The 57,671-nt window shown below is 41.7% G+C and carries 50 protein-coding genes and 1 pseudogene (2 of these 51 running past the window's edge); 40 read left to right on the top strand and 11 right to left on the bottom strand.

Annotation, left to right across the window (positions count from 1 at the left end):
- The 21 genes and pseudogenes from rsgA to O3640_RS02015 form a co-directional block, all read left to right on the top strand.
- Positions 1-835: the 3' portion of a ribosome small subunit-dependent GTPase A gene (gene rsgA, locus O3640_RS02115; RefSeq protein WP_227955204.1), read on the top strand. 44 nt of this gene lie to the left of the window's left edge; only the last 835 of its 879 coding nucleotides appear in the window; its start codon lies off the left edge, out of view; its stop codon occupies positions 833-835.
- Positions 836-852: 17 nt separating this feature from the next.
- The gene (rpe, locus tag O3640_RS02110; protein ID WP_227955206.1) at positions 853-1,512 is read left to right on the top strand and encodes a ribulose-phosphate 3-epimerase; all 660 of its coding nucleotides are present in this window, start codon (positions 853-855) and stop codon (positions 1,510-1,512) included.
- Positions 1,505-2,137, top strand: a complete 633-nt coding sequence (locus tag O3640_RS02105) for a thiamine diphosphokinase (protein ID WP_227955209.1) — start codon at positions 1,505-1,507, stop codon at positions 2,135-2,137. Before rpe ends, O3640_RS02105 begins: the two co-directional genes overlap by 8 nt.
- 1 nt (position 2,138) lies before the next feature.
- Positions 2,139-3,395 (top strand): DNA recombination protein RmuC, encoded by a 1,257-nt coding sequence (locus O3640_RS02100; RefSeq protein ID WP_268723064.1) that lies wholly within the window; start codon positions 2,139-2,141, stop codon positions 3,393-3,395.
- Positions 3,385-4,326 (top strand): 3'-5' exoribonuclease YhaM family protein, encoded by a 942-nt coding sequence (locus tag O3640_RS02095; RefSeq protein WP_195321530.1) that lies wholly within the window; start codon positions 3,385-3,387, stop codon positions 4,324-4,326. Before O3640_RS02100 ends, O3640_RS02095 begins: the two co-directional genes overlap by 11 nt.
- Positions 4,327-4,421: 95 nt before the next feature.
- Positions 4,422-5,237, top strand: a complete 816-nt coding sequence (gene purR / locus O3640_RS02090) for a pur operon repressor (protein WP_195321540.1) — start codon at positions 4,422-4,424, stop codon at positions 5,235-5,237.
- A gap of 14 nt (positions 5,238-5,251) precedes the next feature.
- Positions 5,252-5,791, top strand: a complete 540-nt coding sequence (locus tag O3640_RS02085; RefSeq protein WP_045772708.1) for a hypothetical protein — start codon at positions 5,252-5,254, stop codon at positions 5,789-5,791.
- A gap of 244 nt (positions 5,792-6,035) precedes the next feature.
- Complete coding sequence (gene rpsL / locus O3640_RS02080; RefSeq protein WP_008808225.1) at positions 6,036-6,449, top strand: 30S ribosomal protein S12; 414 nt, start codon at positions 6,036-6,038, stop codon at positions 6,447-6,449.
- 19 nt (positions 6,450-6,468) lie between these two features.
- Entirely contained in the window at positions 6,469-6,939 is a 471-nt protein-coding gene (rpsG, locus tag O3640_RS02075) for a 30S ribosomal protein S7 (protein ID WP_008808226.1), read from the top strand.
- Between the two features lie 408 nt (positions 6,940-7,347).
- Complete coding sequence (gene fusA, locus O3640_RS02070; RefSeq protein ID WP_008808227.1) at positions 7,348-9,429, top strand: elongation factor G; 2,082 nt, start codon at positions 7,348-7,350, stop codon at positions 9,427-9,429.
- A 232-nt stretch (positions 9,430-9,661) separates the two neighbouring features.
- Positions 9,662-10,672, top strand: coding sequence for a type I glyceraldehyde-3-phosphate dehydrogenase (gap, locus tag O3640_RS02065; protein WP_371586555.1), 1,011 nt, complete (start codon positions 9,662-9,664; stop codon positions 10,670-10,672).
- Positions 10,673-10,913: 241 nt separating this feature from the next.
- Positions 10,914-15,662: a bacterial Ig-like domain-containing protein gene (locus O3640_RS02060; protein ID WP_268723065.1), complete on the top strand. Its 4,749-nt coding sequence runs from the start codon at positions 10,914-10,916 to the stop codon at positions 15,660-15,662.
- Positions 15,663-15,978: 316 nt separating this feature from the next.
- Positions 15,979-17,178: a phosphoglycerate kinase gene (gene pgk, locus O3640_RS02055; protein ID WP_011999746.1), complete on the top strand. Its 1,200-nt coding sequence runs from the start codon at positions 15,979-15,981 to the stop codon at positions 17,176-17,178.
- A 180-nt stretch (positions 17,179-17,358) separates the two neighbouring features.
- Positions 17,359-22,095, top strand: a complete 4,737-nt coding sequence (locus O3640_RS02050; RefSeq protein ID WP_371586552.1) for an antigen I/II family LPXTG-anchored adhesin — start codon at positions 17,359-17,361, stop codon at positions 22,093-22,095.
- A gap of 248 nt (positions 22,096-22,343) precedes the next feature.
- The gene (locus tag O3640_RS02045) at positions 22,344-22,994 is read left to right on the top strand and encodes a CHAP domain-containing protein (protein ID WP_008808232.1); all 651 of its coding nucleotides are present in this window, start codon (positions 22,344-22,346) and stop codon (positions 22,992-22,994) included.
- Between the two features lie 150 nt (positions 22,995-23,144).
- Positions 23,145-23,675 carry an aromatic acid exporter family protein gene (locus O3640_RS02040; protein ID WP_060553175.1) on the top strand — a complete coding sequence of 177 codons (531 nt, stop codon included), beginning with the start codon at positions 23,145-23,147 and terminating at the stop codon, positions 23,673-23,675.
- A 288-nt stretch (positions 23,676-23,963) separates the two neighbouring features.
- Positions 23,964-24,329: a MerR family transcriptional regulator gene (locus O3640_RS02035; protein WP_008808234.1), complete on the top strand. Its 366-nt coding sequence runs from the start codon at positions 23,964-23,966 to the stop codon at positions 24,327-24,329.
- 29 nt (positions 24,330-24,358) lie between these two features.
- Positions 24,359-25,705 carry a type I glutamate--ammonia ligase gene (gene glnA / locus O3640_RS02030; RefSeq protein ID WP_060553174.1) on the top strand — a complete coding sequence of 449 codons (1,347 nt, stop codon included), beginning with the start codon at positions 24,359-24,361 and terminating at the stop codon, positions 25,703-25,705.
- Between the two features lie 53 nt (positions 25,706-25,758).
- Entirely contained in the window at positions 25,759-26,163 is a 405-nt protein-coding gene (locus tag O3640_RS02025) for a GNAT family N-acetyltransferase (RefSeq protein ID WP_048778117.1), read from the top strand.
- Between the two features lie 234 nt (positions 26,164-26,397).
- A complete protein-coding gene (locus tag O3640_RS02020) occupies positions 26,398-27,732 on the top strand; it encodes an Nramp family divalent metal transporter (protein WP_002896638.1) in 1,335 nt (444 codons plus the stop codon).
- Between the two features lie 207 nt (positions 27,733-27,939).
- Positions 27,940-29,443, top strand: a pseudogene (locus tag O3640_RS02015) (IS1182 family transposase).
- On the opposite strand, the gene rnjA reads toward O3640_RS02015, so the two are convergent.
- Positions 29,421-31,103: a ribonuclease J1 gene (gene rnjA / locus O3640_RS02010; protein ID WP_008808237.1), complete on the bottom strand. Its 1,683-nt coding sequence runs from the start codon at positions 31,101-31,103 to the stop codon at positions 29,421-29,423. The pseudogene O3640_RS02015 and the gene rnjA overlap by 23 nt on opposite strands.
- A gap of 3 nt (positions 31,104-31,106) precedes the next feature.
- Positions 31,107-31,337: a DNA-dependent RNA polymerase subunit epsilon gene (locus tag O3640_RS02005; protein ID WP_045634421.1), complete on the bottom strand. Its 231-nt coding sequence runs from the start codon at positions 31,335-31,337 to the stop codon at positions 31,107-31,109.
- Between the two features lie 276 nt (positions 31,338-31,613).
- On the opposite strand from O3640_RS02005, the gene tsaB reads away from it, so the two are divergent.
- The 6 genes from tsaB to O3640_RS01975 all read left to right on the top strand — a co-directional run bounded on the left by tsaB (position 31,614) and on the right by O3640_RS01975 (position 35,631).
- Positions 31,614-32,300 (top strand): tRNA (adenosine(37)-N6)-threonylcarbamoyltransferase complex dimerization subunit type 1 TsaB, encoded by a 687-nt coding sequence (gene tsaB / locus O3640_RS02000; protein WP_061584689.1) that lies wholly within the window; start codon positions 31,614-31,616, stop codon positions 32,298-32,300.
- Positions 32,297-32,749 (top strand): ribosomal protein S18-alanine N-acetyltransferase, encoded by a 453-nt coding sequence (rimI, locus tag O3640_RS01995; protein WP_061584688.1) that lies wholly within the window; start codon positions 32,297-32,299, stop codon positions 32,747-32,749. Before tsaB ends, rimI begins: the two co-directional genes overlap by 4 nt.
- Positions 32,739-33,749 (top strand): tRNA (adenosine(37)-N6)-threonylcarbamoyltransferase complex transferase subunit TsaD, encoded by a 1,011-nt coding sequence (gene tsaD / locus O3640_RS01990; RefSeq protein WP_143877326.1) that lies wholly within the window; start codon positions 32,739-32,741, stop codon positions 33,747-33,749. Before rimI ends, tsaD begins: the two co-directional genes overlap by 11 nt.
- Positions 33,750-33,758: 9 nt before the next feature.
- A complete protein-coding gene (locus O3640_RS01985) occupies positions 33,759-34,454 on the top strand; it encodes an AzlC family ABC transporter permease (RefSeq protein ID WP_143877327.1) in 696 nt (231 codons plus the stop codon).
- Positions 34,444-34,776, top strand: a complete 333-nt coding sequence (locus O3640_RS01980; protein WP_060553168.1) for an AzlD domain-containing protein — start codon at positions 34,444-34,446, stop codon at positions 34,774-34,776. The genes O3640_RS01985 and O3640_RS01980 overlap by 11 nt, the downstream gene beginning before the upstream one ends.
- Before the next feature lie 108 nt (positions 34,777-34,884).
- Entirely contained in the window at positions 34,885-35,631 is a 747-nt protein-coding gene (locus O3640_RS01975) for a class I SAM-dependent methyltransferase (protein WP_195321597.1), read from the top strand.
- A 330-nt stretch (positions 35,632-35,961) separates the two neighbouring features.
- Here the strand turns inward: O3640_RS01975 and O3640_RS01970 are convergent, their stop codons facing one another.
- On the bottom strand, positions 35,962-36,189 hold the full coding sequence (locus tag O3640_RS01970; protein WP_227955217.1) for a hypothetical protein: 228 nt from the start codon (positions 36,187-36,189) through the stop codon (positions 35,962-35,964).
- 88 nt (positions 36,190-36,277) lie between these two features.
- Here O3640_RS01970 and O3640_RS01965 point away from each other — a divergent pair, with 88 nt between their 5' ends.
- Together O3640_RS01965 and O3640_RS01960 are read left to right on the top strand one after the other, a co-directional pair.
- Positions 36,278-36,586, top strand: coding sequence for a hypothetical protein (locus O3640_RS01965; RefSeq protein WP_227955225.1), 309 nt, complete (start codon positions 36,278-36,280; stop codon positions 36,584-36,586).
- A 100-nt stretch (positions 36,587-36,686) separates the two neighbouring features.
- Complete coding sequence (locus O3640_RS01960) at positions 36,687-37,427, top strand: MerR family transcriptional regulator (RefSeq protein ID WP_118106102.1); 741 nt, start codon at positions 36,687-36,689, stop codon at positions 37,425-37,427.
- A gap of 55 nt (positions 37,428-37,482) precedes the next feature.
- Here the strand turns inward: O3640_RS01960 and O3640_RS01955 are convergent, their stop codons facing one another.
- A complete protein-coding gene (locus O3640_RS01955) occupies positions 37,483-38,658 on the bottom strand; it encodes an NAD(P)/FAD-dependent oxidoreductase (protein WP_118106101.1) in 1,176 nt (391 codons plus the stop codon).
- A gap of 267 nt (positions 38,659-38,925) precedes the next feature.
- Between O3640_RS01955 and O3640_RS01950 the strand changes: the two genes are divergently transcribed.
- A complete protein-coding gene (locus O3640_RS01950) occupies positions 38,926-39,420 on the top strand; it encodes a DUF536 domain-containing protein (protein ID WP_008808248.1) in 495 nt (164 codons plus the stop codon).
- A 55-nt stretch (positions 39,421-39,475) separates the two neighbouring features.
- A complete protein-coding gene (locus tag O3640_RS01945) occupies positions 39,476-41,236 on the top strand; it encodes a glycerophosphoryl diester phosphodiesterase membrane domain-containing protein (protein WP_195321596.1) in 1,761 nt (586 codons plus the stop codon).
- A gap of 41 nt (positions 41,237-41,277) precedes the next feature.
- Here O3640_RS01945 and O3640_RS01940 read toward each other — a convergent pair whose 3' ends face one another.
- Positions 41,278-41,577: a YbaB/EbfC family nucleoid-associated protein gene (locus O3640_RS01940; RefSeq protein ID WP_048777428.1), complete on the bottom strand. Its 300-nt coding sequence runs from the start codon at positions 41,575-41,577 to the stop codon at positions 41,278-41,280.
- A gap of 191 nt (positions 41,578-41,768) precedes the next feature.
- Between O3640_RS01940 and O3640_RS01935 the strand changes: the two genes are divergently transcribed.
- A complete protein-coding gene (locus tag O3640_RS01935; RefSeq protein WP_061584681.1) occupies positions 41,769-42,176 on the top strand; it encodes a hypothetical protein in 408 nt (135 codons plus the stop codon).
- A gap of 32 nt (positions 42,177-42,208) precedes the next feature.
- On the opposite strand, the gene O3640_RS01930 is transcribed toward O3640_RS01935, so the two are convergent.
- The gene (locus O3640_RS01930) at positions 42,209-44,488 is read right to left on the bottom strand and encodes a Xaa-Pro dipeptidyl-peptidase (RefSeq protein WP_061599799.1); all 2,280 of its coding nucleotides are present in this window, start codon (positions 44,486-44,488) and stop codon (positions 42,209-42,211) included.
- Positions 44,489-44,591: 103 nt separating this feature from the next.
- On the opposite strand from O3640_RS01930, the gene gla reads away from it, so the two are divergent.
- The 8 genes from gla (at position 44,592) to fni (ending at position 52,592) form a co-directional block, all read left to right on the top strand.
- Positions 44,592-45,443: an aquaglyceroporin Gla gene (gla, locus tag O3640_RS01925; RefSeq protein WP_045505375.1), complete on the top strand. Its 852-nt coding sequence runs from the start codon at positions 44,592-44,594 to the stop codon at positions 45,441-45,443.
- A gap of 137 nt (positions 45,444-45,580) precedes the next feature.
- Entirely contained in the window at positions 45,581-46,861 is a 1,281-nt protein-coding gene (locus tag O3640_RS01920) for a membrane protein (protein ID WP_045772730.1), read from the top strand.
- Positions 46,862-46,988: 127 nt separating this feature from the next.
- Complete coding sequence (locus tag O3640_RS01915; RefSeq protein ID WP_045772731.1) at positions 46,989-47,726, top strand: CppA N-terminal domain-containing protein; 738 nt, start codon at positions 46,989-46,991, stop codon at positions 47,724-47,726.
- Positions 47,723-48,658 carry a serine hydrolase domain-containing protein gene (locus O3640_RS01910; protein WP_045772732.1) on the top strand — a complete coding sequence of 312 codons (936 nt, stop codon included), beginning with the start codon at positions 47,723-47,725 and terminating at the stop codon, positions 48,656-48,658. The genes O3640_RS01915 and O3640_RS01910 overlap by 4 nt, the downstream gene beginning before the upstream one ends.
- 129 nt (positions 48,659-48,787) lie before the next feature.
- Entirely contained in the window at positions 48,788-49,666 is an 879-nt protein-coding gene (mvk, locus tag O3640_RS01905; RefSeq protein WP_045772733.1) for a mevalonate kinase, read from the top strand.
- On the top strand, positions 49,648-50,595 hold the full coding sequence (gene mvaD / locus O3640_RS01900; RefSeq protein ID WP_045772734.1) for a diphosphomevalonate decarboxylase: 948 nt from the start codon (positions 49,648-49,650) through the stop codon (positions 50,593-50,595). Before mvk ends, mvaD begins: the two co-directional genes overlap by 19 nt.
- Positions 50,585-51,604: a phosphomevalonate kinase gene (locus O3640_RS01895; protein WP_195321592.1), complete on the top strand. Its 1,020-nt coding sequence runs from the start codon at positions 50,585-50,587 to the stop codon at positions 51,602-51,604. The genes mvaD and O3640_RS01895 overlap by 11 nt, the downstream gene beginning before the upstream one ends.
- The gene (gene fni / locus O3640_RS01890; protein ID WP_141639255.1) at positions 51,585-52,592 is read left to right on the top strand and encodes a type 2 isopentenyl-diphosphate Delta-isomerase; all 1,008 of its coding nucleotides are present in this window, start codon (positions 51,585-51,587) and stop codon (positions 52,590-52,592) included. The genes O3640_RS01895 and fni overlap by 20 nt, the downstream gene beginning before the upstream one ends.
- 35 nt (positions 52,593-52,627) lie before the next feature.
- Here the strand turns inward: fni and O3640_RS01885 are convergent, their stop codons facing one another.
- From O3640_RS01885 to pflB, 5 genes are all read right to left on the bottom strand, one after another.
- On the bottom strand, positions 52,628-53,902 hold the full coding sequence (locus O3640_RS01885) for a hydroxymethylglutaryl-CoA reductase, degradative (RefSeq protein ID WP_195321590.1): 1,275 nt from the start codon (positions 53,900-53,902) through the stop codon (positions 52,628-52,630).
- Positions 53,899-55,077, bottom strand: coding sequence for a hydroxymethylglutaryl-CoA synthase (locus O3640_RS01880; protein WP_195321588.1), 1,179 nt, complete (start codon positions 55,075-55,077; stop codon positions 53,899-53,901). Before O3640_RS01880 ends, O3640_RS01885 begins: the two co-directional genes overlap by 4 nt.
- A 187-nt stretch (positions 55,078-55,264) precedes the next feature.
- Positions 55,265-55,720 (bottom strand): threonine/serine exporter family protein, encoded by a 456-nt coding sequence (locus tag O3640_RS01875; RefSeq protein WP_045505394.1) that lies wholly within the window; start codon positions 55,718-55,720, stop codon positions 55,265-55,267.
- A 4-nt stretch (positions 55,721-55,724) separates the two neighbouring features.
- Complete coding sequence (locus O3640_RS01870; RefSeq protein WP_195321586.1) at positions 55,725-56,483, bottom strand: threonine/serine exporter family protein; 759 nt, start codon at positions 56,481-56,483, stop codon at positions 55,725-55,727.
- A 137-nt stretch (positions 56,484-56,620) separates the two neighbouring features.
- Positions 56,621-57,671: the end of a formate C-acetyltransferase gene (gene pflB, locus O3640_RS01865; RefSeq protein WP_195321584.1), read on the bottom strand. Its footprint extends 1,265 nt past the window's final position; the window shows 1,051 of its 2,316 coding nt (coding positions 1,266-2,316); the start codon falls outside the window, past its right edge — the gene reads right to left on this strand; it ends in the stop codon at positions 56,621-56,623.

Here is a 57,671-nt window from a genome sequence, read left to right as displayed (position 1 = left end):
AGAGTCGGCTGGGCAAATTTATCAAACCAGAGCTAGAGGAAATTTTCGAAAAAAAGGACAGACACCTTATGTTGGTGATGAGGTTGAATTTTCAGCAGAAAAGGACTCAGAAGGTTATATTTTAAAAATAGCAGAGCGTAAAAACAGTCTTGTACGCCCTCCGATTGTGAATATTGACCAGGCGGTTGTTATCATGAGTGCCAAGGAACCAGATTTCAATCCAAATCTCTTGGATCGTTTCTTGGTTCTCTTGGAACATAAGGAGATTCATCCGATTCTCTATATCAGTAAACTGGATTTACTGGATTGTGAAGATGAGCTAGATGAGTTCTTACAAGTCTATCGAACAATTGGCTACGATGCGGTCCAAAGCGTTGAGGAATTGTTGCCTCTTCTAGCGGATAAAATAACTGTTTTTATGGGACAAACAGGAGTTGGGAAATCAACTCTTCTCAATAAGATTGCCCCAGATCTGCAGCTCGAAACAGGAGAGATTTCTGAAAGTCTAGGCCGAGGCCGTCATACGACACGGGCTGTCAGCTTTTACAATCTAAACGGAGGGAAGATTGCCGATACGCCAGGATTTTCGTCATTGGATTACGAGGTGAGTACGGCTGAAGATCTCAATCAAGCTTTTCCTGAGATTGCTGAATTTAGCAAGTCCTGTAAGTTTCGTACTTGTACCCATACCCATGAGCCAAATTGTGCAGTCAAGCCAGCGGTTGAAAGTGGTCAGATAGCAGCTTTTCGCTTTGATAACTATCTGCAATTTCTCAGTGAGATTGAAAATCGAAGAGAAACCTATAAAAAAACAGCTAAGAAAATACCTAAATAGAAAACAGGAGAAAAACTATGACACAATTTAAAATTTCACCATCTATCTTGAGTGCTGATTATGCTAATTTTGAAAGTGAATTGAAAAGACTAGAAGCGGCTGGAGCTGACTATGCTCATATTGACGTAATGGACGGCCACTTTGTTCCTAATATCACCTTTGGAGCGGGTGTTGTAGCTAGCATGCGTCCACATAGCAAATTGGTGTTTGACTGCCATCTGATGGTTACAAATCCTGAAAAGCATATCGAGGATTTCGTTCGTGCTGGAGCAGATATTATCACAATCCATGTCGAAGCAACTCCTCATATCCATGGTGCTCTCCAACAAATTCGCTCAGCAGGAGTAAAAGCAGGTGTTGTAATCAATCCAGGTACTCCGGTTCAAGCGGTTAAGCATGTCTTAGGTTTGGTAGACCAGGTCTTAGTGATGACTGTGAACCCTGGTTTTGGCGGACAAGCCTTTCTACCTGAGACCTTGGTTAAAGTTAGTGAGTTAGCTAGCCTTCGGGAGCAAGAACAATTACAATTTGATATCGAGGTTGATGGTGGTATTGACAATCAAACCATCAAGCAAGCAAAAGTAGCTGGCGCTAACGTCTTTGTAGCAGGTAGCTATGTATTTAAAGGCGATGTCGACCATCAAGTCCAAACCTTGCGGGAAGCATTACATGATTAAGGTTGTTCTAGTTGCTGGAGGTCAATTAGAAGAATTACCCTCAGATGTTGATGTCTGGGTCGGTGTGGATCGAGGCAGTCTCTATTTGATAGAGCAAGGGATTGCCCCAGATTTGGCGGTGGGAGATTTCGACTCTGTATCTCTGCAGGAATTTGAGCTCATTCAAAAGCAAGCTAAAGAGGTCCTATGTGCCCAGCCAGAAAAAGATGATACAGATCTTGAGTTGGCTGTCACTGCTACTTTTGAGCGCTATCCAGACGCAAATGTTACTATTTTTGCTGCTTTTGGAGGCCGTATGGATCATACTCTAGCCAATGTTTTTCTTCCTAGCAACCCAAAGATTGCTCCTTATATGGAACGACTTGCTTTGCAAGATGAACAAAATCTGCTTACCTATCGACCAGCAGGAAAACATTTAATTGAGCCTGTAGAAGGAATGACCTATGTTGCCTTTATGCCAACACAGGATATTGCCTTGACCATTGAAGGGGCCAAGTATCCTTTAAATGAAAAAAACTTTTTCTTTAAAAAAGTCTATGCTTCTAACGAATTTATAGGTAGGCCCATTTCCCTAGTTTTTGATTCTGGGTATGTGGTGATTATGTATAGTAAAGATAGGAAATAAGATGGAGATACTTATCATCATTTTGCTGGTAGCCAATCTTCTTTTGACTTTCTTGCTTTGGCAGAGCCAAACACAGCAAAAGAAGGATGTTCAAGAAATTTTGGAAGCGCAGGCTGACCATTTATCAGATCAGCTTGATTATCGCTTGGAGCAGGAAAGACAAAATTCCTTGCTTCAACAAAAAAATCTAGAGATAGGCTTGGGAGATCGTTTTAGTTCTCTACACACAAGTTTGCATCGGGATTTGACAGATTTACGGGCAGAAATCAGTGATAATTTGACAAAGAATCGCGATAAGACAGATGAACGCATGAAACAGATTCAAGAGTCTAATGAATTACGTCTAGAGCAAATGAGGCAGACAGTCGAAGAAAAATTGGAAAAAACTCTTCAGACTCGCCTTCAAACCTCTTTCGAGTCTGTTTCTAAGCAATTGGAATCGGTCAATCGTGGCTTAGGAGAAATGCGGCATATTGCGCGTGATGTAGGAACTCTTAACAAGGTCCTCTCAAATACTAAAACCCGCGGTATTATGGGCGAGTTACAGTTGGGTCAGATTATCGAAGATATCTTGACTCCAAGTCAGTACGAGCGAGAGTTCGCTACTGTTTCAGGCTCTAGCGAAAGAGTTGAGTATGCAGTCAAGTTGCCAGGCCAAACCGATCAAGACTATGTTTATTTGCCAATTGATTCGAAATTTCCTTTGGCTGATTACTATCGCTTGGAAGATGCTTATGAATCTGGTAATAAAGAAGAAATTGAACTCTATCGCAAGGCCCTGCTAAATAGTGTTAAACGCTTTGCAAAAGACATTCGTAGCAAATATTTAGCACCGCCTGCTACAACCAACTTTGGGATTATGTTTTTACCGACAGAGGGTCTCTATTCAGAAGTTGTCCGCAATCCAGAATTCTTTGATAGTCTTCGCAGAGAAGAGCAGATTGTGGTGGCTGGCCCATCAACCCTATCAGCCCTGCTCAACTCATTATCTGTTGGCTTCAAAACTCTAAATATTCAAAAGAGTGCGGATGATATCAGCAAAGTTCTGGGCAGTGTCAAGCTGGAGTTTAATAAATTTGCTGGTATCCTAGTCAAGGCTCAGAAGCACTTGCAACACGCTTCAGGAAATATTGATGATTTGCTGACGCGCAGAACAAATGCCATTGAGCGAACCTTACGCCAGATTGAATTGTCAGATGAGGATTTGCATATAGACCTGCTTGATGTGCCAGAAGAAAGGGAAAATCATGAAAATTAACCAAATGAAAAAAGATGAATTTTTTGAAGGGTTTTACTTGATTAAATCAGCCGAAGTTCGACAGACGAGGGCAGGAAAGGATTATATCGCCTTTACTTTTCAAGATGATAGCGGAGAGATCGAAGGGAAACTCTGGGATGCCCAGCCCCATAACGTAGCCGAATATACAGCTGGAAAAGTTGTCCATATGCAAGGACGCCGAGAAGTCTACAACAATACTCCTCAGGTTAATCAGTTAGTTCTACGTCTTCCTAGAGCAGGTGAGCCTAACGATCCAGCTGATTTTAAAGAAAAACCTCCAGTGGATCCGAAGGATTTACGAGATTATTTAGCTCAGATGATTTTCAAGATTGAAAATCCGGTTTGGCAACGTGTTGTCCGAGCTCTATACGGTAAGTATGACAAGAAATTTTATTCCTATCCAGCGGCCAAGACCAATCATCACGCTTTTGAATCAGGCTTAGCCTTTCACACGGCGACTATGGTTCGCTTGGCTGATGCGATTGGAGATATCTACCCTCAGCTCAACAAGAGTCTGCTCTTTGCTGGAATTATGTTGCACGATTTAGCAAAAGTAATCGAACTAAGTGGTCCTGATGACACCGAGTACACAGTTCGTGGGAACTTAATTGGCCACATTGCTTTAATTGACGAAGAAATCACAAAAGTTCTTCTAGAGTTGAAAATCGACGACAGTAAGGAAGATGTGATTGTCTTGCGTCATGTCATATTGAGTCACCATGGCTTGCTTGAATATGGAAGTCCAGTTCGTCCAAGGATTATGGAGGCCGAGATCATTCATATGATTGATAACTTGGATGCGGAAATGATGATGATGACAGGTGCCTTAGCTAAGGTAGGAGAAGGAGAAATGACCAGTCGCATTTTTGCTATGGACAATCGTTCCTTCTATAAACCCAATTTAGACTAAAGAAAAAACGAAAAATGAGCATTATATTTGAAATAATGTTCGTTTTTTTGATAGAGTATGTTATAATGAAGAAAAATAACAAGAACGGTGAAAATATGAAACTAAGAAGAAGTGACAGAATGGTGGTAATTTCAAACTATCTTTTAAACCACCCTTATGAACTGACTAGTCTGAATACTTTTGCTGAAAAGTATGAATCAGCTAAATCCTCTATTTCAGAAGATATTGTCATCATCAAACGCGCTTTTGAAGAAATTGAGATTGGATCTATTGAAACAATTACTGGTGCGGGAGGAGGAGTCATCTTTACCCCTTCTATTTCTGATAGAGAGTCTAGAGAAATTGTTGAAGGACTACGAGACCAATTGTCAGAAAGTAGCCGCATTTTACCAGGTGGCTATATCTACCTATCTGATCTCTTGAGCACTCCATCTATTTTAAATAGTATTGGGCGGATTATCGCCAAAGATTTTCGCGATCAAAAAATCGATGCTGTCATGACAGTAGCTACTAAGGGAGTTCCTCTTGCTAATGCCGTGGCCAATACATTAAATGTTCCTTTTGTGATTGTCCGTCGTGATTTAAAAATTACAGAAGGTTCAACTGTTAGCGTTAACTATGTTTCTGGTTCCAGCGATCGGATCGAAAAGATGTTTTTATCAAAGCGTAGCTTGAAAGCAGGTAGCCGAGTTTTGATAGTGGACGACTTCCTTAAGGGAGGCGGTACAATCAATGGGATGATTAGCTTGCTTGCTGAATTCGAATCGGAGTTAGCAGGTGTAGCTGTTTTTGCGGATAACGCTCAGGAAAAGAGAGAACATCTGTCTTATAAATCTTTATTGAAAGTGACCAATATCGATGTAAAAGAAAATAAAATCGATGTTGAAGTCGGAAATATTTTTGATAAATAAGCAGGAAAAGGATTATGAGAAGTATATTTGAGAAATTTGACCGAATTCCAATTTGGGTTCGGATAGGAGTTTTATTACTATTAATAGTGATTTTGATTACTGGCTTGTTTTTTATAAAGCCAAACTACAAAACAAGTCACCAGTCCTCAACAGTTGCTTCATACAGCCGTACGTCTAGTTCCAAAGTTGATTCGTCTAATGAAAAATCTTCTTCAAATCCAGATAAAGCGAAAGCTTTGGATACACGAAGTCTTGCTAATGCAGAAACTCTTGTGAAGGAATTAGAAGCTGAACAGACCGAAGAAAACGTGGCACTTGCACAGGCTGCAGTTGACAAAGTGAAGGATCTAGATGCTAAGGCTAAGTTGCAGGATAGGATTCAGGCAGTTAAAGATACCATAGCTGCAAACCGAGCTGCAAATTCTGTGCAACCACAGATTCAACAGCAACCGGTCTATCAAGCGCCGACAATCCAAACTCCAGCAGCACCTTCAACTGTTGATACTCAAACACAAAATGAAGAAGCCCCTTCTGCTAACACAACTACACAATAAGAGAAGTTCCTAAGAGCTTCTCTTATTTGTATTAGTTCATGATTCACAAAGTAAAAAGAGCAAAAAATGAAGAAACCTATTGACTCGCCAACTGGCCCGTGTTATAATGATAGACGGTACTTTTTACTTTTGGTCTCTCAAAAGTGTACAGAGACGTGCTGACAAATGTTGCAAAAGTACACACAGATGGTAGCTGTCACCAAGTGTACCATCACCAAAATTAAAAAAATACAGGAGAATGTAGATGCCTACAATTAACCAATTGGTTCGCAAACCGCGTAAATCAAAAGTAGAAAAATCTAAATCACCAGCATTGAACGTTGGTTACAATAGTTTGAAACGTGTTCCAACTAACGAAAGTGCACCTCAAAAACGTGGTGTAGCGACTCGTGTCGGAACTATGACGCCTAAAAAACCTAACTCTGCCCTTCGTAAATTTGCTCGTGTACGTTTGAGTAACTTGATCGAAGTAACTGCTTATATCCCAGGTATCGGACACAACTTGCAAGAGCACAGTGTTGTGCTTCTTCGTGGTGGACGTGTAAAAGACCTTCCAGGGGTACGTTACCATATCGTTCGTGGTGCGCTTGATACAGCAGGTGTTACTGATCGTAAACAAGGCCGTTCTAAATACGGTACTAAAAAACCAAAAGCATAAGGAAAGGGGATAAAGAGAAATGAGTCGTAAAAACCGTGCGCCTAAGCGCGAAGTATTGCCAGATCCGCTTTACAATTCAAAATTAGTTACTCGTCTTATCAACCGCGTTATGCTTGATGGTAAACGTGGTACAGCCGCTTCTATTGTATATGGAGCATTCGAGCAAATCAAAGAAGCTACTGGAACTGATGCACTTGAAGTATTTGAAACAGCGATGGAAAACATCATGCCTGTTCTTGAAGTACGTGCTCGCCGTGTTGGTGGATCTAACTACCAAGTACCGGTTGAAGTTCGTCCAGAACGTCGTACAACATTGGGACTTCGTTGGTTGGTAACAATCGCTCGCCTTCGTGGTGAACACACAATGCAAGACCGTCTTGCAAAAGAAATCATGGATGCTGCTAACAACACTGGTGCAGCTGTTAAGAAACGCGAAGATACTCACCGTATGGCTGAAGCCAACCGTGCCTTCGCACACTTCCGTTGGTAAGAATAAGATACTGAGGGCGTTAAAAAAGCGACTGAAAATTAGGAAGCTTGACGCAGAATCAAAGATTCTAGGAAAGCTTATCTATTTTCCAAGCTTTTAGCCCGAGTTCAATTATGATGCTAGGAACGGTAAGGATGCAAGGTGAAAATAGGAAACTGACGCAGTATTCGACGAATACAAGGAAGTTTATCTTTTTCACACAGCATCCCGTTCCGGCTCAAATCAGCTAAGTAACTTTAGCCCGAGTTCAATTGAGCTTGGTCAGCTCTTAGTTACAATTCAACTTATCTACAAGTTGAAACCAACAAAATCAGATAAATATTGAGAACGGGTAGGTCCTGCCTATCCGTTTTTGCTAAATAATGTTATAATAAACTGTAAAATAAATTAATAGGAGAAAATAACCTCATGGCACGCGAATTTTCACTTGAAAAAACACGTAATATCGGTATCATGGCTCACGTTGATGCTGGTAAAACAACTACAACTGAGCGTATCCTTTACTACACTGGTAAAATTCACAAAATCGGTGAAACTCACGAAGGTGCGTCACAAATGGACTGGATGGAGCAAGAGCAAGAACGTGGTATCACAATCACATCTGCTGCGACAACAGCTCAATGGAACAACCACCGCGTAAACATCATCGACACACCAGGACACGTGGACTTCACAATTGAAGTACAACGTTCTCTTCGTGTATTGGATGGTGCGGTTACCGTTCTTGACTCACAATCAGGTGTTGAGCCTCAAACAGAAACAGTTTGGCGCCAAGCTACTGAATACGGAGTTCCTCGTATTGTATTTGCTAACAAAATGGACAAAATCGGTGCTGACTTCCTTTACTCAGTAAGCACTCTTCATGACCGTCTTCAAGCAAACGCTCACCCAATTCAATTGCCAATCGGTGCTGAGGATGACTTCCGTGGTATCATTGACTTGATCAAGATGAAAGCTGAAATCTATACTAACGACCTTGGTACAGATATTTTGGAAGAAGATATTCCTGCTGAATACCTTGAACAAGCACAAGAATACCGTGAAAAATTGGTGGAAGCAGTTGCGGAAACTGATGAAGATTTGATGATGAAATACCTTGAAGGTGAAGAAATCACTAACGAAGAATTGAAAGCTGGTATCCGTAAAGCAACTATCAACGTTGAATTCTTCCCAGTATTGTGTGGTTCAGCCTTCAAGAACAAGGGTGTTCAATTGATGCTTGATGCAGTTATCGACTACTTGCCAAGCCCACTTGATATCCCAGCAATCAAAGGTATCAACCCAGATACAGATGAAGAAGAAACTCGTCCAGCATCTGACGAAGAGCCATTTTCAGCTCTTGCCTTCAAGATCATGACTGACCCATTCGTAGGTCGTTTGACATTCTTCCGTGTATACTCAGGTGTTCTTCAATCTGGTTCTTACGTATTGAATACTTCTAAAGGTAAACGTGAACGTATCGGACGTATCCTTCAAATGCACGCTAACAGCCGTCAAGAAATTGAAACAGTATATGCTGGTGATATCGCTGCTGCCGTAGGTTTGAAAGATACTACTACTGGTGACTCATTGACAGATGAAAAAGCTAAAATCATCCTTGAGTCTATCAACGTTCCAGAACCAGTTATCCAATTGATGGTTGAGCCAAAATCTAAAGCAGACCAAGACAAGATGGGTATTGCCCTTCAAAAATTGGCTGAAGAAGATCCAACATTCCGCGTTGAAACAAACGTTGAAACTGGTGAAACAGTTATCTCTGGTATGGGTGAGCTTCACTTGGATGTCCTTGTTGACCGTATGCGTCGTGAGTTCAAGGTTGAAGCAAACGTAGGTGCTCCTCAAGTATCTTACCGTGAAACTTTCCGCGCTCCTACTCAAGCTCGTGGATTCTTCAAACGCCAATCTGGTGGTAAAGGTCAATTCGGTGACGTTTGGATCGAGTTTACACCAAACGAAGAAGGTAAAGGATTCGAGTTTGAAAATGCTATCGTCGGTGGTGTGGTTCCACGTGAATTCATTCCAGCTGTAGAAAAAGGTTTGATTGAGTCAATGGCTAATGGTGTCCTTGCTGGTTACCCAATCGTTGACGTGAAAGCTAAACTTTACGATGGTTCATATCACGATGTCGACTCATCTGAAACAGCCTTCAAGGTTGCGGCTTCACTTGCATTGAAAGAAGCTGCTAAGACTGCACAACCAGCTATCCTTGAGCCAATGATGTTGGTAACAATCACTGTTCCTGAAGAAAACCTTGGTGACGTTATGGGTCACGTAACAGCTCGTCGTGGACGTGTTGATGGTATGGAAGCTCATGGTAACAGCCAAATCGTTCGTGCTTACGTTCCGCTTGCTGAAATGTTCGGTTATGCAACAGTTCTTCGTTCTGCATCACAAGGACGTGGTACCTTCATGATGGTATTTGACCACTACGAAGATGTACCTAAGTCAGTACAAGAAGAAATTATCAAAAAACATAAAGGTGAAGCATAATAGCTCTGCCTGAGCACCCTCAAAGGGTGCTTTTTTCTTTCCAAAAGAGCTATCTGAAAATATTCTTGAAAAAGATTTGAAAGAATGAACAAGTTTCTCTTACAATGATGAAATCAGTTGCATTTTGTATCAAATAGGTATATAATAATAATGTTGAAAGGTGATTTGTAGCAACTCAAGTTACTCTTTTCACATAAAATATTTATTGATTTTCATAAGGAGGAAATCACGAATGGTAGTTAAAGTTGGTATTAACGGTTTCGGTCGTATCGGTCGTCTTGCATTCCGTCGTATCCAAAATGTAGAAGGCGTTGAAGTTACTCGCATCAACGACCTTACAGATCCTGTAATGCTTGCACATCTGTTGAAATATGACACAACTCAAGGTCGTTTCGACGGTACTGTTGAAGTAAAAGAAGGTGGATTCGAAGTTAACGGTAAATTCGTTAAAGTTTCTGCTGAACGTGACCCAGAAAACATTGACTGGGCTAACGACGGTGTAGAAATTGTTCTTGAAGCAACTGGTTTCTTTGCTACTAAAGCAGCTGCTGAAAAACACTTGCATGCTGGTGGTGCTAAGAAAGTTGTTATCACTGCTCCTGGTGGATCAGATGTTAAAACAGTCGTATTTAACACTAATCACGATGTTCTTGACGGTACTGAAACAGTTATCTCAGGTGCTTCATGTACTACAAACTGTTTGGCTCCAATGGCTAAAGCTCTTCAAGATAACTTCGGTGTTGTTGAAGGATTGATGACTACTATCCACGCTTACACTGGTGACCAAATGGTTCTTGACGGACCACACCGTAAAGGTGACCTCCGCCGTGCTCGTGCTGCTGCAGCTAACATCGTTCCTAACTCAACTGGTGCTGCTAAAGCAATCGGTTTGGTTATCCCTGAATTGAACGGTAAATTGGACGGAGTTGCTCAACGTGTTCCTGTTCCAACTGGTTCAGTAACTGAATTGGTAGCAGTTCTTGACAAGAACGTTACTGTTGATGAAGTGAACGCAGCTATGAAAGCAGCTTCAAACGAATCATACGGATACACTGAAGATCCAATCGTATCTTCAGATATCGTAGGTATGGCTTACGGTTCATTGTTTGACGCAACTCAAACTAAAGTTCTTGACGTTGACGGTAAACAATTGGTTAAAGTTGTATCATGGTACGACAACGAAATGTCATACACTGCACAACTTGTACGTACTCTTGAATACTTTGCGAAAATCGCTAAATAATTCATAGTATAGAAAAAGAGAGCTTAGCTCTCTTTTTTTGTACTTTTTTTAGAGATTTAAGCCCTATTTATAGGATGAGATAGAAAGGATTGACAATGAAAGTAAGCAAAGGGTAGAATGGTTTTGAATGAAGTTTTCTTTTTTTAAAAGAGAAATGTAAGCGATTACTTTAAAAGGGAGTGGTGTTTGTATTTAGAATTGGATAGTCGCAAAACTAAGAAAAGAAGGAGTCAAGGTAAACATGGAATTTTATAAAAAGCAAAAATTTAGCATCAGAAAGTTAAGCCTGGGAGTTTGTTCTGTTTTAGTAGGGATAGCTCTTTTTGGAGTGGCAAATGTTTCAGCAGAAGAGAAGCTTACAGACTTGTCCCAAGCTAGTGATGTGGCTTTAGTCAATGCAGATGACCCGAAGGAGGAGGCGTCAGAGGAAGCACAAGGGAAAGCTGCTTCAGAGGAGGCAAGTCAAGCGGCACAGTCAGATACAGAAAATCAAGCAGTTGTCGAAGATAAAAAACCAGTAGTAGAGAGTCAAGATGTAGCAACTGTCGCAGAGAAAGAGGAAAAACCTGCAACTAAGGAAGCAAAAGTCGTAGAGGATCTACCGAGTCAAGAAGAGAAGAAACTAAAGCCAAAAGAAGTTAAGTTTGATACTTGGCAAGATCTGCTAAATTGGAAACCTGGGGATCGAGAAGATGATGATATTAACCGCGCTAGCGTACCTTTGGCTGAACGTTATCAAGGGCATCAAATTAATCAACAAGCAAATCCAGAGGCTAAGGTTCAGGCTTTATCCAATATGAACTCCAAAGCACTTGACCATGCTTCTACTGGAGGTGAGGAATTTAAGGCCTATGCCTTTGATTATTGGCAATACTTACACTCAATGGTTTTCTGGGATGGGCTAGTTCCTACTTCAGATGTCATTGATGCTGCGCATAGAAATGGCGTTCCTATCTATGGTACCCTCTTCTTTAATTGGTCTTCCAGCGCTAAGGATCAGGAACGATTTGCAGAGGCTTTAAAAGAAGATTCTGAAGGTTCAAAGACCTTCCCTATTGCACGTAAATTAGTTGAACTTGCCAAGTATTATGGTTATGATGGCTATTTTATTAACCAAGAAACAACTGGTAGTCAGGTAGAGCCTTTAGGACCTAAAATGCGTGACTTCTTGCTCTATACAAAAGAGTATGCACGTTCTTTGAATTACCCGATTAAATATTCTTGGTATGATGCCATGACCTACGAATATGGTCGTTATCATGAAAATGCCCTTGGAGAATATAATTATCAGTTTATGCAGCCTAAAGATGGTGAAAATCCAGTAGATACTTTCTTTGCTAACTTTAACTGGGGTAAGGCAGAGACGGATTATTCAATCAGTACTGCAAAATGGATTAAACGCAATCCCTACGATGTTTTGGCTGGAATAGAGTTACAAAAGGGCGGTTCTTACAAGACCAATGTGGACTGGGATGCCATTCTAGATGAAAATGGGAAACTCCGTCTTTCTCTAGGTCTCTATGCACCTGATACTATCACTGGTCTTGGTAAAACAGGTGAGGGCTACCATATTCACGAAAATTACTTCTGGACAGGTTTCCAAGGAGATCCTAGTAAGGGGAAACCGTCTGACCAATCTTGGTATGGTATGTCAAACTTGGTAGTTGATAAAACAGCTATCACTAAACCTGATTTTAATACTTCATTTAATACTGGCCACGGGAAACGTTGGTTTGTAGATGGAAAAGTTTCTAAAGATGGAGAATGGAACTATCGTTCGGTATCCGGCTTCTTGCCGACTTGGCGTTGGTGGATTCAGCACTCGGAAGGTAGTGCACCTTTGAAGGGGCGTTATGATTTTGATGAAGCCTATAACGGTGGAAATTCACTAGCTTTTGAGGGAAACTTGGATGCAAATAGCAGCCAGAATGTTATGCTTTATTCAACTAAGATTCCAGTTAGTGATAAGACCAAACTTAGCCTAACGCATAAAGGTGGTCAAGGAACGAGTGCTTGGGTTGCTCTTGCGACCAAACCAGATTATTCTGAGTACGAATGGAAAGAACTCAAAACTAGCAAAGACTGGAAGACAGAGACCTTTGACTTATCTTCTCTAGCTGGTAAAACGATTTATGGGGTTAAAATGTTCTTTGACCACGACAGTGATGTCAAAGATTATAAGTTTAATCTAGGACAATTATCCATCTATGCTAACCAAGAGAAACCAGCTGCGCCAAAGGATGTCGTTGTAAAAGCTAAACGTCTTCAAAATGCTCAGGAAGCCGAAGCCTTGCTACAGTTTAAGGGAAGTGCAGATGCAGATTATTATGAAATCTATGAAAAGGATGGTGATCAATGGCGTCTAGTAACTGGAACTTCTGGCACATCAGCTTATTTGGCTAAAGTGACTCGTTCAGCTAGTGCCAAGGGTAGTAAGCAAGAGCTAAAAGTCGTTGCGGTAGGAAAGAACGGTCTTCGTTCAGATGCTGGGACAGTTGACTTTGATTGGGGCATGCAAGTTTCCGATACTTCTTTACCAAAACCTTTAGCGCCGAATGTAGTTTTAGGAGCCAAAGTGATTGCTTCAAGCTTCCCTGATGCAGATGGAAGCGAAGGTATTGAAGGCATGCTGAATGGTACTATTACTAGTCTGTCAGATAAATGGTCTTCTGCCCAACTAAGCGGAACGGTAGACATTCGTTTGACTCAGCCACGCACGGTAACCCGCTGGGTTATGGAACATGCTGGAGCCGGCGGAGAGTCTGTTGATGATGGTAAGATGAATACGCGAGACTTTGATCTATATTACAAGGATGAAGACGGCGAATGGAAATTAGCCAAGGCTGTTCGGGGCAATAAGGACCATGTGTCAGATATTGTATTAGATAAGCCGATTCGAGCACAAGACTGGCGCTTAGATGTCATTACAGCTGATAACGGGACTCCATGGCGGGCAATTCGGATTTATAACTGGAAGATGTATGAAAGCTTAGATACTGAGACAGTTAATATTCCGATGAAAAATGCTGCTGCGCGTGTTCTTGGAAATGGACACGTTCAAGTAGGTTTTAAAGATGTTGCAGCTAAAACAATAGTATCACTATATGAAAGTAGCGATGCAAAACAAGCGATTGCAACTATGACAGCCGATAAGGATGGCAATCTTATCTTTAAACCTCTTGCTTTTGCTAAACTACCTAGCTTGCTATATTATCGTTCACAAGTTGAAGGTAAGGATATTAGTAATGTGCTAGCTATTGAAGTGCCTAAAGAAGACAAAGAAATTTCTAAGGTCGAACTTGAAACAGCACTTGAAAGAAAAGTTTATCGTCAAGGAGATGCTCTATCTCTGAAGGGCGGTACTATTCGTGTCAGCTTTAAGGGTGGAGAAGTGGACCAGTTGATTCAGCTATCAAATAGTGGGGTTGAAGTAACTGGCTATGATCCTTCTAAATTAGGAGAGCAGCATTTACAAGTATCTTATCTGGGCCAAAAACTGGATCAATCACTGACAGTTTATGTTGTCAGTCATAGCGAAGCAGGAGAGAAGACACCTGTGGGACTTGAATTGATTGAAAAACCTAAAACAGACTACATTGTTGGTGAAAATCTTGAGACTCAGGGGGGACGTTTCCGTCTAGTTTTTGATGATGAAACAACTGAAGAACATGCTTTAGATGAAGCAGGTGTCCAAGTTACAGGATATGATGCTCACAAAGAAGGACGCCAAACAATTTCGATTAGCTATCGTGGTGTGACGACGACTTATGATGTGTTTGTATCACCAAAACCAGCTCTAAATGATGAATATTTGAAGCAAAAATTGGCAGAAGCCACTGCTGTGCAAAATAAGGTTGATTTCAGCTTTGCAAGTCAGGAAAATAAAGATGCCTTGCTCAAGGAAATCGCAAGTGCAGAGCAAATCCTGAAAGACCATGATACAAGTACACAAGGACAGGTTGACGAAAGTCTGTCTAAACTGACTCAAGCATTTAAGGCTTTGGATGGCCGAAAGAATTTTGCAACCAAAACTTCTGAATTGGATACTTTGGCAACAGAAGCTCAAGAATTGCTTGCACAAAAGCCAAATCATCCTTCCGGAGATGCTTTACTCAATTTATTGAATAAAAATAAAGATCTATTGGCCTCTTCAGAAGTAACCCCAGAAGCGCTTGAAACAGCCAAAACTTCTCTTCAAGCGTTGATTGCTCTACTTAAAGAAGACAAACCGGCTGTCTTTGTGGATTCAGCTACAGGAGTTGAAGTTCAATTTTCAAATAAGGAAACCACTCCAGTTAAAGGCTTGAAAGTCGGAGTTGTTGAGGCTAATGCTGCGGAAAAAGAAGCCTTTGCAGGTAGACTTGGTAAGGTATATGACATAGAGGGAGTAGATAAAGAGGGACGAGATATTGATACCCAGCATGCTTCTCTCGTTAAAATACCAGTAGAAGCTGGCAAGGAAGTTGAACAAGTTCTCTTCTTCCCAGATAATCAACCAGTCCAATCTTTAGCCTTTGAGCAAGTAGGCAATGAGGTTATCTTCACGGCGCCCCACTTTACTCACTATGCTCTTGTCTACAAGACACCAAAAGCAAGTGAGCCTGACCAGCCACTCAATCCTAATCAACCATCTGAACCTGATAAGCCTACTGTTCCAAGTAATGATAATTCTAAACCGCTTCATCCTCAGTTACCAGGTGATGGTCGTTTGAGTCCAGTTCAACCGAATGCAAATTCAACTGTTGAGCATCTAAACTATCAGGAAATGGATAGAGGATCTGCAAATTATCAAAGTCAGAACTTAGCAAATTCATCTTCTCAATCAGCCAAGGAAGAAGTTAATTCTCTGGATGTTAAAAAAGAAAATACTGTAACGTCTGCAAGCAACTTACCAAATACCGCTAGTCAAGAAACAGCATTCGTAGCAGAGGCAGTCCTATTGGCGGCTCTCGGTGGCCTTCTCTTAGCAGGTAAGAAAAAAGAAGATTAACAAATCAGCCAAGATAAGTGTCTTTCTAGATATCCCTTTTAGCAATTAGACGCGAAAGGAGAAGACGCCTACAAGAAGACTGCTAACCTGACTAGATTATCAAACCTCCCGTAAACTGCATATGGGAGGTTTGATTGTTGTAGAAGGGGAGTTTGAAGTATAAAAACAACTTGTTATGGTTTATGTGTGAATGAATTGACTATATTGCCGATGAAAGGGATATAATTAAGCAGGGGAAATGATTGGATTTTTCTACCTCTTTTACATCTTTTGTGATATAATTATCATGTATTAAAAATAGAAGGAGTCATATCCAATGGCAAAATTGACTGTAAAAGATGTTGACTTGAAAGGGAAAAAAGTTCTCGTTCGTGTTGACTTTAACGTTCCTGTAAAAGATGGCGTGATCACAAATGACAACCGTATCACTGCAGCTCTTCCAACTATCAAGTACATCCTTGAACAAGGTGGACGTGCAATCCTCTTCTCTCACCTTGGACGTGTAAAAGAAGAAGCAGACAAAGAAGGTAAATCACTTGCTCCTGTAGCTGCTGACTTGGCTGCTAAATTGGGTCAAGACGTTAAGTTTATCCCAGGTGTAACTCGTGGTGCTGAATTGGAAGCAGCAATCAATGCTCTTGAAGATGGACAAGTTCTCTTGGTTGAAAACACTCGTTTTGAAGATGTTGACGGCAAGAAAGAATCTAAAAACGATCCTGAACTTGGTAAATACTGGGCATCACTTGGAGATGGTATCTTCGTAAACGATGCATTTGGTACAGCACACCGTGCACACGCATCTAACGTAGGTATCTCAGCAAACGTTGAAAAAGCTGTTGCTGGTTTCCTTCTTGAAAATGAAATTGCCTACATCCAAGAAGCAGTTGAAGCTCCAGAACGTCCATTCGTGGCTATCCTTGGTGGTTCAAAAGTTTCAGACAAGATCGGTGTTATCGAAAACTTGCTTGAAAAAGCTGATAAAGTCCTTATCGGTGGTGGGATGACTTACACATTCTACAAAGCGCAAGGTATCGAAATCGGTAACTCACTTGTAGAAGAAGACAAATTGGATGTTGCTAAAGCTCTTCTTGAAAAAGCAAACGGCAAATTGATCTTGCCAGTTGACTCAAAAGAAGCAAATGCATTTGCGGACTACACTGAAGTGAAAGATACTGAAGGTGAAGCAGTAGACCCAGGCTTCCTTGGTCTTGACATCGGTCCAAAATCTATTGCTAAATTTGACGAAGCCTTGACTGGTGCTAAAACAGTTGTTTGGAACGGACCAATGGGTGTATTTGAAAACCCTGACTTCCAAGCTGGTACAATCGGTGTCATGGATGCTATCGTGAAACAGCCAGGTGTTAAATCAATCATCGGTGGTGGTGACTCAGCTGCTGCAGCTATCAACCTTGGCCGTGCAGACAAATTCTCTTGGATCTCTACTGGTGGTGGTGCTTCAATGGAACTCCTTGAAGGTAAGGTTTTACCAGGTCTTGCAGCACTTACAGAGAAATAAGATATCATATTAAGATGGCTTTTAGCCATCTTTTTATCTAATATTCTGACCTGATTTTGTGGATAAGAGGCTTTCATCTGTTCTTTAGAAAAAAAGTAGATAAAATAGTTGCATACAGTCTGTAAAACTGCTATTATAAACTGATGTATAAAACTAATTATGCTAAAGGAAAGGGTTTAAATGAACAAAAGAAAAGAAGTTTTTGGTTTTCGTAAAAGTAAAGTCGCTAAGACTTTATGTGGAGCTGTCTTAGGGGCGGCTTTGATTACTATTGCAGATCAGCAGGTTTTGGCTGATGAAGTTACAGAAACAAATAGTACAGCGAATGTAGCAGTCACTACAACTGGGAATCCAGCTACTAATCTGCCTGAAGCACAGGGAGAAGCGACTGAAGCGGCAAGCCAAAGTCAAGCACAGGCCGGTTCTAAAGATGGTGCTCTTCCGGTAGAAGTATCTGCTGATGATTTAAATAAAGCAGTGACGGATGCCAAAGCAGCAGGTGTCAATGTTGTACAAGATCAAACAAGCGATAAAGGGACAGCCACAACTGCCGCAGAAAATGCGCAAAAGCAAGCTGAAATCAAGAGTGACTACGCTAAACAAGCTGAAGAAATAAAGAAAACAACGGAAGCTTATAAAAAAGAAGTAGAGGCTCATCAGGCTGAAACAGATAAAATCAATGCTGAAAACAAAGCTGCTGAAGATAAGTATCAAGAAGATTTGAAAGCTCATCAAGCTGAAGTTGAAAAAATCAACACTGCTAATGCGACAGCAAAGGCAGAATATGAAGCGAAGCTAGCTCAATATCAAAAAGATTTAGCCGCTGTTCAAAAAGCTAATGAAGACAGTCAGCTTGATTATCAAAATAAGCTTTCAGCTTACCAAGCAGAATTGGCTCGTGTTCAAAAAGCGAATGCTGAAGCTAAAGAAGCTTATGAAAAAGCAGTAAAGGAAAATACTGCTAAAAATGCTGCACTCCAAGCTGAAAATGAAGCTATTAAGCAACGTAATGAAACTGCCAAAGCAAACTATAACGCAGCGATGAAGCAGTATGAAGCAGATCTTGCAGCTGTTCAAAAAGCTAAGGAAGATAATGATGCTGATTACCAAGCCAAATTAGCAGCTTACCAAGCAGAGCTGGCTCGTGTTCAAAAGGCAAATGCTGATGCTAAAGCAGCCTATGAAAAGGCAGTTGAAGAAAACACAGCTAAAAATACAGCCATTCAAGCTGAAAATGAAGCCATTAAGCGACGTAATGAGACGGCTAAAGCGACTTATGAAGCAGCATTGAAGCAATATGAAGCAGATTTGGCGGCAGTTAAGCAAGCGAATGCTACCAATGAAGCAGACTATCAAGCTAAGCTAGCCGAATATCAGACGGAATTGGCTCGTGTTCAAAAGGCAAATGCTGATGCTAAAGCAGCATATGAGAAGGCCGTTGAAGACAATAAGGCAAAAAATGCAGCGCTCCAAGCTGAAAACGAAGAAATCAAGCAACGGAATGCCGCAGCTAAAACTGACTATGAAGCCAAATTAGCTAAATATGAAGCTGATCTTGCCAAATATAAGAAAGAGTTGGCTGAGTATCCGGCTAAGTTGAAGGCTTATGAAGATGAACAGGCCAAAATTAAAGCTGCCCTTGCAGAACTTGAAAATCATAAAAACGAAGATGGTAACTTGTCAGAGCCGTCTGCTCAAAGCTTAGTGTATGATTCAGAGCCAAATGCACAGTTATCATTGACAACTAATGGAAAAATGCTGAAAGCTTCTGCAGTTGATGAGGCCTTTAGTCATGATACAGCTCAATATTCTAAAAAGATTCTTCAGCCTGATAACCTTAATGTTAGTTACCTTCAACAAGCCGATGATGTGACTTCTTCCATGGAACTTTACGGCAATTTCGGGGATAAGGCTGGTTGGACAACCACTGTCGGCAATGACACAGTGGTAAAATTTGCATCTGTCCTCTTGGAACGCGGTCAAAGCGTGACAGCTACCTATACAAATCTTGAAAAATCTTACTATAATGGTAAAAAGATTTCTAAGGTCGTCTTCAAGTATACACTTGATTCCGATTCAAAATTCAAAAATGTTGACAAGGCTTGGTTAGGTATCTTTACCGATCCAACTCTAGGTGTCTTTGCCTCTGCTTATAATGGTGTACCTGAAAAGAACACGTCCATTTTTATTAAAAATGAATTTACCTTCTATGATGAAGATGGGAAACCGATTGATTTTGACAATGCTCTTCTATCTGTTGCTTCCCTCAACCGAGAACATAACTCCATTGAGATGGCTAAAGACTATACTGGAACTTTCGTTAAGATTTCAGGTTCTTCTATTGGAGAAAAAGATGGCAAGATTTACGCAACTGATACTCTCAATTTTAGGAAAGATCAGGGTGGTGCCCGCTGGACTATGTATAAACGGGGCGGCGAAGAAGGATCAGGTTGGGACAGTTCTGATGCACCTAACTCTTGGTATGGAGCTGGTGCCATCCGTATGTCTGGTCCAAACAATAGCGTAACAGTAGGGGCTATCTCTGCTACTCTAGTAATGCCTGAATCTCAAATGCCAGTTGTTTCTGGAAAAGATAATACGGAAGCTAAAAGACCAAATATTTGGTATTCACTAAACGGTAAGATTCGTGCGGTCAATGTGCCTAGGGTTACCAAGGAAAAACCAACTCCACCAGTAGCGCCAACTGAACCACAAGCTCCTACTTATGAAGTGGAAAAACCATTGGAGCCAGCACCGGTAGCACCGACATATGAAAATGAGCCAACTCCACCAGTTAAGACTCCAGACCAACCGGAGCCGTCAAAACCGGAAGAGCCAACATATGAGACAGAGAAGCCATTGGAGCCAGCACCAGTAGCACCAACATATGAAAATGAGCCAACTCCACCGGTTAAGACTCCAGATCAACCGGAACCGTCAAAACCGGAAGAGCCAACATATGAGACAGAGAAGCCATTGGAGCCAGCGCCAGTAGCACCAACATATGAAAATGAGCCAACTCCGCCAGTTAAGACTCCAGATCAACCAGAGCCATCAAAACCAGAAGAGCCAACATATGATCCATTGCCAACTCCACCGCTAGCACCAACTCCTAAGCAGTTACCGACTCCACCAGTTGTACCGACAGTACATTTCCACTATAGCAGTTTATTAGCTCAGCCTCAGATTAATAAAGAAATCAAGAATGAGGATGGTGTAGATATTGACCGGACATTGGTTGCTAAACAGTCAATTGTTAAGTTTGAATTGAAAACTGAAGCGTTGACAGCTGGACGTCCAAAAACTACTTCATTTGTATTGGTAGATCCGCTTCCAACTGGCTATAAGTTTGACTTGGATGCAACTAAGGCTGCAAGTACAGGCTTTGATACAACTTATGATGAAGCCAGTCATACTGTAACCTTTAAGGCGACTGATGAGACATTGGCAAGCTACAATGCTGATTTAACTAAACCTGTTGAGACTCTTCATCCAACGGTTGTTGGTCGAGTCTTGAACGATGGGGCAACTTATACGAATAACTTCACTTTGACAGTCAATGATGCTTATGGTATTAAGTCAAATGTTGTTCGTGTAACGACTCCTGGTAAACCAAATGATCCTGATAATCCAAATAACAACTATATTAAGCCAACGAAAGTAAATAAGAATAAAGAAGGTCTTAATATCGATGGAAAAGAAGTTTTAGCTGGTTCAACCAACTACTACGAATTAACATGGGATTTGGATCAATATAAAGGCGATAAATCTTCTAAGGAAGCAATCCAAAACGGCTTCTACTACGTAGATGATTATCCAGAGGAAGCTTTAGATGTTCGCCCTGATTTGGTTAAGGTTGCAGATGAAAAAGGAAATCAAGTATCAGGTGTCAGCGTTCAAAAATATGACAGTCTAGAAGCTGCTCCTAAGAAAGTTCAAGACTTGTTGAAGAAAGCTAACATTACTGTTAAGGGTGCTTTCCAACTCTTCTCTGCTGATAATCCAGAAGAATTTTACAAGCAATATGTAGCAACTGGAACATCATTAGTCATTACAGATCCGATGACTGTTAAGTCTGAATTTGGTAAGACAGGTGGTAAGTATGAAAACAAGGCTTATCAAATTGATTTCGGAAATGGCTATGCTACAGAAGTAGTGGTTAACAATGTACCGAAAATCACACCGAAAAAAGACGTAACAGTGAGCCTAGATCCAACTAGTGAAAATCTGGATGGCCAAACAATTCAATTGTATCAAACATTTAACTATCGTCTGATTGGTGGCCTCATTCCACAAAATCACTCTGAGGAATTGGAAGACTACAGCTTTGTGGATGATTATGACCAAGCTGGTGATCAGTATACTGGTAATTACAAGACATTCAGCTCTCTGAACTTGACAATGAAAGATGGTTCAGTGATTAAAGCAGGTACAGATCTAACATCTCAAACAACTGCTGAAACAGATGCTACAAATGGTATTGTAACTGTTCGTTTCAAGGAAGATTTCTTACAAAAGATTAGTTTGGATTCGCCATTCCAAGCTGAAACCTACCTTCAAATGCGCAGAATTGCTATTGGAACATTTGAAAATACTTATGTAAATACTGTTAATAAGGTTGCTTATGCATCTAACACAGTACGTACAACAACTCCAATACCAAGAACACCAGACAAACCGACACCAATTCCAACGCCAAAACCAAAGGATCCTGACAAACCTGAGACACCAAAAGAACCAAAAGTTCCTAGTCCAAAAGTTGAAGATCCTTCAGCACCAATTCCTGTTTCTGTTGGTAAAGAATTAACTACACTTCCAAAAACAGGAACAAATGATGCGACTTATATGCCTTACTTAGGCTTGGCTGCCCTTGTTGGTTTCTTAGGATTAGGTCTAGCAAAGCGCAAAGAAGATTAATCAAATAGCTTGAACTTATTTCATCTTTGCTGTTTCTGTCAGCTATTCTGAGTTGGTAATTTAGGACTCTATAGATTTTAAGGCTGGAACCCAGTGTTCCGGCCTTATTTCTTTTTTACTTTTCTATATAATTTATGTATCAGAAATATATAGAATTTGTAATCATTTCAAAATATTGGGATAAGATAACTGACATCTAAATAAGGTATGATTATGCTAACATCAAATTTTGCGGAGAAAATCATTTTATGAAAAAAATATTTATTAAAACAGCTCTTGTGGTTGCTTCTACAGCTCTTTCAGCTATAGCTGGTCTTCAAGTTGCACATGCAGATTCTTATGTTGTACAACAAGGTGATTCTTTCTTTGGAATTGCTAGTGCTCACGGAATGAGCCCTTATGATCTAGCTGCGAAAAATGGCAAATCTATTTTTGATACAATCAACCCAGGTGATGTTTTGGAAGTGGACGGCGCTACTTCTACTTATGCAAATTCAGGTTATGGTGTGAGCAGTAATGCGGATTTGGTATCTGATGTAGATGATGTTGTTTTAAATACCCCGACTGACTATGGTAACTCTTATCCAATCGGACAATGTACTTGGGGCGTTAAGGAATTAGCTCCTTGGGCAAGCAACTGGTGGGGGAATGCCAATACTTGGGCTATCAATGCCAGCAATCAAGGTTATGTTACTGGTACAGTTCCGACAGTAGGCGCAATCGCTGTTTGGGACGGAGGAGAGTATGGTCACGTTGCTTATGTTACAGACGTTCAGAGCGACGGTACAATCCAAGTGCTAGAAGCTAATTACAATCGTCAAAAGCAAATTGATAATTATCGCGGTTATTTTAACCCCAATGAATTTTTGGGAAATGTAACGTATATCTATCCAAACTAATTTGATTGAAGATTTAGAGCGTGCTCTAGATCTTTTTATTTTTCAAGATAGGATGTAGAAGATGAGAATGAGAGGTCGTTGCAAACAAGAAGGCTTTTTGTTGGAAAATATGTTAGAATGAAAGTAATTTGATTTGAAAGAGGATCAGGAATGAACTATTTTAGCAAGTACAAGTTTGATAAATCGAAATTCAAATTAGGAATGCGGACTTTTAAGACAGGGTTGGCGGTTTTTATCATTCTCTTGATGTTTAGTCTATTTGGCTGGGGTGGTCTGCAGATTGGCGCTTTGACAGCAGTTTTTAGCCTGCGAGAAGATTTTGACAAGAGCGTGCATTTTGGTACTTCTCGTATCTTAGGAAATAGCATCGGTGGCTTCTATGCCTTGATTTTTTTCCTCATCAATAAGATCTTTCAAGACCAGCTCTGGGTCACCTTGCTTTTTGTTCCGATTTGTACTATGCTAACAATTATGACCAATGTTGCCATGAACAATAAAGCAGGGGTAATTGGTGGTGTATCAGCTCTCTTGATTATTACACTGTCGGTTTCTGAAGGGGATACGATTGTTTACGTATTTGCCCGGATTTTTGAGACATTTCTTGGTGTATTCGTTGCCATGTTAGTAAATTATGACATTAATCGCCTGCGTTCTTTTTTTAGAAAAGAGAAAAGCAAATGAATATGTCAGAAAAAGTAACATTCCTTCTTGACAGGATAAATCTTTAGGAATATAATAGTGGTAATCTTGGCTAGTGGAGAGTGAAGTTTTTGTTTCATTTGCTGATACTTGCCATACAAGTAAGGAATTGGATCCGTACTAAAAACTTAGAAAGAATGATTAGCAATCCTTTTTATCTGAAAAGAAAAGTAATTGTTTCTGCTATCATATGGTCGTACTAAAGCCGGTTTGATAGCTTGTTTTCCTATTAGTTTTTGGAGTTCTCATCTCTTACGAAAGGAGGATGTAATGAAAGAAAAAGAACTGCGACGCAATTTGGCAGTTTTCCCAATCGGCAGCGTTATGAAATTGACAGACTTAACGGCTCGGCAGATTCGCTATTATGAGGATCAGCAGCTGATTACACCTGAGCGAACAGAAGGGAATCGTCGCATGTATTCCCTAAATGACATGGATCGCTTGCTGGAAATAAAAGACTATATTTCTGAAGGTTATAATATTGCTGCAATCAAGCGTAAGTATGCTGAACGTGAAGCAATGGCCAAAAAACCAGTGAGCGCAAAAGACGTTCGACGTGCACTACACAACGACATTGTGCAACAGAGTAGATTTGCATCCTCTGTGCCGACATTTGGTCAATTAAAACGACCATAACTATTGTTTTATTCCATAAGGAGATCACCATGCCTATTACAGTTGCTGATATCAAGCGCGAAGTTAAAGAAAAAAATGTTACCTTTATCCGTCTTATGTTTTCAGATATTTTGGGAACAATGAAAAATGTGGAAATCCCTGCAACAGATGAACAGTTAGACAAAGTATTATCTAACAAAGCTATGTTTGACGGTTCTTCTATTGAAGGTTTTGTTCGGATTAACGAATCGGATATGTATCTATATCCAGATTTGGACACTTGGACTGTTTTCCCTTGGGGAGATGAAAATGGTAGCGTTGCAGGATTAATTTGTGATGTCTATACGACAGAAGGTCTTCCTTTCCAGGGAGATCCGCGTAGCAACTTAAAACGCGCCCTCAAGCACATGGAGGAGCTGGGCTTTAAATCCTTTAATCTTGGACCAGAGCCAGAATTCTTCCTCTTTAAGTTGGATGAAAATGGAGATCCTACTTTAGAGGTGAATGATAAAGGAGGTTATTTTGATTTAGCTCCGACAGACTTAGCTGATAATACTCGCCGAGAGATTGTCAATATTTTGACAAGTATGGGATTTGAAGTTGAGGCTAGTCACCATGAAGTAGCTGTTGGTCAGCACGAAATTGATTTTAAATATGATGAAGTCCTACGTGCATGTGATAAAATCCAGCTCTTTAAACTAGTCGTCAAGACTATAGCTCGTAAGCATGGCTTGTATGCTACTTTTATGGCTAAGCCTAAGTTTGGTATTGCTGGTTCAGGTATGCACTGTAATATGTCTCTCTTTAATCAGGATGGGACAAATGCCTTTTTTGATCCTGAGGATCCAAGAGGTATGCAATTGTCGGATACAGCCTACTATTTCTTGGGTGGCTTGATCAAACACGCCTACAACTATACAGCTATTATGAATCCAACCGTCAACTCTTATAAGCGTTTGGTTCCTGGCTACGAAGCACCAGTTTATATTGCTTGGGCAGGGCAAAATCGATCTCCTTTGGTTCGTGTGCCAGCATCTCGCGGCATGGGAACTCGCTTGGAATTGCGTTCTGTAGACCCTATGGCGAACCCTTATATTGCTATGGCTGTTCTTCTTGAAGTTGGTCTTCACGGAATTGAAAATAAGATTCAGGCACCAGCTCCTGTTGAAGAGAATATTTATGTTATGTCAGCAGAAGAACGAAAGGAAGCTGGCATTACAGACCTTCCTTCAACTCTACACAATGCTATCAAGGCTCTAACTGAGGATGAAGTCGTTAAGGATGCCCTCGGCAACCACATCTATACTAGCTTTGTAGAGGCTAAGCGTATCGAGTGGGCTAGCTACGCAACTTTTGTTTCGCAATGGGAAATTGATAACTATTTAGATCTATACTAATGATAGAGCAGGTGGCCTGAAAGTCCCCTGCTTTTTCGTGGAGGAGGAGAAAGATGGAAAAATTTGATGATTTTATTAAGCGGGTTTTTGATGAGCAATATGAAGTCTGCTTTGGTCCAGACATGCTTGAAAAACTAGAGCCCAGAGATTATTATCTGACGCGGGAGGAGGATGGTCGATTAATTGCCTTGCTCCATGGCCAGCAGGTATTAGAAAATATTCATATCAAGGCTTTGGTGGTGGATAAAGCGTACCAGAAAAAAGGCTTGGGAGCATCTCTATTGTCAGAATTAGAAGAAAAGGCTGCAGAAGCAGGAGCAACTAGTATTACTTTATCCACCAAATCCTATCAGGCCAAGGATTTTTACCTCAAACAAGGTTATGAAATCTACGCTAGTCTAGCAGATGTCCCACAAAAGGGCATTACCAAATATCATTTTATTAAGAGATTAGGCTGAGCTTGTTTCAAATAGATGGAAGTCAATTGCCAAACACCATTAAAGTTTACAAAAAACGCTGGCTTTTACAATACTGATATTGCCTATTTCAACTATCATTTCTTTTCTTAGGAATCATTACAAAATGTGATATAATAAGGGTGAATTGGAAATAGGTAAACTATTTTCATCATTCTTTCAAAAAATATTATATTAAGAAATATGTAAAGACAGATTAGAAAGTGGGAAATCCCTATGTCCTCTTATGAAAAAGTCTCTCTTTCTGAGATCAATCAATCTATTGAGACTCCAAATAACAATCATTTTTGGCAAAATCTAAAAGCATTCTTAGGACCTGGTGCACTTGTGGCAGTTGGCTACATGGATCCAGGAAACTGGATCACCAGCGTGGTTGGTGGTGCCTCCTACAAGTACAGTCTTTTATTTGTTATTTTGATTTCATCCATCATTGCTATGCAGTTACAACAGATGGCTGGAAAGCTCGGTATCGTGACTAGGATGGACCTAGCGCAGGCAACAGCTCATCATGCTCCCAAGTGGCTTCGCTATAGTTTGTGGGTGATTTTAGAATTGGCTTTAATGGCGACAGACTTGGCTGAGGTTCTAGGTTCAGCGATTGCCTTAAATCTTTTGTTTAAAATACCGATTATGATTGCTATCCTTCTAACCGTTTTAGATGTATTTTTATTACTTTTATTGATGAAATTTGGTTTCAAAAAAATTGAAGCTATTGTTACGACCCTTATTTTAACCATATTAGCCATCTTTACCTATCTTGTGGCCTTATCCAATCCAAGTATCCAAGGGATTATTGGTGGTTATTTACCAACTTCAACTTTATTTGAAACACCGTTACCAGGTCATGAAAGTCAATTGACCTTGGCTCTAGGGATTGTAGGTGCGACAGTCATGCCCCATAATCTCTATCTTCATTCCTCTCTATCCCAGACAAGGAAAATAAATCACAAAGATAAGAAGGATGTTCGAAAAGCAGTGCGCTTTATGACCTGGGATTCAAATCTTCAGTTGTCTCTAGCCTTTATTGTAAATTCCTTGCTTCTCATTTTAGGTGCCTCCCTCTTTTTTGGTCATGCATCTGAAATTTCAGCTTTCTCCCAAATGTACAATGCTTTACAGGATTCGACGATAGCAGGAGCGATAGCTAGCTCAATTCTGTCAACTTTGTTTGCTTTAGCCCTCTTAGCAAGTGGCCAGAATTCGACCATTACAGGTACCTTGACAGGACAGATTGTCATGGAAGGTTTCTTACATCTAAGATTGCCTCAGTGGCTTATCCGTATCGGTACACGTATTTTTGCCTTGCTACCTGTGATTATAGTCGCCGTTTTGTTTGGGCATCAAGAAAAAACCTTGGATCAGTTATTGGTCTATTCACAGGTCTTTTTGTCAATTGCTCTTCCGTTTTCAATTTTCCCCTTGATTTATCTAACCTCTAAAAAGTCACTGATGGGAGAATTCACCAATGCCAAGTGGAACACAATCCTAGGTTACGCAGTTTCAATCATCTTGACCATTCTCAATATCAAGCTTCTTTTCGATATTTTTTAACCTCGTTTGAAATCAATCATAGTGTCAGCGTGAAGCTTGACAAAGAGAAAGTAGTAGTGGTTGGTTCATAAAAATAAGTACAAAAAAAGAACAGTTGAAATTGTTCTTTCAGATTGAAGACAAAATCCTTAGAACTACAAATTTCTAAGGGCTTTTCTTTGTGTAAAGTCGTATAATAGAGGTAAGAAAAGTTGTGAGGTGTTCCCTATGTTTCACAAAGAAAATCTAGACTACAACCGCAATCAAGTTGGTTTTTACACGCTAGATGAACTCGTTCCGCAAGCCCATTTTCTTCGTCAGGTTGAGCAAGTGATCAATTTTTCCTTCATCTATGACTTAGTCGCAGATACTTATTCTGAAGATAAAGGTCGTCCTAGTTTAGACCCTGTTATGCTAGTTAAAATCCCTCTCATCCAATGTTTCTACGGTATACGTTCCATGCGCCAAACTATCAGGGACATTGAGGTCAATCCCTCCTATCGCTGGTTTTTGGGTTTGAGTTTAAACGATAAGGTTTCTCATTTTACCACTTATGGCAAAAATTACAATCGTCGTTTTCAAGATAAGGAAGTAATCGAGGAATTTTTTCATTATGTCCTATCCATTGTATGGGGGCAAGGTTTGATTGACCCGACTGAGATTTTTATTGATGGGACTCATATCAAGGCCACAGCCAATAACCATAAATATACTCATCAAGTTCTAGACAAGCAAGCTAGGTTTATGAGTGAGCAACTGGAAGTTGAGATTGGCTTAGATCGGAAAAAGTACTGAAAAAAGTCTCTCGGGCCCGCAAAAGAAAGCGAGGCTGAACCGAAGAAGAAGAATTCTACTACAGACCCTGAAAGTGGTTGGTTTCACAAGGGGAGCATAAGGAAGTGTTCGCCTACAATGCCCAAGTAGGATGCGATAAGCATGGATGGGCACTAGCTTATAGTATCGATGCTGGCAATGTGCATGACAGTCAGGCTTTTCTTGCACTTTTTGAACAGTTGGAAAGGCTCCAATCTGACTACCTTATCGCCGACTCTGGCTACAAGACTCCAAGTATTGCAAAATTCCTCCTTGACCAAAATATTACACCTGTATTCCCTTATACTCGCCCTCGTGGAAAGAAAGGGAAACTTCGCCCTAAGGACTTTATCTATGATGACTACTATGACTGTTATCTTTGCCCTGAAAATCAAGTGTTAGCTTACTCTACAACAAATCGCGATGGCTATCGTGAGTATAAAAGTGATCCTAAGATTTGCGCAATTTGTCCTCTGTTATCCAGTTGCACAGAAAGTAAAAAGAAACAGAAAGTCGTTACTCGCCATATTTGGAGGGAGTATTTAGAGATTTGTGAGGAGATTCGGCATCAAAAGGGAAGCAAGGAACTTTACCAGAAACGTAAAGAAACGGTGGAGCGGCTTTTTGGCACGGCCAAAGAATACCACAATCTACGTTATACGAGAGAAGTAGGTAAGTCCAAAATGAAGGCAAAAGTTGGACTTACTTTGGCATGCCTGAATATCAAAAAATTGGTAAAAATGATGGCGGGGAAGCCTTTTTATTTTTCGCTGAAAACTATTTTGATAAAGATTCCAGCCTATTTTGAGAATAGTAGCGCTGAAGATATAAAAAGACAAACACTCAAACGATGTTTGTCTTCAATCTGAGCTTTGCCCAAGTGGCAAAGCTATTTTTTAGTTGTCTTCGTCTGGTGTAAGCACCATCGGAATAATAATTGGTTCGCGCTCAGTATTTTCATAAAGGAAAGGACGAAGGGCGTTGACGATAGCACCATTGACAGACTGGATATTGGCATCTTTATTTTTGAGGGCAATGCGGATAGCATTGAAAAGAAGACGCTGACTTTGGCGAATCAAATCACCAGACTCACGCATGTAGATGAAGCCACGGCTGAGAATATCTGGGCCTGCTAGAATCATTTGTGATTCAAAGTCGACTGTTGCGACAGCAAGTACCACACCGTCTTCAGATAGGTCTTTACGGTCGCGCAGGACTGCAGCACCGATTTCACCAATGCGGTTTCCATCAACATAGATATCTTGGGCATTGAAGCTACCAGCTATGCGGGCAGAATCAGCTGTCAGAGCCAGCACATCGCCATTGCTCATGATGAAGATATTATCCTTTGGAACTCCAGTATCAACGGCTAGACCTGCATGAACTTTCTGCATACGGTATTCACCGTGGACTGGCATGAAATATTTAGGCTTGATTAAGCGGAGCATGAGTTTCTGCTCTTGCTGGCCACCGTGTCCAGAGGTATGGATATTGTTAATCTTACCATGAATCACTTCTACACCAGCCTCAGAAATAATATTGATCAGCTTGTTAACACTGGTCGTATTACCAGGGATAGGGCTAGATGAGAAGATGACTGTATCTCCAGGCTGTAGCTGAACCTGGCGGTGAGTGCCGTTAGCAATACGTGACAAGGCTGCCATAGGCTCACCCTGACTTCCGGTACACATAATCAGGACTTCGCTAGCAGGGTAGTCTTTGATAGCATTTGGCTCAATGAAGGTATCTTTAGGAACCTTGATATAGCCTAATTCAATCCCGTTAACAATCGCTTTTTCCATAGATCGACCGAAGACCGCAATCTTGCGTCCAGCCTTTACCGCAGCTTCTGCAGCTTGTTGAAGACGGAAGATATTTGAGGCAAAGGAGGCAAAGATGATACGTCCATGAATACCTTCGATAATCTTCATGATTGATTGGCCAACCACTTTTTCAGAATTAGTAAAAGTAGGAACTTCAGCATTGGTCGAGTCAGATAGTAGGCAGAGAACGCCTTCCTCGCCTAGAGCTGCCATACGGTGCAGGTCAGCTGGTTCACCAACTGGAGTAAAGTCAAACTTAAAGTCACCAGTACAGACAATCTTACCTTGAGGAGTATGGATCACAATTCCTAAAGGCTCAGGGATAGAGTGGGTCGTACGGAAGAAAGTTGCTTTAAGGTTTTTAAATTTCAGTTCAGTGTTTTGGTTGATTTCGTAGAGTTTGGCATCGCGTAAAAGTCCGTGCTCTTCCAATTTGCCACGAATAAGGGCTAGTGCCAGAGGTCCAGCATAAATAGGTACATTAGCCTGTTTAAGCAAGAATGGGATACCACCGATGTGGTCTTCGTGACCGTGAGTAATAAGAACACCTTTGACACGGTCGATATTCTCTACAATATAGGAGTAATCGGGGATGACATAGTCAATCCCGAGAAGATCGTCTTCTGGAAATTTGATACCTGCATCAACGATAATAATCTCGTCTTGATATTCGATTCCGTAGGTGTTTTTACCAATTTCTCCTAGACCACCAATGGCAAAAACGCCAACTTCTTTTGGTTTTAAAGTATAGGACATGGTTTAAAACTCCGTTACTTGAAAAGTGCCTGACTCTTTTTCGTATTCTAAGTGTTTGTCAGACAAGAGTTCGATAAATTCAATGTTGTAATCAGTATTTTCTTCAACCAGTTTACGGGCTTTAATGCGTCCCTCGAGTTCGTTATTTGCTTCAACTTCCAAGTAAAGAGAGCGAGTGTTTTCACGACGTGGGCTACGGTCTTTTGTTTCTTGATAAAAAACTTTGTAAATCATTCTATTTCCTTTCATTTCACGATTAATCTACAACAAACATGCAGCCAAGTTATCAGCTGTCTTTTTATATTTAGTTTTCTGGGTAATAGATTAATCTTGGTTCGTTACAATTATAACAATTATATCATAAAATGCGTTATTAGTAAAAGTTAGAAATCCAAAAAGAAGAGGAAGCCGTTTTCATTTTTCCCTTATACCTAAAGGGGAAAGAAGTTGGAAAATCCCTCTCTTTCTAGTATAATATAAGGCAGACAATCGAGTAAGGAAAAGATAAGAATGAAATTATTAGCTTTTGATACTTCTAATCAAGCACTGTCTCTAGCTATTTTAGAAGATGAGCATCTGTTGGCTCAGACAACGCTCAATATCAAGAAAAATCATAGCATCACCCTTATGCCGGCTATTGATTTTCTCATGAATAGTTTGGACATGAAACCGAAGGATTTGGATCGTATCGTAGTAGCTCAGGGACCGGGCAGCTACACAGGTCTGAGAATTGCGGTGGCGACAGCCAAGACTTTGGCGCATACCCTCAAAATTGAGCTGGTCGGTGTGTCTAGTCTGCTGGCTTTAGTCCCAGAGCAGGTGGAAGGCTTGGTCATTCCCATCATGGATGCCCGTCGCAATAATGTCTATGCTGGCTTTTACCAGTCTGGTCAGGCTGTAAGGCCGGAAGCTCATCTACCTTTGGCAGAGGTATTGGAAATGGCTGGCACTGCTGACCAGCCAGTCACCTTTGTCGGAGAGACAGCAACCTTTGCGGAGCAGATCAAAGATGCCCTTCCTCAGGCTGCCATTCAGTCAACTTTGCCAGATGCCGCAACTATTGGTCGTCTCGGTTTAGACCTGCAAGCCCAGTCCATTCATGATTTTGTCCCTAATTATCTTAAGCGGGTAGAAGCCGAGGAAAATTGGCTTAAGACCCATCAGGAATCCAGCGATTCTTACATTCAGCGCCTATGATTGAGATAAGAAAATGGGGCTACAGCTCAGATGATGACGTGGCTGCTCTTGCAGAAAAGCTGGAACAGCTCTTACTTGCAGTCTATGAGGTCAGTCCTTGGACGGCGAACCAAGTGGCAGAGGTTCTGCGTTCGGATGTGAACAGCTGTGCGCTAGCAGAAGATAGGAGTCAGCTTGTTGGTTTTTTAGTCTGGCAGGAGACAGATTTTGAAGCAGAAGTCCTGCAGATTGCTGTATTGCCTAGCTATCAGGGGCAGAAAATCGCGACAGCCTTGTTTGACTTTTTGCCAGCTGACAAAGAGATTTTCCTTGAAGTGAGGGAGTCCAACAAGCCAGCTATGCTATTTTACAAAAAAGAAAAATTTGAAGAAATCGCACGGCGGAAGGCCTACTACCATGCGCCGGTGGAAGATGCGATTGTCATGAAAAGAGAGATCCATGAAAGATAGATATATTTTAGCTTTTGAGACGTCTTGTGACGAGACCAGTGTGGCGGTTCTGAAGAATGAGACTGAGCTTTTGAGCAATGTTATTGCCAGTCAGATTGAGAGCCACAAGCGTTTTGGCGGAGTGGTACCTGAAGTAGCCAGCCGCCACCATGTGGAGGTCATTACGGTTTGTATAGAGGAGGCATTGGCAGAAGCAGGTATTAGTGAGGAGCAAGTCACAGCTGTGGCCGTCACCTACGGTCCTGGTCTGGTCGGGGCGCTTCTGGTCGGCTTGGCAGCGGCCAAGTCCTTTGCCTGGGCTCATGATATTCCCTTGATTCCAGTCAATCATATGGCTGGGCATCTGATGGCAGCCCAGAGCGTGGAACCCTTAGAGTTTCCCTTGCTGGCTCTCTTGGTCAGCGGCGGTCATACTGAGCTGGTCTATGTCAGTCAGGCTGGTGACTATAAGATTGTGGGGGAAACTCGCGATGATGCGGTCGGTGAAGCCTATGATAAGGTCGGTCGGGTCATGGGCCTGACCTATCCAGCAGGCCGGGAGATTGATCAGCTGGCTCATCAAGGACGGGATATGTATGATTTTCCGCGGGCCATGATCAAGGAAGACAATCTGGAATTTTCTTTTTCTGGTCTCAAGTCGGCCTTTATCAACCTGCACCACAATGCCCAGCAAAAAGGAGAGGTTTTGTCTAATCAAGACTTGTCTGCTAGCTTTCAGGCAGCGGTTATGGATATTCTCATGGCCAAGACTAAGAAAGCCCTGGAAAAATATCCAGTCAAGACTCTAGTTGTGGCGGGCGGTGTTGCGGCTAATCAAGGCTTGAGAGAACGCTTGGCAGCTGAGATTCAGGATGTTAAGGTGATTATTCCGCCTCTTCGCCTTTGCGGTGACAATGCTGGTATGATTGCTTATGCTAGTGTCAGCGAGTGGAATAAGAAGAATTTTGCCGGTTTGGATCTGAATGCTAAGCCGAGTCTGGCTTTTGAAACGATGGAGTAAAGGAGAAGAATGCGCGGACAGACATTTAAACAAGGGGCACAAGCGGCAGTGCCAACGGCTCTGGGCTATATTGGAATTGGTCTAGCTTGTGGCATCATGGCGGCACCTCATATGAATCCCTTGGAGATGGGGCTGATGAGTATTCTGGTTTATGCCGGCAGTGCCCAGTTTGCTATGATTGGTTTATTTGCCCAGCAGGCGCCGGTCTTGGCTATCGCACTGACTGTTTTTCTTATTAATATTCGACATCTTTTACTCTGTCTGCATGCGTCAACTTTTTTTCGGAAGTCTAGCTTGATGCAGAATATTGTCATTGGGTCTTTTTTGACAGATGAATCTTATGGAGTTTTGATGGGGGAGCAGGTGCATACAAAAGAGATTGCTGCTAGCTGGATGATGGGGAACAATTTCATGAGTTATGCTTCTTGGATTGTGGGAACTGTTTTTGGGACAGCCCTCGGCGCCCTTCTGCCCAATCCTGAGAGCTTTGGCCTGGACTTTGCCCTAGTCTCCATGTTTATCGGTATTTTCTCTTCTCAGTTTACAATCATGCTGCGACGGGTCAAGATAAAGAAGCTCTTTTTGGTTTTGAGCGTGGTGGGACTTGCCTACTTGCTCCTGACCATGCTGCTTCAAAATTCGCTGGCGGTGCTTTTTGCAACCTTGCTAGGCTGTACGGTGGGGGTGATTTTGGATGATAAGTAAGTATATTTTACTGGCCATTCTTTTGTCAGCCCTGGTCACTTGGATTCCGCGGGTTTTACCCTTTATCCTAGTCAAGTACAAGGGGCTTCCGCCTATGGCAGAGCGTTTCCTCAAATATCTGCCTGTTTCCATTATCTTTGCTCTTATCCTGTCCAGTGTCACCAATGCTAAAACAGGTCAGCTGCCAAGTTTTAAATGGCTGGATTTGCTGGCGATTTTTCCAACAACTTACATAGCATTTAAGTATAAAAACTTAATTTTGACAGTGGTTTGTGGCGTGATTTTAGTTGCTCTAATACGCTTAGTAGTTCAAATGATCTAATAACTTCTAAATCTTTCTATCTCAGGTAGAGAGATTTTTCATTATTAGAAATGTCAGAAAATTTCATAATAGTGGTATAATGGTGTTGTTAGACTAAGGAGGTGGATTATGGCAGAAGCAGGTCATAAATTTTTAGCAAAATTAGGAAAGAAACGTCTTCGTCCTGGAGGTAAGCTTGCAACCGACTGGTTGATAGAGCAAGGGCAATTTTCTAGCGATAAAAAGGTTTTAGAAGTCGCCTGTAATATGGGAACTACAACGATTGAATTAGCAAAAAAATATGGCTGCCAGATTACTGCAGTTGATTTGGATAAGGCTGCGCTGGCTCAGGCGCAACTTAATGGAGAAAAGGCTGGCGTTGGAGAGCTCGTCACATTTGAGCAGGCTAATGCTATGAAGCTGCCTTATGATGACAATTCGTTTGATATCGTTATCAATGAAGCCATGCTGACCATGCAGACGGATAAGGGGAAGGCCAAATGTATGGATGAGTACTACCGGGTGCTGAAGCCAGGCGGAGTGCTCCTCACACACGATGTCATGCTTAAGCAAAGAGATGAGAATGTCCGGGAAGAGCTGTCACGTGCGATTAACGTCAATGTTGGCCCATTGACAGAAGGCTCTTGGATTCAGCTGGCACGTTCTCATGCTTTTGACCGTGTAGACACCTTTGTCGGCGAATTGACCTTGATGAGCCTTCGAGGGATGATATATGACGAAGGACTAGGCGGCACTCTGAAAATTTGCTTCAATGCCCTCAAGAAAGAAAACTACGGCCAATTTATGAAGATGTTTAAGATGTTCCAAAAGAATCAAGAAAAACTGGGCTTTATTGCTATGGTTTCTCACAAATAGGAAATCAATCCTCTTGTTTTATTGATTTAGGGAAGATTTGACAAAATACTTTAGTGATGATTTTGTTTTCTCCTTTTTAAGTAGGTTCAATCACTTTATCTTCCCTTGCTTTTACATAGCCTATGGAATAGGATACTTGAACTCATTCGCTGTTGATAAAGTGTTTATAGATTTTACCTAGTTTGGCCATTTTTACAAAAGGTTTTATATAAGTAAAGATTTTAAACCAATTCCAAAAATAACTTGATTTTTTTGAATAAAAAGAACTATAATAAATTCAGAACGTAGAAAAGAGGTAATCATGATGGTGAAATCATTGTCGAAACTCCTTTATGCATCTTTATTTCTAGCTTTGTCATTTATTTTAGTAGCATGCAGTTCGCCAAAAGATAGCGCAACAAAGAGTTCATCCAGTGATAAGGTCAGCAAATCGAGTAAGTCTAGTGAGTCTAGTAAGAGCAGTTCCAAGGAGTCATCAACTTCATCCAGCCAAACTTCAGTCTCTTCTAGCGAGGAAGCTTCAAAATCTAGCCAAACTAGTTCATCCGGTTCTAGCACTAAGGAAACTCCAACAGCGGACTCCCTTGTTCCATCAGAATTGGTTGGTGTCTGGAAAGGAAGAAGCCCTCAAGCTGAGGAGATTACAATGACTGTTGGCGCTGATGGATCTATTTTGACTCAGGCTAACTTTAGCAGTTATGGGCAAAAGAGCGATGTGAAGGCTGTTGCAAGAGCAATTAAAATCAATCAAAACCTCTATCGATGGGAGTTGGTTTCAGGAGAATATAGTGCCTTGACTCCTGGTATAACGGGTCTTGGTGGTACAGGGAAAGCTGAGCCAGGCTTTACTTTAGAAAATGGTAAATTCACACCTGTCATGTTTACTGGTCCTGCTGATCAACCTCTTGATTATTCAAATTACTATGCTTTTGAATTTTCTTTAACTAAAAACTAAGCTATGAAACTCCCTTGTAATCTAAGTGGGGAGTTTTTTTAACAACACTTGACTCTACCCTAAGGTTAGGGATTATACTATAGTAGCAAGGAGGTCTTTCATGTATCATGTTAAAGAAGCTGCACAGCTTTCAGGTGTTTCAGTCAAAACTCTACATCACTACGACAAAATCGGGCTTTTAGTACCTGCTAAGTCAGAAAATGGCTACCGAACATACAGTCAAGCCGATTTAGAGAGGTTGCAAGTTATTCTTTACTACAAGTATCTGGGTTTTTCTTTGGAGAAAATAGCAGAGCTCTTGAGTCAGGACGATCAGGCCCTATTGCCACATCTGGTAAGGCAGTTGGATTGTCTTGAGCAAGAAAGAGACCGCTTGGATACTTTGATTTCGACCTTGCAAAAAACAATTCAAGCTCAAAAAGGAGAAAGAAAAATGACAATGAAAGAAAAATTCGCAGGCTTTACCTACGAAGACAATCACAAATATCATCAAGAAGCTGTCGAAGAATACGGTCAAGAAGTTATGGCGGAAGCTCTGACTCGTCAAAATGGAAGGGAAGAAGAATCTACTGAAGCCTTCAATCAAGTTTTTCAAAGTCTGGCAGAGAATATGCGACAAGGCTTGCCAGTTGAAGCGTCAGAAAATCAAGAGCAGGCAGGGCGTCTTTTACAAGCCATTCGTACTTATGGCTTTGACTGCTCGCTACAAGTCTTTGGTCATATCGGTAAAGGCTATGTCTATAACCCAGAGTTTAAGGAAAACATAGACAAATTTGGAGTTGGCACAGCTCAGTATACGTCAGATGTGATTGCCGCTTATGTGCGGACAAGTGAAGAATAAAAACTGGCGAGGATTTTCCTCGACCAGTTTTTTAATCTGTTAAATATTTTACCTATCACTCATAATGCAAGCTCCCTGCCACCCAGCCGGTGCAGAGGGCAGAGGTAATGTTGAAGCCGCCCGTGTGGGCATTGATGTCTAAGACCTCTCCAGCGAAGTGGAGGCCGGGAACCAGTTTGCTTTCTAGGGTTTTAGGATTGATTTCTTTGAGGCTGACACCGCCCTTGGTTACAAAGGACTTGGCCAGGGACATTTTGCCAGTGACAGGGATTGCTAGTTCCTTGATTTGCTTGATGAGAGTTTCTTTTTCACTGAGATTGAGTTGTTTGACTTTATCGGGAAAGGGCTGGGCAAAAAATTCTGCCATTCGTTCGGGTAGGAGGATTTTCAGGCAGTTCTTCAGTGATTTTTCCCGATGTTCTTCTAAAAAGTCTGTCAAATCCTGCTGACTCATCTGAGGAAGGACATCCAGATAGATAGTTTCGCCACCCTTGACAAAGCTAGACAAGCGCAGGGCTGCCGGACCTGATAGGCCAAAGTGGGTAAAGAGCAGGTCGTGAGTAATGACATGCTTACCATAGCTTAGGGTCACATCGTCCAGCGAAATCCCCTGAAGCGCTTTGTGAGGAAAGTCAGTCAGAAGGGGACTTTCAGCAGCCTCTAGGTCAGTTACTGTGTGCTTGAAGTGTCGGGCAATATCGTGGCCGAAGCCTGTCGAGCCTGTTGAAGGGTAGGATTTGCCACCAGTGGTCACAATTAATTTCTGGCAGGTCCAAGTCTGGTCGCTGGATCTGACAGTGAAAAGATCATCAGTTTTTTTGACAGAGACGATTTCGGTATTGGTGATGACAGTGCCACCCAGCTCTGCAATTTTCTTTTCCAAAGCTTCGATAATGGTGCGGGACTTGTCTGTTGCTGGGAAAACACGTCCGTGGTCTTCAACCTTGAGTTTGACACCATTTTCTGTGAAAAAGTTGATGATATCATGGTTGTCAAACTGGGAAAAGACACTGTAAAGAAAGCGTCCGTTGCCTGGAATACCAGCCAGGAGGTCATCCAAATCTCCATTATTGGTCACATTGCAGCGACCACCACCTGTACCAGCTAGTTTCTTACCCAGGCGTTTGTTTTTCTCGAGGAGCAGGGCCTTCTGTCCGTAGAAAGAACTGGAAATGGCAGCCATCATGCCAGCCGGTCCTCCGCCGATGATGATTGTGTCAAAATGGTTCATTTATGTCATCCTTTCAGAGATAAGTTTGGCCAAGATTTAATTGTGAATGTTTCTTAGGAAATATTGTCCACTAATGAGCAGTTAAATGATCGTTTTAAGCTTGTTGTAGTCATTCATTTTCAAAGTAATCTAATCTGTCTCATTGTATCATAAAATGGCGAAAAATAGATAGGAGTTAAGCTTAGAAAATATTGGGAAATTTGACAGGGAAGCCTTGATATGATAAGATTTAGGTATCTATATCTAGAAAAAGTATTTGAGGAAATTATGGCAATTGAAAAGACAGTCAGCGAGTTAGCTGAGATTCTCGGAGTTAGTCGCCAAGCGATTAACAATCGTGTCAAAGCTCTCCCAGAAGAAGATACAACAAAAAATGAAAAAGGAGTAACGGTTGTTACTCGCAGTGGATTAATTAAACTGGAAGAGATATACAAGAAGACCATTTTTGAGGATGAACCAGTTAGCGAAGACGTCAAACAGCGCGAACTGATGGAAATTTTGGTAGACGAGAAAAATGCAGAGATTCTCCGTCTATACGATCAACTCAAGTCAAAAGATGAGCAATTAAAACGCAAAGACGAACAACTTCGGATTAAGGACGTTCAGATTGCGGAGAAGGACAAGCAACTAGATCAGCAGCAACAGCTGACAGCCAAGGCTATGAGTGAGCGCGAAACGTTACTGTTAGAGTTGGACGAAGCAAAAGAGCAGGTCCAACAGCAGGAAAACAAAGGATTCTGGGCGCGTTTATTTGGAAAGTAAGAAAAATCTCAGTTGAAAAACTGAGATTTATTGTTTTAAAAAAGAAGGAATGAAGATGAAACCGCAAAAGTTAGGCTTCAAACGGCTCTACCGAAATTTAGATAAGATTTTGCTACTCTTTTTCATGGTTTTTATGGCCATGGAATTTGCCTGGATTCCTTTTACATCTTGGGCGGCTGAATCATTGCTCAAGCAGACAGGCTACGAATTCTTATCTTATAACAACGCCGTAAGTATTTTCACAGCAAATTGGCTTGTGACTGCCCAGTTTCTAGGCCTATTTTTGGTCAATTTATTAGTCGCTTATTTCCAAACAGGCATTATCTTCATGGGCGTACGCAACTTGTTAGATAAGGAAGAGCGATCCCATTGGGGCTTTATTAAAGCGACGTTGAGAGACAGTTGGATCATGCTACTGAGAGCTAGACCAGGAAAGGTCCTCTTTATTGTGTGTTATATGGGGATTCTTTTTCCATTTTTCCGACAGATTTTAAAAATATACTACCTCAATAAGATTTTAATTCCAGAGTTTATACAGGAATATCTGAGCAATCAATACTACTTGGGCTGGGCGATAGGGATTCTAGCAATAATCCTGTTTTTGTTGGCGGTGCGCTTTATGTTTGCCATCCCCAAAATCTTTTTAGAAAGAATCTCTGTTAGAGAAGCCATCCGATTTAGCCTAGATAAGACCAGAAAACGGCTCATTTTCTATTCATGGCACTTATCTTGGATTGTTTTCAAAAGTTTGTTTATCTACGCCTTCTTTGTCATTGGTATTGTCTTTCTTCAAAAATATGCGGATAATCAGTCTAATGCAATTAGTCTTGGTGTCGGAGTCTTCAATTTTGTAGTCATGAAGCTGGCTTATTATTTCATGCTGAGCTACTTTTTAATCAAGTTTCTATCTTTCTTGACTGATAAGTCACTGGCAGACTATCCTCGAAAAAAGGGGAATCCTTGGTTACGGGCTTTGATACTTCTATCGTCGTGCTTGATTTTTGGATTAGAAGGCTATGTTTATCTGCAATTTCCCCTAGAAACCATTCCTCTGACCATCTCTCACCGGGGAGTTTCAAATGGAAATGGGGTACAAAATACAATTGAGTCTCTAGAAAAAACAGCTTTACTCAAGCCAGACTATATCGAAATGGATGTCCAGGAGACGAAGGATGGCCAGTTCGTCATGATGCATGATGCCACCTTAAAAGACCTAGCAGGGGTAGATAAACATCCTCAGGAATTGACGCTAGTAGAGTTAACAGCTCTAGATATTTCGGAAAATGGCCATCGAACTAAGATTTCAAGTTTTGATGCTTATTTGAAAAGAGCCAATCAATTGGGACAGCGCCTTTTGATTGAAATTAAAACTAGTAAATTTGACTCTTCAGATATGATGGAGCGTTTCTTGAAGAAATATGCAGCTAATATCAAAATATATGGGCATCAAATGCAGTCGCTAGATTATCAAGTAATCGATAAGATACTGGATTATGATAAGGATATACCAGCCTTCTTCATTTTACCTTATAATACCATTTTCCCTCGAACCAAGGCATCTGGCTATACCATGGAATATTCGACCCTAGATGAGAACTTTGTCAATAAGCTATGGAGTTCAGACAAACTACTCTATACTTGGACCATTAATACAGAAGATGCCGTAGCTAAGTCCTTTAGACTAGGGGTGGATGGGATTATCACAGACGATGTTGAATACATTCAAAGCTCGATTAAAGAGCTGAGGGATAATCCTAAATATTCAACCTTATTAGAAAATAAAGCAGCTGACCTTTTGAACTTTCCAGGAAGCTAATAGAAAACCCTCACTCTCTAATCAGAGCGAGGGTTTTGTGATTAAAATGGTAGTTTACCTGCAAAGGCACCCATTTTCTTTTTGGTTGCTTCGTCGATTTGCTCCAGTGCATGGTTAAGCGCTTGGACAGTCATATCAGACAAGGTTTCAAGATCCTCTGGATCAACAACAGCAGTTTGGAAGTCGATTTTTACAACTTTCTTATCGCCAGTCAAAGTTGCTGTCACTAAGTCTTGAGCAGATTTGCCTACAAACTCAGTAGCTGCCAATTCTGCTTGGCTTTGTTCCATTTGCTTTTGAAGCTTTTGCGCTTGCTTCATCATTGATTGCATGTTCATCATAAGATTTTTATAATTCCTTTCCTATTTGAGGATTAACATTTGGTAATCTACACTCTTCAAATTATATCATTTTTTAAAAAAGTGGCAAGAATCTGCTTCAACATTTAGAGAATCACTTCAAAGCAATGTTGACGAAAAAGTTGAGATTATGATAGAATATTTAAAAATTTGGATATAGGAGAAATCTCTTAATGAAAAAACACAAATGGAGCCTTTTGTTGCTTAGTCTTTTGATTCCTCTCTTTCTTTTAGCTGGATGCAACAGCAAACAAAATCTTAAAGGAAAGTGGAATGTTCAGGATTCTAACCATGAGTATACTACTGTAACCTTTACTGACAAGAAGGTCAGTGTGAATGGACAAGAAGCAGAGTATAAGCAGGTAGAGGTTGGATTTAAAAATAATGTTCAATATATCGTGATTGAAATGGAAGGGAAGAAATATTCAATTATTTTCCCTGATGCAGACAAAAACATTGCTGTTCTCTTACAGCCAACTTCAGAGGATAACTATCTCGAAGGAACCATGATTTTGGCAATGAATCGTAAGGAAAAACCGAACTACGATAAGTACGCAAAAAATTATATCCGAGAAAAATAAAAGCACATCTTGTGCTTTTATTTTTTTATTTGTCAAGATTTCTTGTGAGGCAGACTTAAGCTAGAATGCTCCATATCAACACTTAGTTGATAGTCTGTCTTGTCGCGGACAGTGTGCTCAAAATCAGTAGTGTAGAGGACGAGACGCAGTTGGTCACCTTTTTTCAGTTTGTAGATTGTTGGCTGAAGTTCAAAGGATAGTTCCATCCATTGATTAGGGATTACTTCTTCAACAGTTAAGAGGTCAGTCCTATTTTGCAGGTTGAGGAAGCCCTTTGTGATGACGCGGTGTGGAGTGTCCGTAAAAGGAAGTTCCATCAGATTGTCCAGCATATAGTAGCGACCGTTATCCATCACTCGTGGTTCCAAGGGGCTTGGGATTGGGGTCAGGCGTTTGGCAGGGCCATAGTCCAAAAGCTGGGCGGAGATGAGCCCTTTGTTGGTGCTAGATTTGAGGCGGAGATTGAGCTTTGTAGGCCCGTTGATAAAGAGATCTTGTTCCAGAGTCCAATCAAGGGTGATCTGCTGGGTTTTGCCTTCAAATAGCTCATTTTTGAAAACTTGATAACTCTTGGCAAAGCGATTGTAGTCTTCGTCTGAATAACGATTTTGGATTTCTTGAGAGCCTTTACCAAGATCGAAATGAGAGTAGTCTTCTTGATTTCCAAAATCATCTAGGCTCATCCAGTTTTGCGCCTGGCTGTTGTCCTGCCAGATGACTGGTGGCAAGTCAAAGTCGGATGAATGTTCTAGTAATTTTTTGGATAAAAGAGCGTTCATGCTTTCACGAAAGTCAATAGACTGCCAGTTGTTGATATAAACATGAGCACCGTTATGGAAGAAGAGGTGCTTTTTGATGTGAGCTGGCAGAGCATGGAACATATTATAGACGTGGAGAGGTTTGACATTCCAGTCTTGAGAACCATGAGTGAAGACAACTTCAGCCTTGACCTTATCTGCATGAATCAAGTAGTTGCGGTCGTGCCAAAATTGATTGTAATCACCAGTTTCCCTTTCCAAGTCCTTTCTTTGTTGGTCAAGGTAGGCTTGGTAAGCTTGATTGTGACGAAGATATTCGCCAGCTAGGAGATTACGTGAATAGGTCAGTTCAGTTAGTGATTCAAAGTCTTCCCCTGGATAGCCACCAGGGCTAGTGACAAGTCCGTTTTCACGGTAGTAGTTGTACCAGGATGAAATACCAGCTTCGGCAATGATGACTTCTAACCCGTCTACCCCCGTTGTTGCTAAACCATTTGACATGGTTCCTAGGTAAGAAATTCCAGTTGTGGCAACTTTTCCATTAGACCAAGTTGCCTTGATTTCTCTTTGGCGACTGTGATCTGTGAAGGCGCGACAGCGACCGTTGAGCCAGTCGATGACATTTTTGTAGGCTTCAATCTGCTGATAATCTCCACTGGTCATCATCCCTTCTGAATCCTTGGTTCCAACACCAGATACGTAGAGATTGGCAAAGCCACGAGGAAGTAGGTAATCATTGAGGGTGTAACTGCCGATATGGCCCAGTTTTTCTTCAGCTGTCTCAACTAAAGTTGTCTGTCCTTGGGGTTCTACTGTTTGAATGCTAGATTCTTGGACAGTAATTGTTCTAGGGTTCTTGCAGGCTAAGTCTACGTTCATGTTGTGCAGAGCCTTATCGCTAGCTTTATCGTTGGTACCTTGATGGTAGGGACTGGCAGTCATGACTGCTGGAATTTTCCCTTCATAAGAAGGGCGGATGATACTAACCTTGACTAAATCCGGCTTGCCATCTCCATCTGTGTCCACACGGGATTCAACATAAACGACCTCGCGAATGGCCTCATGGCTACTGAAGGTTGCTAGGCTTTTTCCGTTGAAGAAGTGGTAGTCATTGCTCTCTGGAATGAATCCCTCACTGACAAGCTGGTCAATTAGAATATTCCCTAACTTGGTTCTAGTATTGAGCAGTTGATAAAGATTTTCGAGGATATTTCCATAAGTGATTGGGAAATGAATTTCCTTGCAGAAGGCTGTTACATCGTCAAAGTCTACGAAGGGAACAAAACCTAAGACCTGTAGGGCTACGGTATAGAAGACCTCTTCAGTCAGTTGCTGGTCTGATTGAAAGAAGGTTAACAGATCTGTTTGTCGGTCGGCTACCCAGCTAGAGAGAACATAGTTGACGTCCTGATAGCGAAAGAGAATTTTTTGCAGAAAGTGTTGAAGGTTTTCCTTAGGAGAATTAGTTGCTTGGATAGTGAATCCTAAACGAGCCAATTCGTCCAGCATAACTTCTTCACTTGCTTTTGTGTAACTATACTGGTTGTAACGCATGAGACGACTCCTTTTTTGTATTTATATAAAATTGACCTTTACATTCTCCATTATAACTGATACAATAAAGTTTGTCTAAAAATTTTATAAGGAGATTGAACACATGGATGTTACATGGATGGCGAAATACGTCACAGAATTTCTGGGTACGGCCATTTTGATTATTTTAGGAAACGGTGCTGTAGCTAACGTTGAATTGAAAGGCACTAAAGGTCATCAAAGCGGTTGGTTGGTAATCGCAGTTGGTTACGGAATGGGTGTTATGATTCCTGCTTTGATGTTTGGAAATGTTTCAGGAAACCATATTAATCCTGCCTTTACTTTGGGATTGGCTGTCAGTGGCTACTTTGAATGGGGACATGTTGCTCCTTACATTGCAGCTCAGATTTTGGGAGCTATCTTCGGTCAAGCTCTTGTGGTTGCGACTCACCGTCCTTACTACTTGCAAACAACAAATCCAAATGCAATTTTGGGAAGTTTCTCAACGATTTCAAGCATCGACCATGGAACACCTGAATCTCGCAAAGCAGCAACTATCAATGGTTTTGTAAATGAGTTTGTTGGTTCCTTCGTTCTTTTCTTTGCAGCAATTGCAATGACAAAGAATTATTTTGGAGCTGAGATTGTTAAATATGCAGCTACTCAGGGTATAGATGCTTCTTCTATCCAAGGTAAAGCACAAGTTGGTCACTACATTTTTAGTGGTTTGGCTGTATCACACTTGGCACTTGGCTTCCTTGTGATGGCTTTGGTTACTTCACTTGGTGGACCTACTGGTCCTGGATTGAACCCAGCTCGTGACTTGGGACCTCGTATTCTTCATGAAATCTTGCCTAAGTCTGTTCTTGGAGAGCACAAGGGTGATTCAAAATGGTGGTATTCTTGGGTACCAGTCGTGGCACCAATCCTTGCAGGTATCACCGCTGTTATGCTGTACAAATTTATCTATGGATAATTGAAAGGGCGCAAGCCCTTTTTTAGCAGACTCAGCTGACTTGAAGGCAGAGGGAAAGAAGTGATTTTGGTATATATTTCTGCCTTCTTATCTTTTCATAGTAGGCAAGAATAAGGGTACAGTCTGGAGGGAAGAAAATGAAGATTGTTCCATTTAAAATGGATCGATTAAGTGGACGGCGGACCTTGCTTTTCGGTCTCTTAGCCATTCTGCTGGGAATGATTGTTATCATAAATGGAGCAGGGTTTACAAAGCTGGCTCTGGACTTGCTCAGCCTCTATTTTTTTCTAGTAGGCTTATTTAATAGTATCCTCTACTTTTTTGCTGGTAAGAAAGATATTCCGCTGACATCTGAGATTTTACGAATCATCTTTGGCTTGCTTTTAGCAGGCTTGAATGAACTTGGTAACTTTTCGGTTAATGTTGTCATTATTATTTTAGGACTTTATCAGTTGGCGACAGCTGTGGTTTATGCCATTACTTATTACCTCTACCGTTGTGATCGGACTAAGGGAGGTTTTCGTTATTTATTTGATGCGGTTCTTCAGGGACTGGTAGCTCTAACAACCATTTTTTCGCCAGCTACAGATGGTCGTCAGCAATTTTTATTTTTAGGTATTTATTTGATTTTGCTGGGAATTTCCAATATGAGAGATGGGATTTTCTTTGACCTTGATAAAGAAAGAAAGGATTTACGCAGGCATTTTCGGGTTAATCTGCCCGTCATCATAGCGGCCTTTATTCCCTTTGAACAACTAGAACGCTTCAACCATTTTTTTCGTGGGACGAAGGAGCAGGAATTATCAAGTGTTTATCGGATCCTAAAAGGAGAACAGCAAGCTGATTTAGAAGTTCTTGTTCATACTTCTAAGGAAAACCTGTTTGGAGCGATTGGTCATGTCGATATTTGCTATAAGGGCAAAGTAATTTCTTATGGTAGTTATGATTCTTTTTCTCAGAAACTATTTGGTACCATTGGTGACGGGGTGCTATTTAAAGTGGATAAGGATGCTTATATCGATTTGTGTAAAAAAGAGAGTAAAAAGACCTTATTTGGCTATTCTCTGGCCTTAACTGATCAGGAAAGAGAGGCCGTTGAAAAGCGTCTGAGAGAAATCGATGAATTGCTAGAGCCATGGGAACCAAGTGATCAGGAACTCAATGGTAGCCCTACTTATGCTTATAAATTAAGGCATGAGCTAGGGGCGGAGCTTTATAAATTCAAGAGTAGCCGTTTTAAAAGCTATTTTATTCTTTCGACCAATTGTTGTTTGCTGGCGGACTCGATTGTTGGTCAGGCCGGGACTGCTATTTTGAATATAAGAGGGATTATAGCGCCTGGAACTTACCAAAATTACCTGCAGTATGAATTTGAATCTGCCAATGGTTTGGTTGTCGCCCACAATGTTTATTGTTGATTTACAAGTAGCAGGGAATGACCTGCTGCTTTTTGTTTCAGCTTGTGTTTGTTTTTTGAAAATTTTTATATAATTATTTGTCAAATAAGAGAAAATCCTCTAAAATAGAAGAGACTTGGAGGAATTTATGACACGAAATCATCAAACGATTAAGGCTGTACCAGTACTAAAAACGAACAATCGTCGTTTAAACTTAGAATTTTATTGTCAGACATTAGGGATGAAAAACCTGTTGGAAGAAGGCCCAGGTGTCAGTTTGGGAGATCAGACAAAGAGTGAAAGACTCGTGATTGAAGAGTCACCAGGTGCACGTTCTCGTAAGGTTGTCGGACCTAAAAAACTAGCTCAAATCACTATAAAGGTTGAAGAGCCAAAAGAAATTGAAGCCTTGCTAGGACAAGCACGTCCTGTTTTACAGGTCTACCAAGGTGAGAAGGGCTATGCTTTCAAGGCTGTTTCCCCAGAGGGAGATATTTTCTTAGTTCATGCTGAGGATGATTCTCAAACACTCCGTGCTCTAGAAAAGACTCCAGTATTTGAGACACAGGCTGAGTTCACTGGCTTAACACAATTTTATATTGAAAAAGTGATTCTCAATGTTCCAAATAAATCAGTAGCTCAAACTTATTATCAACCTTTTGGCGATACGCTACCAATTGAGTTTAAAGAGGAAGAAGGCCAAGATTTATTGGCTGCAAATGCAGCAACTTGGGACTTGTCTATGATTAAGTTTTCTCTGGAACGTTTTGATGTAGATCAATTGGCTGAGCTTCTTGAAGGACGTGATTTGTTCGTTCCTAAGTCTAAAAAGTTTCTTTTAGCGACAGATGATAGTCAGATTGACTTGTGGTTTGAACAAGCATGACAAAGCAAAAAATTTTTGAAAAAATTCAAGAGCAGATTCGTCAGGAAATCTATCCTGGGGCTAGCCTAGCCCTATATCAAGCTGGTCAGTGGCGGGAATTCTACTTTGGTCTGGCTGATCCACAAGAAAGAAAAGTCACTCAAGCGGGCTTGGTCTATGATCTGGCTAGCGTCAGCAAGGTGGTCGGAGTGGGGACTCTAGCAGCCTTTTTATATGAGCAGGGAAAGCTGGATCTGGATTTGCCCTTGCAACACTATTATCCGGACTTTCATCGAGAAGATGTGACTGTGCGCCAGCTCTTGACTCACACGTCAGGGCTTGATCCTTTCATTCCCAATCGTGATCAGCTGGCAGCTCCTGAGTTGAAAGCAGCGCTCAATCATTTGACGGTGCTTGAAGATAAGAACTTCCGCTATACGGATGTGAATTTTCTGCTCTTGGGCTTTATGTTGGAAGAGATCTACGGTCAGTCCTTGGATCAGATTTTTCAAAGTCAGATTTTCCAGCCTTGGGGTTTAACTGAGACAGGTTTTGGGCCAGTTCCAGGAGCTGTGCCGACCGTTCGCGGTGTCAAGGATGGTCAGGTTCATGATCCCAAGGCGCGTGTTCTAGGCATCCATGCTGGTAGTGCTGGCTTATTTTCAACTCTCAGGGATTTGGAAATATTTCTAGAGCATTATCTGCAGGATGACTTTGCGGCCAATCTGACCCAGAATTTTTCCAAGGAGCCTGGCAAAAGACGTAGCCTAGCCTGGAATCTGGAGGACGACTGGCTGGATCACACTGGCTACACGGGAACCTTTATCATGTATAATCGCAAGGAGCAAAAGGCAGTCATTTTCTTGTCCAACCGGACCTATGAAAAAGACGAGCGGGCTCAGTGGATCGTAGATCGCAACCAGCTGATGGACCTGATAAAAACGGAATTATAAGATACTCCGACTTCTAAGTTCGGAGTTTTATCATGTTCCTTGAATCCTAAAGATTTTTCTCGTAAAAATCGCTTTTTTTTTCAAAGTATATTAAAATAATAGTTAAAGAAATAAATATAGGGAAAGATCATGACAAAAGAAATTGGTGTTGGAAAAGCACACAGTAAAATTATTTTGATGGGGGAGCATTCGGTAGTCTATGGCTATCCAGCTATTTCCTTGCCACTCAACCATATCGAAGTAACCTGCCGGGTCTTTCCGTCTGAGCGGGCCTGGACCCTCTACGCTGAGGATACACTGTCTATGGCTGTTTTTGCCTGTCTAGAACATCTCGGTCGGCAAGGGGCTAAGATTCGCTGTCAGGTGGAGTCTATGGTTCCTGAAAAGAGAGGGATGGGCTCATCGGCTGCGGTTAGTATTGCAGCTATTCGGGCTGTTTTTGACTACTTTGAAGAAGAGCTGGATGACCAAACCCTGGAGATTCTAGCCAATCGGGCAGAGATGATTGCCCATATGAATCCCAGCGGCCTTGATGCCAAGACCTGCCTTAGTGACGTAGCTATCAAATTCATCCGCAACTTTGGTTTCAGTGAAATTGAATTGGATCTGGATACCTTTTTATTGATTGCAGATACAGGTATTCATGGTCATACTCGCGAAGCCATCCGTGCTGTAGAAAGTCAGGGTCAAAAGGCTCTGCCCTTGTTGCAGGAATTAGGCAATTTAACGAAAATCCTTGAGAAGGCTATTTCTATCAAGGACCTGATGACGATGGGACAAGCTATGACCAAGGCTCATGAGAAGCTAGCCAAGTTAGGAGTGTCTTGCCAGAAAGCGGATGAGCTAGTAGCGGCAGCTCTTGAAAACGGAGCTTTGGGAGCTAAAATGAGCGGCGGTGGTCTGGGCGGCTGTGTCATCGCTCTTGTAGGAGAAAGAAGCCAGGCCGAGGCTTTAGCCGCCTTATTGAGAGAGAAAGGGGCCATTAACACATGGATCGAAAGCCTGTAAGTGTCAAATCCTATGCCAATATTGCAATTGTTAAATATTGGGGAAAGAAAGATGCAGAAAAGATGATTCCGTCTACCAGTAGTATTTCTCTGACACTGGAAAATATGTATACCGAGACGCAGCTGAGTCCTTTACCGGACTCAGCGACTGGAGATGAGTTTTATATTGACGGTCAGCTGCAAAGCCCGGCAGAACATGCCAAAATCAGTAAGATTATTGACCGTTTCCGCTCTCCAGAAGATGGTTTTGTCCGCGTTGATACCAGCAATAATATGCCGACAGCAGCAGGTCTATCTTCCAGCTCCAGCGGTCTGTCTGCCCTAGTCAAGGCCTGCAATGCTTATTTTCAGACGGGCTATCAGACGCAAGAGCTGGCTCAGCTGGCCAAGTTTGCTTCAGGGTCGTCTGCTCGGTCTTTCTTTGGTCCGCTAGCGGCCTGGGATAAGGACAGTGGGGCCATTTATCCAGTCAAGACGGATTTGAAACTAGCCATGATTATGTTGGTTCTGCACGATGAGAAAAAGCCCATTTCCAGCCGTGACGGTATGGAGCTCTGTGCTAAAACTTCCACCATTTTCCCAGATTGGATTGCCCAGTCTGCTTTGGATTATCAGGCCATGCTAGGCTATTTGCAGGACAATGATTTTGCCAAGGTTGGTCAGCTGACAGAAGAAAATGCTCTTCGGATGCATGCTACAACAGAAAAGGCTTATCCGCCGTTTTCTTATCTGACAGAGGGGTCTTATCAAGCTATGGATGCTGTCAGAAAGCTGCGGGAGCAGGGCGAGCGTTGCTACTTTACCATGGACGCGGGGCCCAATGTCAAGGTCCTCTGCTTGGAGGAAGACCTAGACCATCTGGCTGCTATATTTGAGAAGGACTACCGACTTATCGTCTCCAAAACAAAGGACTTGTCAAATGAAAGCTAGTGCAAGAGTCCAAACCTGCGGTAAGCTCTATCTGGCGGGTGAATATGCAGTGCTAACGGCCGGTCAGCCAGCCATTATCAAGGCCATCCCAATCTATATGACGGGAGAAATCCAGGCAGCGCCTGACTATCGCTTGACATCAGATATGTTTGAACACAGCGCTAATCTAGAGCCAGACCCTGATTATGCCTTGATTCAGGATACGATAGCAGTTATGAACACTTATTTGCTTACCTTAGGCTACCAACTTCAGCCTTTTTCACTGAAGATTAGTGGCAAGATGGAAAGAGACGGTAAGAAGTTTGGGATTGGCTCCAGTGGTAGTGTGGTTATGCTGACTCTCAAGGCCATAGCAGCCCTTTATGAGCTGGACTTAGAGTCAGAGCTACTCTTTAAGCTGGCTTCTTACGTTCTCCTCAAGCACGGAGACAATGGCTCCATGGGAGATCTAGCCTGCATTGCTTATGAAGACCTGATTTACTACCGGTCTTTTGATAGAGAACTGATCCGTAAGCGTATGGGCAAAGTTGATTTACAGCAATTACTAGCAGAGGATTGGGGTTTTGAAATTCGTAGTATTAAGCCTCGCTTAGCCATGGATTTTCTAGTTGGCTGGACCAAGCAGCCGGCGATTTCTAAGGACTTGGTCAATCAGGTCAAGTCAGCTATTTCAGAGTCTTTTTTGACAGGCAGTAGGACGCAGGTTGATACTTTGGAGAAGGCTTTATTAGCAGGAGAGAAACTTGCTATTCAGTCTAGTTTGAAAAAGGCTAGCCAGCTATTAGAAAGGCTCAGCCCAGCTATTTATACAGACAGGCTGAAAGTCTTAAAAGAAGTGGCAGAGGGACTAAATTGTGTGGCTAAGAGCAGCGGTGCCGGTGGTGGCGACTGCGGGATTGCTCTCAGCTTTGATGCTGCATCTAGTAAGAAATTGATTCAAGCCTGGCAAGCAGCTGGCATTGAGCTATTATACAGAGAAAGGATGGGCCATGATGAGCCAGAATCGTAAGGACGACCATATCAAATACGCCTTAGAGCAGCGTCCGGGTTACAACAGTTTTGATGAAATGGAACTGGTTCACCGTTCTCTGCCCAAGTATGATTTGGCGGAGATTGACCTATCTACTCACTTTGCTGGTCGTGACTGGGACTTTCCTTTTTATATCAATGCCATGACTGGCGGCAGCCAAAAAGGCGGTCAAATCAATGAGAAACTGGCTCAAGTAGCTGAAAGTTGTGGCCTTCTTTTTGTGACTGGCTCTTACAGCGCAGCCTTGAAAAATCCTTCTGATTCTTCCTATCGGGTGGCGGCTGGTCGGCCTAATTTATTGCTGGCTACCAATATCGGCTTGGACAAGCCTTATCAAGCCGCCCAGCAGGCGATAGCTGATTTGCAACCCCTCTTTTTGCAGGTCCATGTCAATCTCATGCAGGAATTACTGATGCCAGAGGGTGAGCGGGAGTTTCGTTCTTGGCGCCAGCACTTGACGGATTATAGTCAGCGACTGGATCTTCCCCTAATTCTTAAAGAAGTTGGCTTTGGCATGGATCGCTCTACTGTCGAAGAAGCGCGCTCCTTGGGGATTCAGACTTTTGATATTTCTGGCCGTGGTGGTACTAGCTTTGCCTATATTGAAAATCAGCGGGGTGGCAATCGTGACTACCTCAATGATTGGGGACAATCTACTCTGCAGAGCCTGTTGGCTCTGCAGCCATTGCGCGATGAGGTCGAACTCTTGGCTAGTGGAGGTGTCCGCCATCCTTTGGATATGATCAAAGCCCTTGTCTTAGGAGCTAAGGCAGTTGGCCTCTCTCGTACCATGCTGGATTTGGTGGAAAATCACTCAGTGGAAGAGGTAATTGATATTGTAGAAGGCTGGAAATCGGATTTGCGCCTCATCATGTGTGCCCTGTCCTGCCGAAACTTGCAAGAACTAAAGAATGTACCCTATCTACTCTATGGGCGACTGAAAGAAGCTCAGGAACAGATTAAATAGCATAAAGACATACAAAAAAGGCCGTCAAGGCCTTTTTACTTGTCCTGTTTTCGTAAGTCAGCTAGTATTTCCTGAGCAGCAGCGAGGTTGAAAGTCTTCTTGGCTGTTAAGCGACGGACTACAGCAGCAATTTCTTCGTCCTGGGCTCCAGCTTGCAATGCTAAAGATTTGGCTTGCAATTTCATGTGTCCGGCTTGGATGCCAGTGCTGACCAGGGCTTTGAGGGCAGCGAAATTTTGCGCCAATCCAACCGATACGATGAGGGATGCCAATTCCTTAGCCTGAGGCTGCCCCAGCAAGTCAAAGCTAGCTGCCACTGCGGGATTGAGGCCGATGGAGCCTCCCTTAGTTGCAATGGGCATGGGCAGGGTCATCTGGCCATGAAGCTGGCGTTTGTCTGGGTCCGCAGTCCAAGTAGAGAGACCGCGGTAGCTTCCTTCTCGGCTGGCATAGGCATGAACGCCAGCTTCTATAGCCCTCCAGTCATTTCCAGTAGCTATCACCAAAGCATCAATACCATTAAAGATGCCTTTATTGTGGGTAGCTGCTCGGTAAGGGTCGACCTGGGCTAGCTTGCTAGCCAGCTGCATCTTATCCGCAAGAAGTTCCGCCTCAGCCTTATCCCGGCTGAGAAAGCGATAGTCGATGACACAGCGGACTGTTACGAGGCTATCTGTTGCATAGTTTGACAGGATAGCCATCAGACTTTTACCACCAGTCAGCTCTTCCAGAGGGAGAGTGAGAGCCTCTAGCATGGTGTTGAGCATATTGGCTCCCATAGCTTCCTGCGTATCCACAGATAGATAAAAAATGAGGAAGTCTTCCTTTTGTTCCAGCCAAAGATCTCTAGCACCACCACCACGAGCCACAATCGATGGATAGGCTTGGTTGGCCTGCTCCAGCAACTCTTTCTTTTTCCTGAGAACACCTTTGATGGCTTGGTCTGCATTATCAACCTGATAGAGGGCGATTTGCCCAATCATCTGGCGTTTGTGAACTTCAGTTTCAAATCCGCCTGAACGTTTGATAATCTTAGCGGCAAAGCTAGCCGCTGCTACCACAGATGGCTCTTCTGTCACAAATGGAACTTGATAGGTCTTACCATCCACCAGAAAGTCTGGCACCAGAGAGTAGGGTAGGGCTAGAGTTGCCAGCACATTTTCACTCATCTGGTTGGCTGTTTCCAAAGGCAAAGTCTGCTGACTGTTTAGCAGCTGCCAATGTTCATCTTGTAAAAGTTCCTTTTCTTTCAGCATCTGTAGCCGTTCAGCAGGAGTTTTTTTGGAAAATCCAGTCCAGTTTATTTTCATGATGATTTCTCAACTTTAATGTACTTACGCTGATGCTCTGCAATTTCCGCCAGAGCAAAGCTTTGTTCCTCATAGCCAGAGAAGCTGGCATTGCCCTCCGCATCCAGCTCGGCTTCTGCAAAAAAGATATGCTCGTATTCTTCAACAGAAAGAGCTTGACGCTGGTCTAGTTCCTCCAGACGTGTCCGTGACAGCTGTTTTTCATAGCCTGGAACTAAGGAAGCGCTGAAAATTTCTGCTACAGCACCACTGCCATAACTAAAGAGAGCAATTTTGTCACCGGCCTTAAGATTGTCTGAGTTTTCTAAGAGGGACAAAAGGCCTAGAAAAAGCGAACCTGTGTAAATATTTCCGACTTTTTGGCTATAGAGGATTGATTTTTCAAAGTTTTCCTTAAGCTGATCTTGTTGCTCTTGAGGCAGGCTTTTATCCATGATTTTATTGAGACCTTTAAGGGCAAGTTTTGGATAAGGAAGATGGAAGCAGTAGGCTGCAAAATCTTTGAGAGAAAGCTTGTGACGCTTTTGGTACTCGTCCCAAGTCGTTTTTAAACAATCCAAGTATTGTTGGGTAGAGTAGAGTCCATTTACATAAGGAGTTGTCGAGTAATTTGGACGCCAAAAATCCATAACGTCGCGAGTTTGTGCGACATTGTCTTCATTGAAAATTAAGATGCGAGGATCCTTGCTTATCAACATTGCAATAGCTCCCGCTCCCTGAGTTGGTTCACCAGGAGTATTAATACCATATTTGGCAATATCACTGGCAATAACGAGGACCTTGCTATCTGGATATTTTTCGATATGGAGTTTGGCGTAGTCAAGTGCAGCAGTAGCACCATAACAGGCTTCTTTAATCTCAAAACTCCGGGCAAAAGGCTGGATCGCCAAAAGGCCATGAATAAAAACGGCCGCTGCCTTACTCTGATCAATGCTTGACTCCGTAGCTACAATGACCATGTCAATCTTCTCTTTGTCTTCACTTGTCAAAATGGGATCTGCAGCTGCAGCTCCTAAGGTGATAATATCTTCTGTCAGAGGAGCAATGCTGAGTTCTTTAAGCAGGAGTCCCTTGCTTAGTTTTTCTGGATCGGTAGCACGGGCAGCTGCTAAATCGTTTAATTTCAAGACATAATTGGAGGTTGCAAATCCAATTTTATCAATTCCTATTTTCATATTAAAACCTCATATCTTGATATGATTATCAAGAGTATTTCAACATCTATTTTACCATAATTCAAAATAAAACTGATAAAAAAGCCCTGTCGAACAAAGACAGGGGACTTAAAACATCTTAGTGAAAAACCTATTTTTACTAAGATTTAATCAGAAACATCAAATTTGTTTAGCGTTTATAATTACTTTAATAATGAACGTGCTTTCTTTTTTGAATATACTTAAAAAGTTTTAACGCAACTGTACCACTGGCCATTCCAATCGAAATAACTAGGGCCAATATGACGACTAAGGTGGCATTAACCATGGCCTTACTATAATCACCAGTTACAAAGAATGCGGTTGTTCGATAGGAGAGGTAGCCAGGGACTAAGGGGGCCAGAATTGACAGGATGAATACAACTGCAGGAGTTTTATAAATAACACTCATAATTTGGCTACAGCAAGATCCGACGATAGCAGCTACAAAGGTGGCTACGATAACATTGGTCGGGCCTTTTAAAAGTAAATAAAGAAGCCAGATAGACATCCCCAGTAGGCCAGCTGGAATTAGCATTCTGCGTTGGACATTTAAGACGATAAGAAAAGTGATAATAGCCAACAAACTTGCAAGAGCTTGGAGGAAAAATGTTAGTATTGTCATAGTTCTATTTCATTAATACAAGGGCAACGGAAGTACCCGCACCAAGAGCTAGGGTAATGAGAAGAGATTCAAAAAGTTTACTCATTCCCGAGTTAATGTGGTTGGTCATGATGTCACGGACCGCATTAGTCAGGGCAATCCCAGGGACAAAAGGCATGACAGAGCCTGCTATAATCAAGTCTGCAGTTGAGTTAAAACCAGAGTAACGGGCCCAAGCCTGTGCTAACAAACCAAAAACAAAGGCACCTGCAAAGGCTGTAACAAAAGGAATTCGTACATACTTCTCAGCGTAAAGTGAAAAGGTAAAGCCAAAGAAGGTTGCCACAGCAGCGCCAAGTGCATCGTAAAAATTTCCTCCGAACATGATGGAAAAAAATGGGGCACTGAGCGTAGCTGCAATGGTCAATTGTTTCTTGTTGTAAGGCAGACGTTTGTTTTTGAGACGCAAGAGTTCATCGTAAGCCTCTTGCAAGTTTAATTGACCACTGGTCAACTGACGGGAGACTTGGTTGACATCACAGACCTTCTCAATATTATAATTTGAATGCACAATACGTTTCATACGAGAGAAATTCGTATTCTCGACTGAGAAGAAAATCGCTACTGGCATTGCTAGAGCATTGCAATCGATAATCCCCTGCGAATGAGCGATCCGAATCATGGTATCTTCAACTCGGTAGATTTCGGATCCACTTTGCAATAAGAGGGTGCCAGCTAGCATGATGACATCTACGGTTAGATTAAATTCTTTTGACTCTTCCATAATCTCTTTCCAAGTGTTTCTAAACTTTCTTCTATTATAGCAAAATTCAGAAGCTTCTTCATAAAAATTCCATGTAAAATCAAAAAAGAAGACTGGAAATAAACCAATCTTCCTTTATAGTTTAATTTAATGACTTATTAGCTCAAAGCATCATCCATTGAAAGAACTTCGTGGAATACACGTTGAGTCAATTCAGTTTTTTGCTCTGGAGTGAGGTACTTAGTATTTACACAGTAACCAGAAATACGAACGATAACGTCTTCACCAGACATAATCTTGTCGTAAACGTCCTTCAAGTCCATAACGTTCAAGTTAACGTGTTGTCCACCATTTTCAAAGTAACCATCAAGGATTGTTACCAAGTTGTCTACTTGTTCGTCATGAGTTTTACCAAGCGCACGAGGTGATACTTGAGTTGTCAATGAGATACCGTCAGCTGCGTAACTGAAGTCCAAGCTAGCAAGTGAGTTCAAGTTTTGCAACCAGCCACCTTTTGCTTTGTTAGATGGATTAGCACCTGGTGAGAAGAACTCAAGTTTAGACAAGTTCACAGTACCGTCTTCGTTGAGGTATACTCCTTTGTGGACTGGTGAGTTACCAGTTTGTTTAGAGTAAGCAACGTTAGATGTGATTGTCAAGAGTGATACTGTAGCTTCAGCGTTCTTGTAAAGTTTATGGCTACGCAAACGAGTTGTGTAAGCTTCAACCAACCATTCAGCCAATTCATTTGAACGAGGATCATCTTCACCCCAACGTGGGTATTCACCGATTGTTTCGTAATCGTAGATGTATCCATTTTCGTCACGGATTGGTTTAACTGTAGCGTACTTGATAGCTGACAATGTATCAACAGTGTTAGCAAATCCACAGATACCAAATCCCATGTTCGCACGTTGGTGAGTAGGCAAGAAGGCCATTTGAACAGCTTCGTAGTTATACTTGTCAGTCATGTAGTGGATGATGTTCAAAGCATCTACGTAAGTGTCAGTCAACCAGTCAAGTGATTTTTCAAAGTTCGCTTTAACTGATTCAAATTCAAGAACTTCGTCGCGGATAGGCTCGATGTCAAATACTTTGTAGTCTTTATGCACATCGTCGTAACCACCGTTGAGACCTGTAAGAAGAGCTTTCAGAACGTTTACACGAGCACCGAAGTACTGGATGTTGTGGCGTTGTTCTTCATTTTCT

This window comes from Streptococcus sp. 27098_8_75, from assembly GCF_041432475.1.
GTDB lineage: Bacteria > Bacillota > Bacilli > Lactobacillales > Streptococcaceae > Streptococcus > Streptococcus gordonii.
The sequence above is the reverse complement of the archived record's forward strand: the minus strand, read 5'-3'. Positions and strand labels throughout refer to the sequence as shown.

Bases quoted from the DNA above. Each gene is read 5' to 3' on its own strand.
- O3640_RS01915 (WP_045772731.1), top strand. From the start codon at position 46,989: ATGACACGAAATCATCAAACGATTAAGGCTGTACCAGTACTAAAAACG.
- O3640_RS02025 (WP_048778117.1), top strand. From the start codon at position 25,759: ATGGAAAAATTTGATGATTTTATTAAGCGGGTTTTTGATGAGCAATAT.
- fusA (WP_008808227.1), top strand. From the start codon at position 7,348: ATGGCACGCGAATTTTCACTTGAAAAAACACGTAATATCGGTATCATG.
- gla (WP_045505375.1), top strand. From the start codon at position 44,592: ATGGATGTTACATGGATGGCGAAATACGTCACAGAATTTCTGGGTACG.
- mvaD (WP_045772734.1), top strand. From the start codon at position 49,648: ATGGATCGAAAGCCTGTAAGTGTCAAATCCTATGCCAATATTGCAATT.
- O3640_RS02060 (WP_268723065.1), top strand. From the start codon at position 10,914: ATGGAATTTTATAAAAAGCAAAAATTTAGCATCAGAAAGTTAAGCCTG.
- O3640_RS02005 (WP_045634421.1), bottom strand. From the start codon at position 31,337: ATGATTTACAAAGTTTTTTATCAAGAAACAAAAGACCGTAGCCCACGT.
- O3640_RS01950 (WP_008808248.1), top strand. From the start codon at position 38,926: ATGGCAATTGAAAAGACAGTCAGCGAGTTAGCTGAGATTCTCGGAGTT.
- O3640_RS01870 (WP_195321586.1), bottom strand. From the start codon at position 56,483: ATGGAAGAGTCAAAAGAATTTAATCTAACCGTAGATGTCATCATGCTA.
- rpsG (WP_008808226.1), top strand. From the start codon at position 6,469: ATGAGTCGTAAAAACCGTGCGCCTAAGCGCGAAGTATTGCCAGATCCG.
- O3640_RS01885 (WP_195321590.1), bottom strand. From the start codon at position 53,902: ATGAAAATAAACTGGACTGGATTTTCCAAAAAAACTCCTGCTGAACGG.
- O3640_RS01975 (WP_195321597.1), top strand. From the start codon at position 34,885: ATGGCAGAAGCAGGTCATAAATTTTTAGCAAAATTAGGAAAGAAACGT.
- fni (WP_141639255.1), top strand. From the start codon at position 51,585: ATGATGAGCCAGAATCGTAAGGACGACCATATCAAATACGCCTTAGAG.
- O3640_RS01920 (WP_045772730.1), top strand. From the start codon at position 45,581: ATGAAGATTGTTCCATTTAAAATGGATCGATTAAGTGGACGGCGGACC.
- rpe (WP_227955206.1), top strand. From the start codon at position 853: ATGACACAATTTAAAATTTCACCATCTATCTTGAGTGCTGATTATGCT.
- O3640_RS02105 (WP_227955209.1), top strand. From the start codon at position 1,505: ATGATTAAGGTTGTTCTAGTTGCTGGAGGTCAATTAGAAGAATTACCC.
- O3640_RS02040 (WP_060553175.1), top strand. From the start codon at position 23,145: ATGAACTATTTTAGCAAGTACAAGTTTGATAAATCGAAATTCAAATTA.
- O3640_RS01980 (WP_060553168.1), top strand. From the start codon at position 34,444: ATGATAAGTAAGTATATTTTACTGGCCATTCTTTTGTCAGCCCTGGTC.
- mvk (WP_045772733.1), top strand. From the start codon at position 48,788: ATGACAAAAGAAATTGGTGTTGGAAAAGCACACAGTAAAATTATTTTG.
- O3640_RS01945 (WP_195321596.1), top strand. From the start codon at position 39,476: ATGAAACCGCAAAAGTTAGGCTTCAAACGGCTCTACCGAAATTTAGAT.
- O3640_RS01935 (WP_061584681.1), top strand. From the start codon at position 41,769: ATGAAAAAACACAAATGGAGCCTTTTGTTGCTTAGTCTTTTGATTCCT.
- O3640_RS02035 (WP_008808234.1), top strand. From the start codon at position 23,964: ATGAAAGAAAAAGAACTGCGACGCAATTTGGCAGTTTTCCCAATCGGC.
- O3640_RS02100 (WP_268723064.1), top strand. From the start codon at position 2,139: ATGGAGATACTTATCATCATTTTGCTGGTAGCCAATCTTCTTTTGACT.
- O3640_RS01960 (WP_118106102.1), top strand. From the start codon at position 36,687: ATGTATCATGTTAAAGAAGCTGCACAGCTTTCAGGTGTTTCAGTCAAA.
- O3640_RS01955 (WP_118106101.1), bottom strand. From the start codon at position 38,658: ATGAACCATTTTGACACAATCATCATCGGCGGAGGACCGGCTGGCATG.
- gap (WP_371586555.1), top strand. From the start codon at position 9,662: ATGGTAGTTAAAGTTGGTATTAACGGTTTCGGTCGTATCGGTCGTCTT.
- O3640_RS01965 (WP_227955225.1), top strand. From the start codon at position 36,278: ATGACTGTTGGCGCTGATGGATCTATTTTGACTCAGGCTAACTTTAGC.
- O3640_RS02045 (WP_008808232.1), top strand. From the start codon at position 22,344: ATGAAAAAAATATTTATTAAAACAGCTCTTGTGGTTGCTTCTACAGCT.
- O3640_RS02020 (WP_002896638.1), top strand. From the start codon at position 26,398: ATGTCCTCTTATGAAAAAGTCTCTCTTTCTGAGATCAATCAATCTATT.
- glnA (WP_060553174.1), top strand. From the start codon at position 24,359: ATGCCTATTACAGTTGCTGATATCAAGCGCGAAGTTAAAGAAAAAAAT.
- O3640_RS01910 (WP_045772732.1), top strand. From the start codon at position 47,723: ATGACAAAGCAAAAAATTTTTGAAAAAATTCAAGAGCAGATTCGTCAG.
- O3640_RS02085 (WP_045772708.1), top strand. From the start codon at position 5,252: ATGAGAAGTATATTTGAGAAATTTGACCGAATTCCAATTTGGGTTCGG.
- purR (WP_195321540.1), top strand. From the start codon at position 4,422: ATGAAACTAAGAAGAAGTGACAGAATGGTGGTAATTTCAAACTATCTT.
- rimI (WP_061584688.1), top strand. From the start codon at position 32,297: ATGATTGAGATAAGAAAATGGGGCTACAGCTCAGATGATGACGTGGCT.
- tsaB (WP_061584689.1), top strand. From the start codon at position 31,614: ATGAAATTATTAGCTTTTGATACTTCTAATCAAGCACTGTCTCTAGCT.
- O3640_RS01940 (WP_048777428.1), bottom strand. From the start codon at position 41,577: ATGATGAACATGCAATCAATGATGAAGCAAGCGCAAAAGCTTCAAAAG.
- pgk (WP_011999746.1), top strand. From the start codon at position 15,979: ATGGCAAAATTGACTGTAAAAGATGTTGACTTGAAAGGGAAAAAAGTT.
- O3640_RS02050 (WP_371586552.1), top strand. From the start codon at position 17,359: ATGAACAAAAGAAAAGAAGTTTTTGGTTTTCGTAAAAGTAAAGTCGCT.
- O3640_RS01985 (WP_143877327.1), top strand. From the start codon at position 33,759: ATGCGCGGACAGACATTTAAACAAGGGGCACAAGCGGCAGTGCCAACG.
- rpsL (WP_008808225.1), top strand. From the start codon at position 6,036: ATGCCTACAATTAACCAATTGGTTCGCAAACCGCGTAAATCAAAAGTA.
- O3640_RS01880 (WP_195321588.1), bottom strand. From the start codon at position 55,077: ATGAAAATAGGAATTGATAAAATTGGATTTGCAACCTCCAATTATGTC.
- O3640_RS01895 (WP_195321592.1), top strand. From the start codon at position 50,585: ATGAAAGCTAGTGCAAGAGTCCAAACCTGCGGTAAGCTCTATCTGGCG.
- rnjA (WP_008808237.1), bottom strand. From the start codon at position 31,103: ATGTCCTATACTTTAAAACCAAAAGAAGTTGGCGTTTTTGCCATTGGT.
- O3640_RS01875 (WP_045505394.1), bottom strand. From the start codon at position 55,720: ATGACAATACTAACATTTTTCCTCCAAGCTCTTGCAAGTTTGTTGGCT.
- O3640_RS02095 (WP_195321530.1), top strand. From the start codon at position 3,385: ATGAAAATTAACCAAATGAAAAAAGATGAATTTTTTGAAGGGTTTTAC.
- tsaD (WP_143877326.1), top strand. From the start codon at position 32,739: ATGAAAGATAGATATATTTTAGCTTTTGAGACGTCTTGTGACGAGACC.
- O3640_RS01930 (WP_061599799.1), bottom strand. From the start codon at position 44,488: ATGCGTTACAACCAGTATAGTTACACAAAAGCAAGTGAAGAAGTTATG.